This is a genomic window from Epilithonimonas sp. 33E, from assembly GCF_059372615.1.
Genome location: NZ_CM182009.1, coordinates 2,883,569 through 2,940,855 on the forward strand (window position 1 = coordinate 2,883,569; position 57,287 = coordinate 2,940,855).

The following is a 57,287-nucleotide window of genomic DNA, read 5'->3' on the forward strand; positions in this document are numbered from 1 at the left end:
TATCGCGGGAATGTATATTCTTCTTAATGCACAATTTTTGGGAATTGTTCAGATCATTGTTTATGCAGGAGCGATTATGGTATTGTTTCTTTATATCCTGATGATGCTGAACTTGAATAAAGAGGATGAAAGCAAAAAAGCAAATCTTCCGAAATTCATCGGTATTTTTTCTGTTTGCATTTTATTTGTAGGAATGTTAGGTGCTTACAAAGGTCTTACCGGAAAAACAACCGCTGCTGAAAGTATTGATAACTCGGTAGGTTTGACGAAAAACCTGGGAAGATTATTGTTTAATGAATATGTATTACCATTCGAATTGGCATCGATTCTGATTTTAGCAGGAATCGTTGGCGCTGTTCTTATCGGTAAAAAAGATTTATAAGATTATGGGAGACGTGAATACATTTATACAACAGGTGCCTTTGGAATATTTCATCATTCTGAGTACCGTTTTATTTTGCCTTGGTGTTTTGGGAGTTTTGCTTCGTAAAAATGCTATCGTGATTTTGGGATGTGTAGAATTGATGCTTAACTCCGTAAATCTTTTATTAGCAGCTTTCTCTGCTTACAAAGGTGATGGTAACGGACAGCTTTTGGTTTTTTTCATCATGGTAGTTGCTGCAGCAGAAGTAGCTGTAGGTTTGGCAATTATCGCAATGATGTACAGAAATACCAGATCTGTAGACGTCAGTATTTTTAATAAATTAAGAGGATAAGAAAGGAATGGAAAATTTAGTTTACGCAATTGTACTTTTACCTTTAGCCGGATTCCTGATTAACGGGCTTTTTGGGAAAAACCTTCCGAAAGTGTTTGTTGGAGGATTGGCAACTTTGGTGGTTTTCGCTTCGTTTATTATCACAACAAGTATATTTTTAGGATTCAAAAGTGACAGCGCACCGGTTGTTGTTAAAGCTTTTGAATGGTTCCGGGTGAATGGTATTCAGGTTAATTTTGGATTCCAGATTGATCAGTTATCATTAATGATGGTCATGATTATAACAGGAATCGGATCATTGATCCACCTCTACTCCATTGGCTATATGAGCCACGACAAAGGATTTTATAAGTTTTTCACTTACCTTAATCTGTTTATTTTCTCGATGTTGCTTTTGGTTCTAGGAAGCAACTATCTGATCTTATTTATTGGTTGGGAAGGTGTAGGACTTTGTTCATACCTATTGATTGGATTCTGGTATACCAACGAAGATTATGGAAAAGCTGCAAGAAAGGCTTTCATCATGAACCGTATCGGTGACCTAGGATTATTAATCGGTATTTTTGCAATCGCTGCACAAGTTAACGCTATCGATTATCTGAGTGTTGCTGAAAATTCATCAAAATTCGCTTTAGACAGCAGTGCGATCATTTTCATCACAGTAAGTTTATTTATCGGAGCTGTTGGTAAATCTGCACAGATCCCGTTATTCACTTGGTTACCGGATGCGATGGCAGGTCCAACACCGGTTTCCGCTTTGATCCACGCTGCAACAATGGTAACAGCGGGTGTATATTTAGTAGTAAGAAGTAATTTCTTATTCTCATTAGCACCTTCAACATTAAATTTAATTTTATTCATAGGAATTGCAACATCTTTGGTTGCTGCTTTTATTGGACTGAGACAAAACGATATCAAAAAAGTATTGGCGTATTCTACGGTTTCTCAGTTAGGATTTATGTTCATTGCTTTAGGTGCCGGAGCTTACACAACCGGAATGTTCCATGTAATGACACACGCCTTCTTCAAAGCATTGTTATTCTTAGGAGCCGGCTCTGTGATCCACGCTATGAGCGGTGAACAGGATATGCGTTTCATGGGAGGACTGAGAAAGAAAATCCCTGTAACTTACTGGACTTTCCTGATCGGAACATTAGCAATTACAGGTATTCCACCCTTGTCTGGTATGGTTTCTAAAGACGAAATCTTAACGCACATCTATGCAAAAAGCCCGCTTCTTTGGGGATTAACATTATTCAGTGCTGCATTGACGGCTATCTATATGTTCAGATTGTTGTTTCTGACTTTCTTTGGAGAGTTCAGAGGAACCGAAGAACAAAAGCATCATTTGCACGAGAGTCCGGCTGTAATGACAATTCCGTTGATTGTTTTGGCAATTCTTTCCGTTGTAGGTGGATTTATCAATCTTCCGCACTTTATCGGACATGGACATTTCCAGAAACTAGCACATTGGCTGGAGCCGATCTATGTTTACGATATCGAAACTCCGGAAATTCCTTTTGCAACAGAAATGATACTGCTGGCCGTAACCGTAATTATGGTTGTGGTGATTTTCTTCGCAGTAAAAGCAATTTATGTTACCAAAAAGAAAAATGCTCTACCTGAAGAAAGCTACACCGGCTGGGAAAAATTGTCTGCAAGAAAATTATTTATCGATGAGATTTATAATGCGATGATTGTAAGGCCTTTTGAAGAAGCCGGAAAAGCTGCAGCAATGTTTGATAAAGCGGTTCTTGACCCAATTGTGAATTTCATTGGATTGGGAGCACAGGATTCCGGAAGGGCTGCAAAAAGACTTCAGAACGGAAACGTAGAAAACTATGTGTTGATTATGTCATTGGCCATAGGAATTGTATTGATTGTTAACTTTTTATTGAAATAATAATGTCCTGTTTACTATTTACATTATTACTTTTACCTCTCGTAGGTTCGGGTTTACTATTTTTCTGGAAAAATAATTCCAGCAAATATATTGCATTGGCTTTTGCTTTTGCAGAGATGTTTATCGCATTTTATATGTTGGGGAATTTCGATTTCCATCCAACTGTAGATGCGCCATTACAATATGAAATCGCCTATCCGTGGTCTAGCTATATAAAAAGCAGCTTCAATTTTGGAATTGATGGAATGAGTATGTTAATGGTTATCCTGACTAATGTTCTTGTTCCTTTAATTATTTTATCGTCTTTCAATGAAAAGAAAGCTTATCCTAATTCCTTCTACGCATTGATCTTATTAATGCAATTTGGTTTGTTAGGCGTATTCACTTCATTAGACGGATTATTATTCTACATCTTCTGGGAAGTAACTTTGATCCCTATCTGGTTCATCGCCGGACTTTGGGGGCAGGAAGACAAGAGAATCAAATTCACTACAAAATTCTTTGTATATACATTCGTAGGATCATTGTTCATGCTGATTGGCTTAATCTACGTTTACAATCAATCAGCATCTTTTGCACTGACGGATCTTTATAATGCAACTTTGAACACCAATGAGCAAACGGTTATCTTCTGGTTTATTTTCTTTGCTTTTGCAGTGAAATTACCGGTGTTCCCTTTCCATACATGGCAGCCTGACACTTATACTTATTCTCCGACACAAGGATCAATGTTGTTATCGGGGATTATGTTGAAAATGGCGGTTTACGGTGTTTTAAGATATTTGTTGCCAATCACACCTTTAGCCATTGCCGGAATCTCGGGCGAAATTGTAATTATCCTTTCTGTCATCGGTATTATCTATGGTGCACTGATCGCAATGATTTCTACCGATAGCAAGAGACTGATTGCTTTTTCATCTCTTTCACACGTTGGTTTGATTGTAGCAGGGATTTTTGCTTCTGCAGTTGTCACAATGAGAACAGGATTGACTTTCGAAGGCGGACAAGGTGCAATGGTACAGAGTTTTGCTCACGGGATCAACGTAGTTGGATTGTTCTACTGTGCAGACATTCTTTATAAAAGATTCAAAACAAGAGATATCCGTAAAATGGGTGGTTTGGCAAAAGTAGCACCTAAATTCGCCATCTTGTTTATGATTATCTTGTTGGGAGCAACCGGAGTTCCACTAACAAACGGATTTATCGGGGAATTCATCTTATTGAAATCTGTTTTTGCCTACAACTACATTATGGCAGTTCTTGCCGGATTAACATTGATTCTCTGCGCAGCTTACATGTTAAGATTCTACGGAAAAGCAATGTTCGGAAAAGGCGATGAAGCGGTTTTAGCAACAACCAAAGATATCAGCTCCGTTGAGTTTTCGGTATTAGCTAGTTTAGCAGTATTTGTAATTGCATTGGGAGTTTATCCGCAACCTATTATAGAAATGGTAAGTAATTCATTGGTTTTCATCTACAAATCAATGTTATAATAAATTGATATTTTAAGAAATGAGTGTTTTAATAGTTTTATTCCTTACGGCAGTTCTTGTATTATTTTCGGGCGTTTTCGAGAAAGGAAAATATGCAAGATATATAGGGATTTTAGGATTAATCGTTGGTTTATATTTCAGCTTTCTTCCGGATTGTGAGTTTTTTGCTCAGTATAAAGCAATGTATGAATACGGATACAATGCTGCTTTGTTTACAAAAATATCAATTGTTGTTACTTTATTTTTATTCTTTTTAGGAGGATTTGCATTCAGTAATCACAGAAGTCATCAGTCAGAATTATATTCCTTAATGTTATTCGCACTTTGCGGAGGTATTGTATTATTCGGATATCAGAATTTAGTAACATTATTTATCGGAATCGAGATATTATCCATTCCTTTATACGTAATGGCCGGCGCCAACAAAACCGACCTCAGATCCACAGAAGCCTCTATGAAATATTTCCTAATGGGAGCATTTGCAACAGGATTTCTTTTATTTGGAGTAGCTTTGGTTTACGGCAGCGTAGGAAGCTTTGATCTTTATGCTATTCATGATTTTGCAATCAACAATCCCAAAAATCTGATGTTGATCATGGGCTCTATTTTGATGTTGTCAGCATTGGCATTCAAAGTATCATTAGCGCCTTTCCATATGTGGAGTCCAGATGTATATCAAGGTTCACCGTCACTGATTACCGCTTTTATGGCATCTGTCGTAAAGATTTCCGGATTCTTTGCCTTGTTCAAATTGATGACCATCGGTTTTAACGGAATCGCAGGCGACTGGATTAATATATTAGGCGTCTTCATTATTCTGACTTTACTCTTGGCAAACGTAATGGGATTGGTTCAGACCAACGCCAAAAGAATGTTGGCCTACTCATCTGTTTCACATGCAGGATATATCGCTTTGATCTTTTTCGGACTTAACAATTTTTCGACTTACATCTTAGGCTTTTACCTTTTCGCTTATTCATTAGCAACAGTTGGGGTTTTCATCAGTCTGATCTGGGTAGAGAAAATAAAAAAAGAAACATCGTTTGCAGCATTCAATGGTTTAGGTAAAAGAGAACCGTTGTTAGCAGTCGTTTCAACAATCTCGATGCTATCGATGGCAGGTATTCCTTTGACAGCAGGTTTCATCGGAAAATTAGGAATCTTCAACCAGGCGATTGCAGGCGGCTCAAGTTTCCTTGTACTGATTGCAGTTCTGGGTTCGGCATTAAGTATCGCTTACTACTTGAGATTGATTATCGCAATGTTTTTCTACAAAGAAGATAACTTTCATAATACAGAAAGAGCGAGCATTACTTACAACATTGTTTCCGTAGTTATTATTCTCGCTTTGGTTTCGATGGGAATCGTCCCTGATCTGTTCGCCAAACTTTTCGGATTATAGAAAATTAAAATATAAAAAACCTGATTCAACTGAGTCAGGTTTTTATTTTTAATTCATTCTTAAATACTTCTACTCTCTTCTCTCAAATTCATTTGGGCGCCTTTGTCCGCGCTCCACTCCCGCTTTTTTGTTTATTGCGGAGAAAATAGTATTTCAATAGAAACATTCAGCAACCGCAATAACAAAAAGAGCTCCGTTCAGCTCGGGGCGCGCTTCGCACAAAAGAAGTTTATAGTTTCAAATCGAACTTTTGTCTATATTTCTAACATCAAGTTTCATTAAAAAAACTTAATTTTATTCAAAATTATTTATCAATGAAGAGATTATTAATGTTTTTCTGTTTTATGGTCGTCGGATGGAGTTTGGCGCAAACATCTTCCGTTGAACAAAATTTTACCAAAAAAGAAGTTTATATCCCTATGCGCGATGGTACAAAGCTGTTCACAATCATTTATATCCCAAAGGATATTTCCAAAAGCAACAAATATCCGATCATTATGAACAGGACTTGTTACAGTGTTGCACCGTACGGCGAAACTAATTTCAGAAAAAAGTTGAGTCCTAATCCTTTCATCGAAAAAGAAAAATACATCTTCGTTTTTCAGGACGTTCGCGGACGATATATGAGCGAGGGCACTTTTACCAATATGACGCCGCAAGTTGATCACAAAACCAAAAAAGATGTGGACGAAAGCACTGATACTTATGACACTGTGGATTGGCTGGTAAAAAATGTTCAAAATAATAACGGAAAAGTCGGGCAATATGGAACTTCCTATCCTGGATTTTATACAGCTGCAGGAACTTTAGCCAACCATCCTGCTTTAGTAGCATCTTCACCACAGGCACCTATTTCAGATTTTTGGTTTGATGATTTTCACCACAACGGCGCTTTTCTGATGAGCTATTTCAAAACTTTCCCTGTATTTGGTGTACAGAAAACAAAACCTGAGAAAGAATCTTGGTTTGCTGATAAAATGATAAAACCAACTTCTGATGACGGCTATCTTTTCTATAAAAATATGGGAACGTTGAAAGAAGGTGTTGATAAATATTACAAAGACAACTTCTTTATGCAGGAAGTTGTCAATCACCCAAACTATGATGACTTTTGGAAAAAAAGAGATCTTTTACCTCACCTCAGGAACATCAGTCATGCTGTAATGATAGTTGGTGGTTGGTTTGACGCAGAAGATCTTCGCGGACCATTGGAAATTTATAAAACTATTGAAAAAAATAATCCAAAAGCTAAAAACACAATTGTTATGGGACCGTTTTCACATGGCGGCTGGAATGTAGAAGCCGGAAAACATTTTCATAACGACATCTATTTTGGAGATAGTTTAGCAACTTTTTACCAAAAAAATATAGAGCAGCCATTTTTTCATCATTATCTGAAAGAAGACTCCAGGACAGCAGCTAAACTGCCGGAAGCTTATATGTTTGATACCGGGAAAAAAGAATGGAAACAGTTTGATAACTGGCCACCAAAGCAAACTGAAAAACAAACTTATTATATGAATTCAACGGGAAATCTTTCTGTAAAAGGAGATAACCCGAAAACATTTTCCGTTTATGTTTCCGATCCCAACAGGCCTGTTTTAAGTAGTGAAAACTATAAGGATATGAACAATTTCACTCCCAAAAATTATATGAGCGAGGATCAGCGTTTTGCAAGTTACAGATCGGACGTCGTGACCTATACAACAGAAGTTTTGGAGAATGACATGACATTAGCAGGAGAAATTCTGACAAAATTAAAAATCGCTTCTTCATCCACTGATGCAGATTTTATTGTAAAATTAATCGATGTTTATCCTGCTGATGAAAAAGCTAATCCTGATAAGCCCGGTGTGGTCTATGCCAATTATCATCAATTGGTAAGAAGTGAAATAATGCCGGCAAGATTCCGCAACAGTTTTGAAAAACCGGAACCTCTTATACCAAATAAAGGGGTAACTATTGATGTTAAATTGCAGGATGTTCTTCATACCTTCAAAAAAGGACATAAAATACAAATCCAGGTTCAGAGCACCTGGTTTCCGCTAATGGCAATTAATCCTCAGAAGTTTTTGGAAAATCCTTATCTGGCTACAAAAGATGATTATGAAAGAGCAGAAATCAAGGTTTCAAGCGGAAGTACTATAGAATTTGAAGTTTTAAAATAAAACAAAAAATCACAAACCTAGGTTTGTGATTTTTTTATAGTTTTTTTTAAAACTTCTGAAGCAATTTCGTAAGATCTCAATTTTTTTTCAAAGTCATAGATATTACCCGAAACGATAATCTCATCGGGGCGATAATCTTTGGCAAATTTTCCTAATTTTTCTTTTAGAGTTTCTGCATCGCCTACAAAAGTTTTAGCGGCCATTCTGTTAAGATGCACTGCAACTTCATCTGAGATGTCTGCTAATTCGGTTTCTTCCGGAGGTAAAAGCGGTTGTCTCTGATCTGTCAGAATATTAACAAATGCCTGGAAATGTGATGTGGACAAATAATGTGCTTCATCGACAGTTTCTCCTGCAATAATATTGATACAAACCATTACATAAGGCTCATCCAGGAATTCAGAAGGCTGAAAATGTTCTCTGTAAATTTCCAGGGCAACTTCCAGCTGAGAAGGCGCGAAATGAGCTGCAAATGCATAGGGCATTCCTAGTTTCGCAGCCAGAAAAGCCGAATCTGTAGAGCTTCCAAGAATATAAATCGGAACATCTGCTCCCTCTCCGGGAATTGCTCTGACTTTGGATCCCGAATTTTCTTCTGACATATACTTCTGAAGTTCTCTGATATGGAACTCGAAATTATAATTCGGAGTAAAATTGTTACCTCGCAAAGCTGTTGCAGTCAGCATATCTGTTCCGGGCGCTCTTCCAAGTCCCAAATCTATTCTGCCGGGAAATAATCCGTCCAAAGTTCCAAACTGTTCTGCAACGGACAGAGTGGAATGATTCGGAAGCATTATTCCACCAGAACCTACTCTTATTGACTGAGTTTGTGATGCAATATGTCCAATCAGGATAGAAGTTGATGCGCTTGCTACGTTAGGAAAGTTGTGATGTTCTGAAAACCAATATCGGGTAAAACCTAATTTCTCTGCTAGCTGTGCCGATTTAACAGATTTTTCAAAAGTTGTATTGATATCATCTCCTTTGACAATCGTTGCCAAATCCAGAATTGAATATTTTATGGCCATAATTCAAAAATTTATACAATTGTTTAACTCAAAAAACAAACCAATAACAGAATTGTAAAAATAATTGGAAATTTTGTCAGCCTATATTTATTTACTGAATTTTTCACAATCAATTGAAAAAATCGTTAGATTTGTTTTAATAAACTATTAAAAACAATAAACAAATGGTATCAACTACTTCAAAATTTGTTGCCGAAATGATCGGTACAATGGTTCTAGTATTAATGGGTTGCGGAAGCGCGGTAATTGCAGGTGCGGACGGCACAACCGGCGTCGGACTTCTGGGGATTTCCTTTGCATTTGGTTTAAGCGTCGTCGCAATGGCTTATGCTATCGGGCATATCTCCGGATGTCATATCAATCCTGCGATTTCTCTGGCAATGGTTGCCGCTGGCAGAATGAAATTAGGAGAAGCTTTGTATTACATTGTTGCTCAGATCATCGGAGCAATTATTGGTGCAGGAATCCTTTATGTCATTTTCACCAATCATCCTGGCGCTGAATTAGGCCCTTGGGCTTTGGGTTCTAATGGTTGGGGAACAGGTTATCTGGATGAATATACAACTGTAGCAGCTTTGGTTGCTGAGTTTGTTTTTACGTTTATCTTTTTAATGGTAATCCTCGGTTCTACCTCTACAAAAAACATCCACGGTGGTTTTGCTGGTCTGGCAATTGGGCTTTCTCTGGTTCTGATTCATATTGTTGGAATTAAAATCACAGGTGTTTCTGTGAATCCTGCAAGAAGTATTGGCCCTGCTATTTTCGCTGGTGGAGAAGCACTTTCACAACTTTGGCTGTTTATTGTAGCGCCGGTTTTAGGTGGAGTTTTTGCTGCTTTCACTTATAATTTATTGATCGAAAAACCAGAAAAGGTTTAAAAAATAGAAATTTAACTTTAATAGATCCTGTCAACATTGGCAGGATTTATTTTTTGTTTTGAATACCGAAAGGAGTTTTAAAAATTAATTCTTCCTTTTTTCCTTTCAGTTCAAATTTTTTGATGAGAAGACTTCTAGCCATATTCCTCATAAATTGATCTTTGTCACAAAGTTTCCAATAAGAATCTTCGTGAATCATTTTTGGTTCCCGAATTTTATAAAAAGTAGTTTCCCAATTATCTTCGTCGTGGTAAAACTCAATAATGCCAGAATGTTCCGGAATATCTTTATGATCAATCATTCCCATTGGCAGCAAAAAACTGAATGAATTACAGATATAATCGCCGCAACCAATCTTATCGTGCTTCAGAAACTTTTCACCGGATTTTTGATTGGTATAGAATTTTTTGAAATCGTTTTTAAAATCAGACTTTGACAATTTGATTTCAATCTCGTGACTAAAACCCGAATTATTAATCAATAAAATATCGGCTTCCCAATCGGAATGAAAAAAATTAGTCAATACAATTTCCTTATCAAAATCACAATTAGCAGTGACGAAAGCGTGAACCAGTTCTTCTATTTTCAACATCAATCCAAACTTTAATAATTACGAACTGTAACGTGATAACAGCTTTGTTGTTTCTCTTTGATATAAAAGATTTTTCCAAGATTTTTATATTCTTCCAAGACTTTTTCCAATTCTTTTTCCAATTTTGGATTGACTTTCAACTTGTGATCAAAACGGACATATGAGATATCAAACGCTGCTCCATAATTATGAGAACTGATTCCCAGAGATGCATTGGAATTCACTTTTCTTAATCTGCATTGATCTTCCAAAGTCCTTGTGACAGATGAAACAACGAAGAAACTTTTGGTATCTGTAGCAAATTTGTTTGCCATTTTTTCCAAAGTAGTTCTTGCCTTCTTAACCAAATATGGACGACTATATTCTAGGGCTTGCAATCTGTAACCTCTTGATTTTTTCTTTATTTTAACAAATTTGCCTTTAGCAATATATTTATCAACTGATTTGGTATCTTCCAGAATATTGATACCGAAATTTTGAGAAGCCAACAAATGTGGTTTATATAATTCTGTAGGTTCTACTTTCAGAACGGTTTTCAGATCATAACATTTCTGTGATTTGAAAAAAGAAAAACACAATAATAATATCAACGATAAAAATCTCATTAAAAATGATATTTAGATTAGTCAAAAATTGTGTTTTTAAAAATTAAATTTAAATAAAATTTAGGAAACCAAAAGGCTGCATCCACGAATATCAGAATGATCGATTCTACCAAGCACCTGAAATGCCCCATTCTTAACATTTCCCAAATCCTGGGTAGCAATGAAGGAACAGGAATGCCAGTTTGCCAAATCAATAATGTTAATCGCTCCGGTTTTTCCATCATCAACATAAGAAAAAGGATCTTCCGTATTTCTGACAAGAATTCGCATCCAATTTGGACTTTTATAAATGTTGTCACCTAAGGAATAAGCCTGAGATAACAATTCCGTCATAGAATATTCTGAATAAATATTTTCTGTGTTAAAACCATTTTGAAAAATTTTCAGCAGTTCGTCCTTCGTCATTTCTTCTTTTCGTCCTTTCATACCGCCCGTTTCTATGACAGTTACAGAGTTTGAAAATTGGAGTGTTTTAGAGTTTGAGTTGCAATAATCTAAGAAATCCAGTAATGCAAAAGATACTCCGAAAAGAATGATTTTTTTATCCGTTAAAGTTTGAAGCAAATCAAACAATTCCTGGTGATTGTAAAGAAAATAATCATTTTCTGGTTGATTGGATTTTTTCATCAGATAATCCACCATATAGATCAAAGACGAATGTGGATTCTCGGAATAGTTAGGAAGCAATCCTAAGAAAATGTAATCTTCCGGCTTGCCAATAAATTGTTCAAAACTTTTATAGATGCTCTCTTCGTAAAGAGAAAAATCAGCAATATAATGTTTGGAACGATTCATCTGTGTTGTTCCGGAACTTTGAAAATAACTCTCAGCTCCAGAAATTTTATCCAAAACCAAATGATTTTTAAACATCTCAATTGGGAGAAACGGAATATCAGAAACTTGATTAATCGACAAAGGATTGATGTTCAGATAGTCCACAAACTTTTTGTAAACTTCTACATTGTCGTATTGGTATAAAAAGGTTTCCAGGCAAGCTAGCCGGAAATCTTCTTCTGTTTGGATTTCAAAAATAGTCTGCTTCATTTTTTTCAATTCAACTTTTGAATTAATCTTCAAATTTTTTCAGATCAAATTGTTCGCCATCAAAAACGCCATAAGTGAAATAGGAAATCCAGTCGCCAAGATTGATATATTTGGCCTCATTTTCCAAATCCAAAACCATAGGCAAGTGGCGATGACCGTAAACAAAGTAGTCTATTTTTTCAGTTTTCAGTTTTTCTTTGGAATAAAGAATCAAAAACTCTTTATCCTCACCTAAAAATGCTTTGTCTTCGTCACCTGAAATCAATTTGTTTTTCTGAGACATATAATTTGCTATTCTCATCGCAATATCAGGGTGAAGCCAGCGAAATGCCCATTGAGCAGCAGGATTAGTAAAGACTTTTTTCATCCTTTTGTAGCCCTTGTCGCCTGGTCCAAGCCCGTCGCCATGAGCCAGAAGTAATTTTTTTCCGTTGACTTCGTAATATCTTTTTTCAAAAAAAACGGGAACGCCTAATTCTTCTTCGAAATAGTTCTTCATCCAAAGATCATGATTTCCTACAAAAAAATAAATATCAATCCCAGAATCCTTCAGTTCAGCAATTTTCCCTAAAACCCGGATATAGCCTTTCGGAACAACGTGTTTCCACTCGTGCCAGAAATCAAAAAGGTCACCCATCAAAAATAGAACCTGCGCATCTTTTTTGACAGAATCCATCCAACGAATAAATTTATCCTCACGTTTTTTACTCTCAACAGCATTGGGAATCCCAAAATGCTGATCAGACGCGAAGTAAATCTTCTTTCCGGGATTGAGATCAATTTTCATAAAATCTGGATTAAATTGATTAATCAAAATCAGGATGATTGTTGTTTTTATCTCGTTTGTAAAACCACATCCCTATTGCTAAACCTATCACTGCTGCAAATGCCGTCATAAATGCTCTGGATAATTTGTCCGGCGCATCGTTTCCCAAATAATTCATAAGAAATATGATAATGAAGGTGATAAGTCCGAAAACAATATATTTTGGTTTAAAATTCATAATCTTAAAGTTTATATGAAATCATAATCCCTCCTTTGAAGGGAACAATTTCTCCGCTTTTATCCCAGTTTTCTACTCTGTCATATCTATTTTCCTGAGTCTCTGGAAGATATTCTACATAACCTTTGTAAAAACCTTGCTGAGAACCAATCCCTAAGAAAATATCCATGTTCCAACGGTTTCCAATTTGAAATTGGTAACCTGTTGTTATTCCAAACATGTATGAAAATCCTTTTTGGTAAAGCTCATTAAATTTATAAGGAGTTACTTCCCCTTCTTTAGTAACATATATATCTTCTTTCCAATAATTCCATTTTTGGATATTAAAGACTCCGAAACCTACACTTGCTCCCAAATACCAATGTTTAAAAGCCTGATCAAAATAATATCGCCCTTCTATAGTTGCAATACCAAATAAGGCCTGATGTCCAGCAAAGGATTTCCAGGGAGAAATAAATAAATCAGCCTGACCAGTTATATGCTCCGAGAAACCGCGTTCCACACCTACATTTAGTATTCCTATAGGGAGAAACAAGGCATTGGCTTTGATATAAGTTTCATTTTTTTGAGCAAAACTAAAAGTTGCGATGCTTACTAAACCAAGCAGAAAAAGTTTTTTCATCATTATTTTTTGTTCAGAATTTCATTCATTTTTTTGGCATCCTTGTTTTCTTCTTTTGCGAAGTTAGCTGCCATTCCTGCGAACATTTTAGCTTCTTCTTTTTTCCCTAATTTATCATATAATGTTGCCAAAATACTTGTAGAATCATAGCTTTCCTGCGACATTACCACTTTTTCTGCCCAGCGAGCAGCTGTTTGCAATGCAATTCTATCTGTCGATTTTTCAGCGAGTGTACTAGCGGCACCTAACAATTCATTGTTATTGAATTCGTCCGGATTCTTGTAATATTCCAACGCGGTTTTCTCGTAAGCAGGGAAATTCTCGTGTGCTGAATAATAATTTAATTTATAGATATTCAGACTTTTTATCAACTCATCTTTTGGAAATAATCCTTCACCATCTTTCAGAACTTTGGAATCATCGATTGTTTTCGTTTTTTCGTTAGTTGCAGAAGTGACGAGTTTCATCAACTTGAGATAATTATCAAACTGTTTATAATTATTTTCAGGAAGCAGCTCTGTAATCGCAGCCTTGTTTGCCACGAAAACTTTATAATTAGCGTCATCAACAGATTGTGTAAAATTCAGAAGCGCATTAACTTCTTCACCGGAAAATGATTTATCTTTTTTATTTGAAAAATATTTTTCTGACGCTTGTTTTGCCAGAACAGGGTCTTTGCTTGCATAAAGACTGATGAAATTAAGTAAGCCGGCCTGGTCTAATTTTCCTTTCAGGAATTCGTCTTTCAGGTTGGTATTGACCAACTGCGGATTGTTATTTTTCTTTCCCAGTTCCAGGAATTCTTCTGACTTTATATAGCCTAATTCCTTACCAACAACCTCGCCTTCAGCGTTAAGGAACAAAAAAGTCGGGTAACTTCTGACACCGTATTTCATAGCCAGTTCCTTTCCTTCGCCTTTTTCCATATCGATTCTTACATTGATGAAATTTTTGTTGTAAAAATCAGCAACATTCTTATCTGTGAAAACATTTTTCTCCATCAGCTTGCACGGTCCGCACCAGGACGCATAAGCATCCATAAAAACAAGTTTCTTTTCAGTCTTGGCTTTGGCTAGAATTGATGCAAAGTTGGATTCTTCAAATTTGATGGACTGCTGAGAAAAAACCAGCTGGAAAACGAATAATATAAAGAAAAATGATATTTTGTTCATCCTGAAAATAAATCGAATTATCTTGCGAAGATAACTATAATATAGAAATTGACCGAGATACAAGCCGAAAGTTTTAATTTTTTAACTTTGCAAATCTCTGGGTAGACTTTCAGATAATAGACTGATAGAAATTAGACTTTAAAAGTTGGTCTCTATTGGTATTGCAAAGTTGGTTAGTATGTAGAATGTTTCAACTTTGCGAAGCGCAGCCCGACTTGAGCGGAAATCCTTTTTACGCAAAGTAATGGAGTGAAAAGATTGACTACGTCGAACCAATTCGTTAGGTTTGGGAGCGGAAGGCGGAAATAGCTGCCAAAAAAAATTAATTTTATTGATATTAAAATATGAGGAAATTATCCTTGCTTTTTACGAAAGATGGTTTGCAGTGGCAGATTTCTAAGTCCAGAAAAGTTCTGGAGGAAAAAATCTTTCTGAAAAATGAAGAAACACCGGAAAATCTGGTTGAAGAAAAACTGAACGAAGTTTTGGCTTCCGAAAAATTTTCTGAAATCTCCGTGATTTCTGCCATCAATCACTTTTCAATTGTTGAAGAAGGTTTTGACCAGCACAATTTGGGTTATGACTTGATTTCCTACAACGCCGACGTAAAGAGAGATTCTGAGGAACTGATGTTGTCTGTGAACAAAAAATTCGGGATTCAGTTTTATTATAGTTTTCCGAAAGATTTTTATCAGAAAATAAAGCAATTAGAAGTTCCGACGCATTTCAATTTTTCTGGTGAAAAGTTCCTGAATTCTCTGAACGTGAAAAACCGAAAAGAAATCCATGTGAATCTTTATCATCAGCAGGCAGAATTTTTCGCTATTGAGAATAAAAAAGTGATTCTTTATAACAATCTGGACGCGGCCTCGGAAGTTGATTTTCTGTATTTCATTATGTTTACGTTAAGTAAAATCGATTTTGGAATTTCTGAAACCTATTTCTACATCTATGGTGAGACAACTGAAAATGAGACTTTTATTTCAGAAATGCAGAAATTTGTATCTAATTTGAAGATTATCTTTGACAATCTTCACAAAAAGAACTTCCTTCTGAATTAAAATGAACTACAGAATTGTTAAGTACAAAGATTCTCACAAGACAGAGATCCTCTCTGTTTGGGAACAATCCGTAAAAGCAACACATCATTTTTTGATGGAATCTGATTTTGAGCAATACAAAAAGATTCTGCAGAATTTCGATTTCAAAGACCTTGATGTTTTTTGTCTGGAAGAAAATGAAAAAGTTGTAGGCTTTATCGGCATCCATTCAGAAAAAATAGAAATGCTTTTCCTTAACCCGGATTATATCGGAAAAGGATTAGGCAGACAGTTAATTGATTTTGCGTTTTCGAATTTTGATATTCGCTATGTTGATGTCAATGAACAAAATCCAAAGGCAACAGAATTCTACCAGAAAATAGGATTCGAAATCTTTGACAGAAGCGAGAAAGACGATTTGGGAAAACCTTATCCAATTCTCAAAATGAAACTTAAAAAATAGAAAAATGTACAGAATCATATCCGGAAAATGGAAAGCTAAGAAAATTGCAGCGCCAAAAAATTTCGATGTAAGACCAACAACCGACTTTGCAAAAGAAGCTTTATTTAGCATCATTGATAACAAATATGACCTTGAGTTTTGCTCAGTTCTAGACTTGTTTGCAGGAATTGGTTCGATAACTTTGGAATTTGCTTCCCGCGATTGTCAGGACATTACTTCTGTTGAACTGAATCCAAAACACGCAGGATTTATCAATTCTACAGCCAACGAATTGGATATGGGATTGCAAGTCAATATCCAAAGAGCAGATGTTTTTGAATGGCTTAAAAAGAAAAGAAATCACGACAAAAAGTACGAAATCATTTTCGCTGATGCACCTTTCGAAACGGAAGAAAAAAAATACAATGAATTAATTGATTTGGTTCTGAATAACGAATTATTGAAACCCAACGGCGTTTTCATTCTGGAACATCAGAGCAGACTAAAATTCTCTCATCCAAACTTGAAAGACACAAGAAAATACGGGAATGTAAGTTTTTCTTTCTTTGAAAGTCAGCCGATTTCTGAATAAAACTACAATGATATGAGGAATTTCAACATCAGATTACTAATGATTTTCGTTCTGTTTTTCAGTTTGAAAATCTCTGCGCAGAATTCTTACATCAACCAATATAAATCATTGGCAACTGAACTTTCTCAGGAATTTGGGATTCCAACAACTGTTATTCTTTCTATTGCATATATGGAAACCGGCGGTGGTACGAGTTCCGCTTGTAAAGTCCTGAACAACCACTTTGGAATGACCGGAAAAAATGATATCAACAGTTCCCGATTCAAAAGTTTTACAGATTCCAAAGCTTCTTATCAAGCTTTTTGCGAATGGGTTTCGAAAAGAAAATTCTATGAAAAACTAAAAGGTTCGCAAAATCACAACGAATGGTTTGTTGCCATTGCTTCCTCCGGATATTCTACAAAACCTGCGGAATGGAAGCAAAAACTGAACATTGTAATGAAGAAAATCGGATTATAATCAGTTCTGAACCATAATCTTATCACAGTCCTTAACCGCTTCATTTCCCCAATCGCAAATCGAACGCAGGACAGGAATCAAAGTTTTTCCAAATTCTGTCAAAGAATATTCTACCATTAGCGGTGGTTTTTGCGTGTAAACTTTTCGCTCGATAATTCCGTCATCTTCCAGTTGTTTCAACTGCAGACTCAAGGTTCTTTCCGTGATTGTCGGGATTTCTTTCCTGATTTCATTATAACGTTTCGTTCCCATTGCAAGATGAATGAGAATCACAGCTTTCCATTTTCCTCCGATGAAACGCATTGTAACACTAGTTCCGCAAGGAAATTTTTTATTATCGATTAAAAACATATACTATCATTATTGACCGTTATTGCAAAGTTAAGAAACACTACTTATTTTTGCAACTATAAAATTGATAGTATAAAATTATGGAAACATTTCTTAACAAAATGCAGAAAAGATACACTGTAAAAAAGTATAATTCTGAAGGAAAACTTGATAACGAAATTAAAGAACAATTGAAATCGATTCTACATTTGAGTCCTTCATCAATCAACAGTCAGCCTTGGAAATTTACTTTTGTAGAAGATTCAGACGCGAAGTCAGAGTTTGCTGAAGTTTCTTATTTCAACAAAGAAAAAATCAATGACAGTAAGCTTTTAGTCGTTTTTCAGGTTTTGAAAAATGTTGAAGATTTTGAAAAGCAAATCGAGCGAAATTTACCCGAAGGTTCTATAGAATATTACAACAAAATGATAAAACCGCACGGCGAAGATTACACAAAAAGCTGGATGTCACATCAGGTTTATCTTGCGTTAGGTGTTTTGTTGAGCGCTTGTGCGCAAATGGAAATCGATTCTACACCAATGGAAGGTATTGAAATCTCAAAATATGATGCTATTTTGAATAATGAAAAATACACAACGTTGTTCGCTGTCGCAATTGGTGTAAGAGATGAAAATGATTTCAATCAACCGAAACTTAAAGCAAAATCTAGATTGAATTTTGAAGAAATTCTGGATGTGATTTAAATTTTTTTCAAAACCACAAAAGACACAAAAGACAATAATTAGACAATCAAAATTTTATATGATGAATTTTCAGTGCTTATTTGAACTTTTATCAAAAAATATAAAATCTGACAATCAAAACTTTTGTGACTTTTGTGGTTGAGAATCTATTTAAAAATAATTTCTAACTTTGCAGAAATAAAATTCTAAAGATTATAATGTAAAATCCAATTTCTTTTCAGGCAATCTTGTGCAGACCAACTCGTCTGCTATTGTTCATCTTAAAAAAGAAATTATGTTAATTTTACAAGATATATCTTATCAACATCTCAATAAAGATGTTCTTTTTTCGGACATCAACTTTACACTTAATTCTCAGGAAAAAACAGCTTTAATCGGAAATAATGGTTCCGGAAAATCGACTTTGCTCAAAATAATTGCAGGCGAATTACAACCAAAATCAGGAATGATTAAATCTGATTCTAACATGTATTATATTCCGCAAATTTTCGGTCAGTTTAGTCATTTGAGTATTGCTGAAGCTTTAAACATTGATAAAAAACTAAATGCCTTAAAGGAAATTCTAAACGGTTTTGTAACCGAAGACAATATGGAAATTCTGAATGACGATTGGACTATCGAAGACAGAATAAAAGAAGTTTTCACGTATTGGAATCTGCCTGATTTTGATTTGAATCTGAAATTAGAAAATCTGAGTGGCGGACAAAAAACCAAATTATTTCTAGCTGGAATGATGATTCATCAGCCGGATTTGATTCTAATGGATGAACCTACGAATCATTTGGATTTGGCAAGTAGAAATTTACTTTATGATTTTATCAAATCAACATCGAAAAGTCTTTTGATTGTAAGTCACGACAGAGTTTTACTTAATCTTTTAGACAAAACTTTTGAACTCAATAAAAATGGAATATCAGTTTATGGAGGAAATTATGATTTCTATTCTGAACAGAAAAAAATCGAACAAAATGCGCTTGAGCAGAATATTCAAAACCGAGAAAAGGAACTGAAAAAAGCCAAAGAAAAAGAACGCGAAACGATTGAAAGACAAAACAAATTAGATTCCCGAGGAAAAGGAAAACAGGAAAAATCAGGCGTTTCCAGAATTATGATGAATACGCTTCGCAACAAAGCGGAAAACAGTACATCAAAACTAAAATCTGTTCATTCTGAAAAAATTGATAATATCAGAGAAAATCTTCACAGCTTAAAAGACAATCTTTCCGGAATCGATAAGATGAAAATTAATTTTGATAATTCTCATCTTCATAAAGGGAAAATTTTGGTCAAAGCGGAACAAATTAATTTCAATTATCATCAAGAAAATCTTTGGGAAAACAATCTCGATTTTCAAATTGTGAGTGGAGAAAGAATTACGATAAAAGGCGATAATGGTTCCGGAAAAACAACTTTGATAAAACTGATTTTGGGGGAAATAAAACCGACTTTTGGCGAGATTTATTTATCGGAAAATAAAACGATTTACATCGATCAAGAATATTCTTTGATTAAAAATGAATTTTCGGTTTATGAACAAGCTCAGCAATTTAACATCAAAAATCTTGAAGAACATGAGGTCAAAACAATTCTAGCAAGATTTCTTTTCTGGAAAAACGATTGGGACAAAAAATGTGAATTCCTGAGTGGTGGCGAAAAGATGAAACTCCTGCTCTGCTGTCTTTCTATTCAAAATATTTCGCCGGATATGATAATTTTGGATGAGCCGACTAATAATCTGGACATCCAGAATATTGAGATTCTCACATCAGCAATTAATGATTATGAAGGAACTTTGATTGTGGTTTCGCATGATAATCGTTTTTTGGAAGATATAAATATTAATAAGTTTGTCATTCTGAACGAAATGTAATGAAGGAAAGAATCTATAGATTCCTCGTTCCTCGGAATGACAAAAATAGAAACGCCTCATTAATTGAGGCGTTTAAGTTTTATACAAGCTTAGCAAGATAAATCTCAGCAGGCTTTTCTAATAAATTGGGCGCTTTTTCAACAAACTCTTTGATATAAGATTGCTGATTGTGAGCATCCAAACCTTCCTTACTTTTCCAAATCTCGTGGAAAATGAAAACTGTTTCATCTTCCAAACCTTGCTGCAAATCATATTTTTCATAGGCCTCTTCTTTTCTCGTATTCAGAACCATATTATCAAGAATTGATTTCAAATCCTGGACTGATTCTTTTTTTGCTTTTAAAATTGCTGTTAAATAGATTGACATTTATTTATTTTTTTATTTAAATGAACTCCAGAATATCTTTATATACGGGTTTCCAATTCAGTTCTCTCCTAGCTTTATCCGCGTTACAGAAACTATTGGAGGCAAATCCAAAATGTGCTCCCGCTTGTCCGAAATATGCTACAGCTTCATTAATATCAATTGATTCAGCAGGATTCAGATGATATTTTTCAGAAATTTTATTAGCAATATTTTTAATATTGGAGCTGCCGTTTTCTACGTAAAATAAAGAACCAGCTTTTGCATTTTCTATAGCCAGAAAAAACAGCTCTGCTAAGTCCGAAATATGGACATTGGACCATATATTTTCTCCTTTTTCAATATATATTCCTGCATTTTTAGATTTAGAAAACTTTACAAGAGCTGGAATCTGGATACTTTCTTTCTTTAATCCTAAGCCTTGCCCGTAAACCATTGTTGGCACTATTACTATACTTCTAACGTTGTTCTTTGCCGAATTTAAAACTGCATTATTAATATAAACTCTTTGTACCATTTCCAATCTCGGAACTAACGGGATATCTTCTGTAAAACAAAAATCACAAGCTTCTCCCTTTTCCTTATTACCAAAAATTGCCGAGCCGGAAGTAAAAACAAAAGTTTTTCCTGAGTTATCAAGTATTCTCAGAAAAGAATCTGCTGCAAAAGCATCATCAGCGGAATCTGCTGTATGAATTACAATATCTGCTTCGATACAAATTTTTCTCAGTAAATCCTCTCATCTTGAATATCTCCCAAAACTGCTTTGAAATTAAGATCCTCCACAGGCCTGATAAAGTCTTTGTTCCGAACCAAGCCAATGATTTTGTAGCCTTTATCCGAAAGTAATTTTGCAACAGAGCCACCAATATAACCAGTAATTCCTGTAATAAAAACCGTTTTTGCCATATTAGAGTTAATTTAAAACTTGAGATTCTTTATCTGCAAATACAGCTTTCAGATAATTTTTATATTCGATTTCATAATTATCGATTCGTTCCTGAGTTGCTTGTTTCTCCATATCGTGAAAATGGAAGCTTCCCAAGCTTTTCATACCCGTGAAAGCATTCATTCTATGAAAACCGAACAAAACACCTTCATCTACGGAATGTTGATTGAAAAACTCACCTTCCAAAGTAAAAGCTGTTTCCGGTGCGTTCCAGCTTGTGGTTACGAAATAATGTTTTCCGTGCATCAAACCGCCAGTTCCGTAATTGATGGCTGGATTAACTCTGGAACGTCCGTCGCTTTTATAAATGCCGTTGTTATGGCCGGCCGTAAATACTTCATCGATATAAAATTTCAGACGATTAGGAACCTGAAACCACCAAACCGGGAAATGATAAATGACAACATCTGCCCATTTAAAATTTTCTGCTTCATCAACTGGATTAAAATCGTCATTAATATTAGTTATTTTGATTTCAAAACCCTGTTCATCAAGTGTTTCCTTTGTCCATTTTGTAATGGTATTATTAAAACTGCCGCCGGAATGTGCAAATTTCTGCCCACCATTAATTATGAATATTTTTTTCATTTTTCTGACTTAATAATTTAACAATGCAAAGTTCCGACAGAAAAATCAATTATAAAAATAATATAAATTATATATTTGCATTATAATTATAATACAAAATGATAAATCTGGAATGGCTTAGAACCTTTAAAAGTGTCTATGAAACGCAGTCTTATACCAAAGCAGCGAAGGAATTGTATATTTCTCAACCTGGCGTGAGCCTTCATATTGGTTCGTTGGAAGCTTATGTTGGCTATTCTTTATTTGAAAGGATTTCTAAAAAATTAATTCCGACAGAGAAAGCGAAGATTCTTTATAATTTTACTTTGGAACCGCTTCTAAAGTTAGAAACCGCCGAACAAACTTTCCATAAGACAACGAAAACCGAGCGTCCAACTGTAAGTGTTGGGATGTGCTTTGAGACCTTTCAGTTCACTTTGGAAAAGCATATTCCTACTTTTGATTTTAATGTAATTATCCGGTTTGGATTATATGAACAAATGTTTTCGGATTTGGATAACGGATTGTTGGATTTGATTATCACACCAAGAAAGACCAATCTTAAAAACCTGAATTTCGAGGCATTTTCCAAAGAAAAAATTGTTCTGATTAATGGAACAGGAACCGATACTTCCGAATTCCAAAAATTAATTAAAACCAATAAAATCGGAGAAGCGGAAAACTGGCTGAAACAGCAAATCTGGTACAGCACAGCAGCCGATATGGAACATCTGAATAATTTTTGGAAAGCCAATTTTAACCGGCATCCGGATTTTAAACCAAATTATATCGTTCCAAATATCTGCTCGATTGTCCGTTGTTTAAGTGGGAATTCCGGGTTTTCCATCGTTCCTGATTTTCTCTGCAAAAAAGAGATTGCCAATGGTGGGATCGAGATTACGTGGGAAGGTAACAACAAAATTGAAAACACGCTACACTTTGGCGAACGAACAAAAAATATGGTTCAAAACGAGATTGATGAAATTAAAAGTATTTTCAGGAATGAGAATTTTTAATTATTAAACCACAAAAGTCACAAAAGATATAATTTCGTTTAATGAATTTTTATTTACAAAAGGCTTCGAAAACCTCAGCCTGACAATGTAAACATTTTCAGCATAACCATTACCTATGTTAAGCGAAGCCGAAGGATTTTCATAGAATTACAGAACTTTCAATTCCAAATCTATAGATTTTCCGAAGAATTTTTTCGAAATTTTTTCGAAATTCTTGGTAATATCCGATAAGAAAAATTGATAAGTTGATTGATGATTTTCTTCGTTCAAAAGATGATGCCTGTCCAGAATCATTTTCAACTGATTGGCAACGATATTAGGAGAATCAATGACGCGAACACGGTTGCCATAGTATTGTTTGATTTCGTCAATCAGAAGCGGATAATGTGTACAACCGAGAATCAATGTTTCGATATTTTTTAATTTATTATTACTCAGGTAATTATAAATAATCGAATGTGTAATCGGATGATTTTTAAAACCTTCTTCAATTGCAGGAACTAAAAGCGGAGTCGCCAGCTCATCAACCTTGATAAATTTGTTATGCTTGCGGATTGATTTTTTATAAAGTCCGGAATTAACCGTTGCTTTAGTCGCAATCACACCGACATTATTGTGGATTTCGTAAGATACTTTTTCTGCAACGGGATTAATCACATCAATCACAGGAACTCTATCTGCAACCAATGCCTGAACTTCCTGCAAAGCATTTGCTGTAGCTGTATTACAAGCAATTACAATCGCTTTACAATTTTGTTCAAGCAAAAAATTGGTAATCTTTGTAGAATAACCGACGATAGCTTCACGGGATTTTTCACCATAAGGAAGATGTTTCGTATCACCAAAATAAATTAAATCTTCATTGGGCAACAGTCTTTTGATTTCTTTCGCCACCGTTAATCCACCAACTCCGGAATCAAAGATCCCTATTGGCTGATTGGCTGAAAGATGCGTGTAGTCGGCTTTTTTCTTTTTCAAGAGATGATATTTATCTATTATTTTGAACGCAAAGTCCGCAAAGTTTTTTTGACAAATGCAATGTTTTTAAGTTCGCAAAGGCGTAAAACTCAGCAAAGATTTAGCTTTACAAAAATAAGGAAATTAACATTTAAAATCATAATTTTTGTCATTCCGTAGGAATCTCAGAGGTTTTAGATTGACTTCGTCGAACCACTTCATTAGGTTTCCTACGGAATGACAAACCTAAAGTTTTATTAGAATAAAAAACTTAAACAATAAATAAATCACTTGCAATTCCGTCTGCCAGGAACCAATGCTGTTCAGGAATTTTGAGATAATTATCTTCTATTTTCAGAATACCGGATTCTAATTTTGGTTTGATTCCCTGATTGAGATAATCAATGATTTCAGAAGAAAAATTTTGATTGATTTTATTCAAATCTACACCCCAGATTGTTCTGAGTCCGATCATCATCATTTCATTGAACCTGTCTTTCTCGGAAAGAATTTCGGTTTCTTTTGGAAGAATATTTTGGTTCAGATTTTTGATATAGACTGAATTATTGGCAATATTCCAGCTTCTTTCCAAACTGCCGTTATAAGAATGTGCCGAAGGACCAATCCCTAAATACGGTTCGGATTTCCAATACGCCGAATTATGTTTGGAGTAAAATCCGGGTTTTCCAAAATTCGAAATCTCATAATGGTCAAAGCCATTATCTTTCAAGAAGTCTTTCATATAATAGAATTCCTGATTCTGTTCCGCTTCTTCGGGAGAGCTTACTTTTCCATTTTCGATCCATTTTTCCAAAGCCGTTTTGGGCTCAACCGTCAAAGCGTATGAAGAAACGTGCGGAACTTGTAATTCTACTGTTTTGTTAAGGTTTTCTTTCCAGATATCGAAATTGGAAGTGGGCGAGCCGTAGATCAAATCGATGCTGATATTTTCCAATCCAAAATCCTGCGCTCTTTTTATTGAACTTTCTGCTTCAGAAGCATTGTGCGCACGATTCATCAATTTCAGATCTTCATCAAAAAAACTTTGGGTTCCAATTGACAAACGATTAATTTCTGTCTGAGATAATTCTTTGAGAAAATTTTTATTCAAGTCATCAGGATTAGATTCTAAAGTAATTTCGATATTTTCATCAAAACTGAAATACTTTTGAATCTCGTCAATCAGAGATTTGATTTCATCAACACTCAAGACAGAAGGTGTTCCTCCACCAAAATAAAGGGATTTCAGCGATTTATCTTCGAGCTCACTATGTCTGAGTTGGATTTCTTTTTTTATAGCTGACAGCATCTCGTCTTTCAAATTAAAAGAAGTTGAAAAATGAAAATTACAATAGCTGCATTTTTGCTTACAAAAAGGGATGTGGAGGTAAATCAAGCTGAATTATAAATGATTAATTATGAATTGTTAGTTATAAATTGAAAATCATTAACAATTAACCATCGACAATTTAATAAAACTATCTATAACGGAAACCTCTAGTATTGATAAAGTTTTCGATATTAAATCCTATTGACAACATAAAACTGTTTCCGAAATTTTCAGTCAGTTCCGAAACACCAAAGTTGTAGACTGCACCAAAAGTAAAATTCCCTACTCTTCCTTTGATAATTGGTGACATTCCCAGATTCTGACTTCCAACAGCGCTTTTTGCGCTTCTAAAACTAATCCCGGCAGAAACATTGTTCTTTTCTCCAAAAACGGTTGCCATTAAATTATAATCAAAAATTCTTGAAGAATTGGTATTAAGATTCATCATCAAAGACGGTGTCAAATACATCCCGTCTATGAAATGCCAGTCATATCCAGCATTGAAATAAAATTTAGTTGGTGATGGTTCTATTCCGTTATCAATTGGCAGTGTATTGCTGATCGGAATGTCCACAACAGAAACTCCTGCAAAAAAATGCCTGTATTTAACAGCTGTTCCAATATTGACATACGCCAGAAAAATATCGTTGGTATTTTCACCTAGCACCTGGTCGCCCTGCTGTTGGGCATTCAGCTGGGTATAATCAATATTCATGTTATAAAGATTAGTACCGATCCCGAAAGAAAATTGATCCTGACGATCTTCCTCATCCGTAATTGGGATAAAATAAGATGCACCCAGCATCAGTCCATTGGAAGAAATCGGTCCATTCTGATCCCTAAAAAAGGAAATACCTGCTCCGACTCTGTCAAAAACATTAGCATGCAGTCCAATTGACTGTACATTTGGGGATTCACTTAACTGTGAAAACTGTTTCTGATAATTCAGATTCAGAACTACATCATCAGTCTTTCCCAACAATGCAGGGTTGAACAAAAAGTCTCCATCAACAAGATATTGCTGATAAAACGGTAAAGTTTCCTGCGCTTTGGTTTCAACAAAAAAACTGGTAATTAACAGTAATAATATTTTATAGAATCGGTAATTTTTCTTCACAATACAAATATATAAAACTCTAGTTATTATCTAAATATTTTCTCCAACGTTCTGCCGCATCCTGCATATCCTTTGGCATTGGACTTTCAAAATACATTTCTTTTTTTGTCACAGGATGGATAAAGCCAAGTGTATGTGCATGTAATGCATGTCTTGGCAAAACCTCGAACACATTCTGTACAAACTGCTTATATTTTGGCAAATTGACACCTCTCATTATTATATTACCTTCATATCTTTCATCATTGAACAATGTATGACCGATATGTTTCATGTGTGCACGGATCTGGTGAGTTCTTCCCGTTTCTAACTTACATTCTACCCAGGTCATATAGCGAAAACGTTCCAAAACTTTGTAATGCGTAACAGCATGTTTGCCTTGACTCCCATCAACATAGGTGTACATCTGCATTCTGTTTTTTGGATGCCTGCCAATATGTCCTGTTATTGTTCCTTCATCATCCTGAACATTACCCCAAACAAATGCCCAATACAAACGTCTTGTTTTCCTGTCAAAAAATTGTTTTGCAAGATGACTCAGCGCATATTCATTTTTTGCAATAACTAACAATCCGGAAGTATCCTTATCAATTCTATGGACCAATCCTACTCTATCCAGGTCTGAATTATAATTTGGATCTTTTGAAAAATGAAATGCCAGTGCATTTACCAAGGTTCCGTCCCAATTTCCAAATCCGGGATGGACAACCATTCCGGCATCTTTGTCAACCACCACAAGGTCATCATCTTCATAAACGATATTAATTGGAATATCTTGTGGAATGATGACATTTTCTCTTGGCGGATGCGCCAATAAAACACTGATTTCGTCTCCCGGTTTAACTCTGTAATTTTGTTTTACAGGGTTACCATTAACAACAACATTACCAGCCCGGCAAGTCTGCGATATCTTATTGCGGGAAGAGTTCTGACGATGAATCAGCAAAAATTTGTCAATACGAAGCGGTTCCTGATTTTTATCGACTTTGATGTTAAGATGCTCAAACAGGCCACTGTTTTCTTCATCAGCAGAAATACTATCGGTTAAGTCTTCTTCTAAAAAATCTTCGTTTTCGTCCAGCATATTCTAATTTTAAAAAGGCTTCAACTAATTGTTGAAGCCTTAATTTTCTTTATTCTATTACCACTTTTTTAGGCTTAGGCTTATCTACCGGTTTTGTGGTAGATGGTTGTGAAGCCGTTGTATTTTGTTTGACAGCAGGTGACGTTGTGACCGATGCTTTTGTCTGTTGATTATTTGTAACTGCCTTAGGTTTTGGTGCTGCAGTATTTGCAGGCTGATTGTTTGAAGCAGCAGGTTTCTGTTCAATAGTTGGCACTTCTTTATATTCTATCGGAGCCAGTGTTGTATCAATTTTCGGACGATACATATCATCCAGCTGTTTGATTTTATTCTGCAGTTCTGCTGGTGTCTTCTTACTTGCCCAAAGATCGATCTGCATCCCCTGATCCCTGAGAGATCCAAATTCCGGATCCTGATAATAAACAATATCGGAATCATCTTTTCCTCCGTCTTCGTGTTCCACAATTCCAACTTCGAATAAAGCCTGTGCAATGATTTTTTTCGCCTCCTGAACTGTTCTTCCAACTACATTAGGGATAGAAACATTTCTAAGAGGTCCTGAACCAATCACCAGATCCACTGCAGAAAACCTAGGAATCTGGGTTCCCGGTTTCACACTTGTTCCATTATATATAATCCTAAGAACCGCATCCCGCTGAATACTCGGTTCATAGAGTGTATCTCCAACTTTCAACCCAACAAGATTCAGCTGATTAAAAGCCAATCCTTTATATCTGTCAATAATATCAGGGATTGCCACTTTTGCCCAGGTTCTCGGATTAACTTTAAGTGTAATGATTCTTCCGTTTTTCACATTAGCTCCGGGATTCGGATTAACAGCTAAAACCTGAAACGGGCGAAACTTAGGATCATATTTAAAACTGTCCACTTCATATTCCAGCCCAGAATCATCAAGAATCTTAATGGCTTCGTGGACGGTCATATTCATAACATTAGGTACGGGAACTTCTTCACCATGACTGGTATGATACTCCAGCCAACGGAATGTTAACCAGACCAAACCGGCAAAAAGTGCCATTGCCAAAACTATATTAAGTAATACTTTCCAATGGAAAAGTGATTTGAACATAATGATTCTTTTTCAGAAATAGTAACGCAAATATAGATAATTAAATTGTATTACTGATTTGTGAACATGGCAAAAAAGAAAATCGATCAATTGTTATAAAAACCTTATTTTTGTGCTTTGAAATATATATGGAGTCTATACAAATTCACGATAAAAGTTTCGTACCTTACCTGAAACATGATGAGATTCAGGAAATTATAAAACAATTAGCCCTTAGAGTTTACGAAGATTACAAAGATGAAACTCCTATTTTTGTAGGCGTTTTGAATGGTGTAATTATGTTCTTCTCAGATTTTTTAAAATATTATCCAGGAAAATGTGAAATTGCTTTTTTGCAGGTAAGTTCTTATTCCGGAACACAATCCACCGGTATTGTTTATAAAAAAATGGATCTTACGAAAGATGTTGTGGATCGCCATATCATTTTGATGGAAGACATTGTAGATACTGGGAATACTTTAGAAAACCTTTTTGAATATTTCAAAAGCACGCAACGTCCAAAATCATTAAAAGTGGCATCTCTTCTGCTGAAACCCGATGTTTTCCAGAAAGATTTTACTATTGATTATGTTGCGAAAGAAATCCCCAACAAATTTGTCTTAGGTTACGGATTGGATTATGATGAGCTAGGCAGAAACCTACCGGATCTTTATCAGTTAGAGGAAGGCAGAATCAATCATTAATCACTCAAGAAAAAGAAATAAATCATCAATAAATTAAAGAAATTATGATCAACATTGTTCTCTTTGGCCCTCCAGGAAGCGGAAAAGGAACCCAAGCCCAACATCTTATTGAAAAATTCAATCTGAAACAGATTTCTACAGGAGATCTTTTCCGTTACAATATGAAAAACAATACAGAACTGGGCAAATTAGCAAAATCATATATCGATAAAGGAGAACTTGTTCCAGACAAGGTAACAATAGATATGTTAATTGATGAGTTGAGAAAACCAACAGAAACCAACGGGTTTATTTTTGATGGTTTTCCCAGAACGGCAAATCAGACAGAAGCTTTGGAAACCATCGTGAAGGACGAGCTGGGAGCTGAGATCAGCATTTGTCTTTCTTTGGTTGTTGAAGATGAAGTTCTGGTACAAAGACTTCTTAAAAGAGGAGAAACCAGCGGAAGAACAGATGATTCTAACGAAGATATTATCCGAAACAGAATCAAAGAATATTACACCAAAACTGCAGAAGTTGCAGAATTATACAAAAAACAAGGTAAATATGTAGAAGTTAACGGGATTGGTGAAATCTCCGAGATCTCTGAAAAATTATTTGCTGAAGTAGAAAAGATTAAATAGAACTTGTTGATGGTTCTCAGTTGATGGTCTCGAAACAATCACTATCAACTGACAACTGGCAACTGACAACTAATAGATTATGTCCAATTTCGTAGATTACGTAAAAATTCATTGTAAAAGTGGTCACGGTGGTGCTGGATCAGCCCATCTCCGCAGAGAAAAATACATCCCAAAAGGCGGTCCCGATGGTGGTGACGGCGGACGTGGCGGCCATGTTATTATGAGAGGTAATGCCAACGAATGGACACTTCTACCCCTTCGCTACACACGTCACGTAAAAGCAGAGCGTGGAGAGAACGGTGGAAAAAATCAATTGACCGGCGCTTATGGAGCAGATGTTTATATCAATGTACCATTAGGAACCATTGCTAAGAATGAAGACGGTGAAATCATCGGCGAAATCTTAGAAGATGGCCAGGAAATCATTTTGATGGAAGGCGGAAAAGGAGGACTTGGAAATGAGCACTTCAAATCGTCTACCAATCAAACGCCAAGATATGCGCAGCCAGGAATGGAAGGACAGGAAGGTTATGTTATTTTTGAATTAAAAATCTTAGCAGATGTTGGTCTGGTCGGATTTCCGAATGCCGGTAAATCGACTCTGTTATCTGCAGTTTCTGCTGCAAAACCAAAAATTGCAGATTACGCTTTCACCACTTTAACGCCTAACCTTGGGATCGTGGAATGGAGGAATTACAAATCTTTTGTAATGGCTGATATTCCCGGGATTATAGAAGGTGCGGCTGAAGGAAAAGGTCTTGGCCACCGATTTCTTAGGCATATAGAGAGAAATTCGATTTTATTATTTCTCATTCCTGCAGATTCCGAGGATCATTTTCAGGAGTTCAAGATTTTGGAAAATGAGTTGAAAGAATATAATCCTGAATTGGTAGATAAAGATTTTATTTTATCTGTGTCCAAAGCTGACTTGCTTGATGATGAACTAAAAAAAGAAATCGCAGCAGAATTTCCGGAAAACAGACAACCATTATTTTTCTCAGGTGTTACAGGTGAAGGTCTTCAGGAACTGAAGGATGCTATCTGGAAAAAATTACACGGATAAAAAATAAAACTTATAACTCATGAAAAAAATCTCCTTGCTATTATTAATGGCAGTATCCTCTTTATCATTTGCACAAACTCATTTTGGTGTAAAAGCCGGATATATTAATTCATCTTTGCATCTGAAAGATTCGCCCGATACTTTTTGGGAAGATTATTCAGATTTCAAATCCAAATCTTATTTTTATGTTGGGGGTTTTGCAGAACATTTTTTTAATAAAAAATTCGCTTTGCAGGGTGAATTATTATTCTCGCAAATTGGAGGAAAAAGCCACGTTGAATTGTATGAATTAGTTGGAAATGAAATTATCAATGTAGGAGCAGTAGATCTAAAATTAAAATACACGCAGCTTCAAGTTCCTATTTCTGCCAAATACTATTTTGTAGATCGATTCGCTGTTAATGGTGGATTTAATTTTGCCTTTAATATCAGTACAAAAGCTGATTTTGAAGAATTGGGTTCTAGCGACATTGAAAATGTAAGAACTCTGAATGTGAACCCTTTCTTAGGCGCAGAATATTACATTACTCCAAATATTTTTGCTGATGCAAGATACAATTTTGGATTTGGCTATATCAACAAAAACGGCATCGATATGAGAAGTAGTTTTTTCCAAATCGGATTAGGTTATCGTTTCAGATAATTCGGAACAATTATTGAAAGCTTTATTCCGAAAAAATTTATTATGAAATATATATTAAGCCTTTTAGTTTTTGTGGGACTAATGTCTTGTACCACTTCCCAGACTACAAAATACTCTAAAATAGAATACGAAGTCGGTCCTTGTTTTGGATTTTGTCCGATTTATAAAATCACAATTGATTCTGACAGAACGGCAATTCTGGAAGCAGAACATTTTAACTTCTCTCAAGGCGAAGGTCGTGGAGATCTTGATAAACCAAGGGAGGGAACTTTTAAATCAACTGTCAGCAAAGATGATTATGATAAATTGATTGCTTTGACTGACGAAGCCAACATCAAATCTTTAAAAGACAAATACGAGGACAAACAAATTATGGATGCTTCCAGAACTCATTTGAGAGTTTATTTCTCTGACGGAGGCAAAAAGGACATCGCAATATCTGCAGGCGAAAAACCGGAAAAACTTACAAAACTTTACACCTACATTTCTGAATTAAAACAAAAACAGAAATGGGAAAAGATAAAATAATATTAATTATTTTTCAACTACCTTTGCAAAATACAATTCCTTCTGATTATGGAAGGAATTTTCTTTTAATTAAAAACATTTCAATTGAATTTTGAACAATTAGGTTTAATCAAACCAATATTAGACGCACTTAAAACCCAAGGTTACGAACAGCCGACACCCATCCAGGAAAAAGCAATTCCACCTATTTTACAAGGCAAAGATCTTTTAGGAAGCGCACAAACAGGAACAGGAAAAACCGCTGCATTTGCGATTCCTATTTTGCAAAATCTTTCCGACAAGCAACAATTTAGAAATCAAATCAAAGCTCTGATTCTGACTCCTACAAGAGAATTAGCCATACAAATCGATGAAAACTTCAAAGCATACAGCAAAAACCTAAAACTAAAATCTCTGGTGATTTTTGGTGGCGTAAAGCAGCATCAGCAGGAACAGGATCTTAAAAAAGGTGTTGACATTCTGATCGCTACGCCAGGAAGATTATTGGATTTTATTTCTCAGGGCATTATCAAACTTCATCACCTGGAAATATTTGTTTTGGACGAAGCTGATAGAATGCTGGACATGGGATTTGTTCACGATGTAAAAAGAATCCTGAAACTGCTTCCTGCCAAAAGACAGAACCTTTTCTTCTCCGCAACCATGCCGAAAGAAATCGCAAAATTGGCTTCTGAAATCTTAATAAATCCGGTAAAAGCAGAAGTTGCACCGGTTTCTTCTACAGCAGACACCATTCAACAAAGTATTTATTTCGTAGAAAAAGATAATAAAAATGACTTGCTGATTCATCTATTACAAGATGAAAAACTGGATCAGGTTTTAGTCTTTTCCAGAACCAAATATGGTGCCGACAAGATCGTAAAAAAGTTGGTTAAATCAGGAATTTCGGCTCAGGCAATCCATGGAGATAAATCCCAGAATGCAAGACAAAATGCACTGAACAATTTCAAGGAGAAAAAAACCAGAGTTTTAGTCGCAACTGATATTGCCGCAAGAGGAATTGATATCGATGAACTAAAATATGTTGTCAATTATGAATTATCCGACGTTTCCGAAACTTATGTTCACAGGATTGGAAGAACCGGAAGAGCAGGTTCAGAAGGCACTTCTTTTTCGTTTGTTGACGGTTTGGATTTAGCTAATCTCAGAAACACGGAAAAACTGATCGGGAAGAAAATCCCGGTGGTTAAAGATCACCCTTTTCATACTGATGATTTGGTTGAACAGAAAAGAGATAGCAATAACAAACCTTTTACACCAAAGCCCAAACCACAGCAGAAAAGTGAAATTGGATTTAAAAAGCCTAAAAATAAAGGATTTTTTAAAAAGAAATAAAAAAGAAAACCGGAAACAACTTCCGGTTTTTTATATTTTAAATAGTTTTAAAGCATTATCTGTCGTGACTCTGTCAATCTCCGTAAAATTAGTTTTATAAATATCTACCAGTTTTCCGGCAACTAATTCTAAGTAAGCGCTTTCATTTCTTTTTCCACGATAAGGCACTGGTGAAAGATAAGGCGAGTCGGTTTCCAGAACAATTTTATCTAACGGAATTTCGTTCAGGAATTGATCTATCTTACCATTCTTGAAGGTCACTACTCCACCGATTCCCAGTATAAAATTAAGATCAATTGCATGATTCGCTTGTTCCAGATTTCCCGAGAAGCAATGGAAAATCCCGCGTAGTTTCGGATGTTTTTTTCTTTCCAATACTTCAAAAGTCTCATCAAAACTTTCTCTGGTGTGGATGACTATTGGAAGATCTTTTTCTATCGCCCAATCGATCTGTTGTTCAAAAGCCTTGACCTGAATATCCAGAGTCGACTTGTCCCAATATAAATCAATACCGATTTCTCCAATAGCTACAAAATCTCTTTGATCCAGGTAATTACGAACCAGTTGTAATTCTTTTTCCCATGATTCCGGTTGGACAGAACAAGGATGCAATCCCATCATTGAAAAAATTGTTCCTGGATATTCGGTTTCCAGAAGCAACATTTTCTGATGTGTTTCCGAATCTATTGCCGGCAGGAAAAATTTTCCAACACCTTTATCCAAAGCCCGCTGAATCATTTCTGCACGGTCTTCGTCAAATTGATCAGAATATAAATGGGTGTGAGTGTCAATCATATTAATGATGAATGATGAGTGATAAATGATGATTCAAAATGTAAAAATTTATAATTCATCATTTATAATTAATAATTACTAAAATATTTTATGTTTTACTTTATTTTGTTGTTCCTTGATTTTAAGGTTGATTTTATCCAGGAACTCCAGATATTTTGGATTTTTATCATCCGCAGTTTTATGGTTCAGGGCTGTGATGATCTTATTATTTTCGTTAATAAAAACTTTGGTCTCATCTGAAAAATAAGCATTCCCGAATTTTTCCCAAATGTATTGCACTGCCTGTGAATTAGGGTGAATCAAATCGTCTTTGTAAAAACGGTAATCCCGCAGATCATCCATCAATATCTCATAAACAGGAAGATAATGGCAGTTTTCTTTTCCAGGAATTGTCTCGTGAATAGCTGTTATTAATTTTGATTTACTTAGTTGATTTTCAACAACTCCATCCTTTGTATGACGAACCGGCGAAACTGTAAATAAAATCTGGACATCATCCTTGCAGATATCTTTCAGAATGTCAATCGTTTGAGTGATTGATTCAGTTAGTTCCTGATGTGTCAAAAATCGTTTCTCAAAAAACTTTTGTGGAATCTTGTGACAATTGGCTGCTAATTTCTTTTTTGGAAGAAATTCATAGATGTAGGATGTTCCAAAAGTGATGATTACAAAACTCGTATTTTGTAAAAACTGATTGGCTTCTTCTATATTCTGATTGATTTTCTCAAGAGATTTATGTGCATATCTGGAATCAAAAGACGAATGATGATCCAGACTGATGTAATTATCATTGGCCAAGATCAAATCATTTTCCTGATATTCTTTGGCATCGTAAACTTGCTGAATCGCCTGAAAAACCGAATATGGATTGAAAATAGTTCCGAAAGGATTATTCAGAGTCTGAATCTGACCTTCAGAAAATTTCTCGTGCATCTCCGTTGCAAAGCAGGAACCAATCGAAAAGATACAGTCCTCGATTCCTATTTTTTTCCCACTTTCATTAATCTCTACTTCTGTCCTGAATTTCATTTTGCTAATTCATTGATTTGTTGATTTGGCAATGTGATGGATTAATTTTCAAATCATCGCATTATCAAATTATGATATTAACTCTCTCTTCTCAAAAGATAATTAGCCAATTCCCGGAATGGTAATTTCTTTTCGTCAGAAAGATTAATTTTATCAAGGTAACTTTGTCCTATCTCGTTATGTTTCTGAATTAATCTCAGAACTTTATCATCTACTTTGGTTCTACGAAAGATTTTCTCTACACTGTAAACTTTGTCAACATTATCTGTTTTTTTAGAATACCAGTAATTCAGTTCAGATAATTCTTCTTCGTTGGCGTGTTCAAGCGCTAAGAGATAAAGAATTGTTTTTTTATTTTCGTAGATATCACCTGCATGTTTTTTTCCAAATTGTTCCTGATTTCCGAATACATCCAGATAATCATCCATAATCTGGAACGCAATCCCGATATGTTTCCCGAAGTTATACATCGCTTCTGCATCTTCTTCCGAAGCTCCTGCAATCAATGCACCGATCTGGAAAGATGAAGCGCTTAAAACACCTGTTTTGAAGGTAATCATCTGGATATAATCATCGTAAGTCACATTCGACATATTTTCAAAATTGATATCGAATTGTTGACCTTCACAAAGCACAGCTCCGGTCTCAGAAAATATTTTGATGCATTTTTTGAATAATTCCGGTTCCAGATCCTCAAAAAACTGATAAGCTTTAATTAACAAGGCGTCTCCGGAAAGAATACCAACATTGATCCCGTGAAGCGTGTGGATTGTTGGTTTGTTTCTTCTCAATGGTGCTTCATCCATAATATCATCATGGATCAATGTGAAATTGTGGAAGAATTCTATTGCCAAAGAAGGCTTCAAAGCTTTTTCCAGATCACCCTTAAACAGATCGCAAGCCATCAGAACCATAATCGGACGAAGTCTTTTTCCACCATGTGAGATGATGTAGTTCATTGGACTATACAACTCGTCCGGCTTGTTGGTGAAAGTATGTTTCTCTATAGCGTCCGCTACAATTTTCTGATACTGATCTAGAAATTCCATTTAAAAAAACTTGTTTACGGCAAAAATACGATTTTTAAATACTTTTCAAATAAAATACTCCGACAAACTGCCAGAGTATTTTGTTTAGAGATGACTTCGATATTTTAACTAATAATTATCAATTCCTTATCTGAATTTTTCTTGAAACCGAGTTTTGATTTTGTTTCAAATTAATAATATATAACCCGGATTTAAAACCTTCATTTGCTAATGAAACGAAATGCATTCCTTTTTTATCCGCGATTTTTTTTTCTTTTTTGATTTTTCTGCCTTGCATATCCCATATTGTAAGATATGTTTCTCCATTTTCTGAGAGACAAAAATTAATCCCCGGACGATTTCCGCTTATCGTTTTCATATTTTTCAGTTGGCAGGTTTCAGAATTATCAGAAACAGATAAATTTTCCTGATTATAGATCTCCGTTTTTTTCAAATATTGCTGCTCAAATCCTCCGGAACAAATCAATTTCCAATTGCCATCCAGAAAAACTGAAGCTGCATTTCCTGTATTCCAAGCTGTGGGTTTATTCGTTAATTGCGACCAGGTATTATTTTCAACGTCAAAAAAATAATTTTCATTGGTATAAGTATCAAATGTATTATCGGTTGTTCCTCCTATAAGAATCAGTCCATTGTTCCAAGGCTGAAGTTCAAAAAAGGTTCTTGTCTGGCCGGGAAAAGAAGTTCCTTGTGTCCAATTGATAACCGAACGATTATTCTGATCTATCTCTCCAATCCAAACGTTGTTCCAATAAGTTGTAGAGAAAGTACCATTAGAGCCGCCAACATAAACCAATTTGTTACCCGAAATAGAAACTGCACCATAGGAAAGTGAAGTTCCCGGAGAGGGAACTGGGTTACATTCCCGCCATTTGTTTTTGTTGATATTATAGACAAAGGTTTTTTCCGAGTTATAACTTCCCACCACATAGATTAAACTGTCCTGGTAAGGGACCGCATCTCCATCTGTAAAGGACCTTGGAAAATCTGCTGCATTATTCCACAAATCATTTTCTATATTATACTTATACACTTTTCTAGTAACAGTTCCCGGTGTTGTGACCATTCCTCCGATGATGAAAATATTGTCTCCTATTCTTGCGCTTGCTGCGCCTAAAATCGGTGTTGGAACATTTTGTTTTGCATCCCAAACATTGGTTTTGATATTGTAACGGTAGGTTTTGTTGGAAATAATTCCCCGATCATTCCTGCCACCAATAATATACATATAGGCATTATCATTCGGATCAGTGTAAGAAATTGTATTTCCTGCTCTGATTCCTTCCGGCATATCTGCTCCTATTGTCCATTGTCCAAAGAAACCCCCGCAAAAGACAAACAATAAAATAAATGGTAATAATTTTTTCATTTTTTTATTAAAATTAATTAGTAAAAAAGATTGAAAAGACCGAGTTGCAGTACAAAACCTAAAGAGATTCATATACAACATTTTTTAATCTTTTTATAACATCCAGGCTGTTGATTTGAAAAATGTAGCCGTTGGTATATTCAAAAGTGTAATTGGTTAAAATTATTAACATCTGAAAGTTAAAAGATGTAGTTTTACCTTATGAAAAAACGGTTTGTCAGACATTTCACATTTTGGTTATTCTATTTGGTATTAGAAGTTTACACAGAATATTACTGGATGGAAATCCAGTACAAGCAATCTGTATATTCAACATTTGTTCACGCATTATTAGAGGAATTTTTGACGATATTAATCATCAAAATGCCGATGGGATATCTAATGCTGAATTTAATTTCAAGATTCAGGAATAAGAAAAATAACCTCAGATTGATTATTTTATTATCATTTATATTAATTGCATTTTCGGTTTTGGGTTATCTGTTTTTAGTTTACTTTATTGTGCCTTACATTTATCCGCATCTCAAGATTGTAGGAATATACGGTTACGGTGGAATTCTGAATTCTTTTATGGATAAGATTTTCCTGGCGTGTGTGATGATTGCTCTTTATGAATATTCAGCCGGTCAAAAAATGAAACAGCGCGAGTTAATATTAATAAAAGAAAAAACCGAAGCAGAACTGAGCTTTCTAAAATCTCAAATCAATCCGCACTTTTTGTTTAATACTTTGAATAATATTTATGCTCTAGCAAGAGAAAAATCAGATAAAACGGCTGATATTATTTTAAAATTATCCGGTCTTCTGCGGTTTATGCTATATGAGACCAGGGAAAAATTTGTTCCTATTTCCAAAGAGATTCAGTTCATCAATACTTATCTGCAAATACAGAAAATCCGTTTTGATGACCGATTGAAAATCGAATTTGAAAATCTTATAGACAATAAAGAAAAATTGGTTTTACCTTTGATACTAATTCCGTTTTTGGAGAATGCTTTCAAACACGGTGCAAGCGAAAGTACAGATAAAAAGTTTATAAACATCAATCTCGAACTCAAAGGTAATATATTGAACTACAGCATCATTAATTCTTTTGAAAATAATGAGATTGAAAAAAATACAGGTATTGGTCTGATTAATTTTGAAAGACAGCTGAAACTGGTTTACAATGATTTTCGTTTGCAAACCGGAGCAGAAAATAATATATTCACAGCATCACTCTATATTAACCTGAATTCTTATGAACCTGAAATGTATAATAATTGAAGATGAACCACTAGCTGTGAATGTAATGAAAGATTACATCCAGCAGGTTCCTTTTCTGGAACTCATAGCCGTCTGCAATGATGCAATAAGTGCAATGCAGAAGCTGAGTGAGCATCAAATCGATCTGATGTTTCTTGATTTGCATCTGCCGAAAGTCAAGGGCCTTGATTTCTTAGCTGCCATCAAAAATCCGCCAAAAGTGATTATTACGACAGCCTATCACGAATTTGCCGTGGAGAGTTATAAATATCAGGTTTTGGATTATCTTTTGAAACCCATTGAATTTGAAAGATTTGTGACTTCTGTTCTGAAAGCTTTACCCGTGGACTCAAAATCAGATAATCAAAAAACAAATGAACCTGAATTTCTTTTCTTTACGGTTAATAAGAAAAGAGCAAAAATTCAGGTTAGTGAGATTCTTTATATAGAAAGTCAAAAAGAGAACATCAAGATTGTTCTAAGAGAAAAGACAATCATTACCCGGCACTCTATTAGCGAACTTGAAAAAACTCTGCCTTCGGATTTTATTCGTATCCATAGGTCTTTTATTATTTCAAAAAACAAAATAGATACCTTTGATTCCCAATCTGTAGAAATTCAAAACAAATCAATTCCTATAGGAAGAAACTATAAAAACTATATTAAAGATTTATTAGAATATTAAAAAAACAACACTACAATCAGATAAGTAATCCCTGCGATAATTGCACTAATTGGAATTGTAAGTACCCAAGCCCAAAGTAAACTAACGGTAACACCCCATCTTACAGCTGATACTCTTTTTGTTAATCCAACACCAATGATTGATCCTGTAATGGTATGAGTTGTAGAAACCGGGATTCCCAAATGATCTGTAATAAATAATGTCACAGCACCTGCCGTTTCAGCGCTTACCCCTTCCAAAGGTGTTACTTTTGTAATTCTTGTCCCCATTGTTTTAATGATTTTCCAACCACCACTCATTGTTCCAAGACCTATTGCTAAGAATGACACAAACGGTACCCAAAGGTAATGCTGTGCAAAATAGGCAAATCTCTCGGCTTCAGGAATGCTAAGATATTGTGGGTCGTGTATCATATTAACATGAAAATAGATCATTGCTGCGCCAATAATTCCCATTACCTTCTGTGCATCATTGGTTCCGTGACCAAGACTGAATAATGCTGATGAAACCAACTGCAGCTTTTTAAATGCACGTTCTGCCTTGTGAGGATTTGATCTCTTGCAGATGTTTACAATAATCAATGTGATGATAATGGAAACAAACATTCCGATAAAAGGCGCCAGGAATATGAAAAGGAAAATCGGAATTACAACTTTATACTTAACGATATTTTGTGAGAACAGCTGTTTGAAAGACTGTGTCACAGTTTCAAAAAATGAATATTCCGGGTGCGTCTGTGTGATCACATGGTAATCTGTAATCAAAGCATGCATCAAAGCAGCTCCGATAAAGCCACCAATTAATGTATGTGATGATGATGACGGAATCCCGAACCACCAGGTAAACAGATTCCAGGCAATGGCTGCTACTAATCCAGCGAATATTACTTCCAATGTGATGAAGTTTTCATCCACGGTTTTGGCAATCGTATTACCAATTTTGAACTCGCCAACGACATAAGCGGCGATAAAAAAAGCAGCAAAGTTCCAGAGTGCTGCCCAAAGAACTGCCTGAAAAGGCGTCAAAACTTTTGTTGAAACAATGGTTGCGATAGAGTTAGCCGCATCGTGGAAACCATTGATAAAGTCAAATATTAACGCTAATGCGATAATAATAATTAGTAGAATTGGAAACTCCATCCGTTTTATTTTTTGATCTCGCTCTTATGCGTATTTGATAACTATGCTTTCCATTGTGTTGGCAACATCTTCTGCTTTATCAGTAACGATCTCCAGATAATCCAGAATAGATTTTTGCTTAATGATCAAGATAGCATCATTAGTCTCAAACAGTTTTACAATAGCCTGACTCAAAACGTCATCTGCGATATTCTCGTATGAATTGATCTTGATACAAGATTCTCTCACCTCATCAGGATTTTTGAAATCTTTTAGATTTTCCAAAGCTTTCTTAATTTCGAGGCAAGATTTGTGGATCAGTAATGAAAACTCCGAGTAAACCTTATTGTCCGGACTTTTATATAAATAAATATATTTTGCAGAAGCATAGATATAATCTGCGATATCATCTAAACCAGAAGCTAGATAATTGATATCTTCTCTGTCAAACGGTGTGATGAAATTTTCTCCCAATTGTACAAAAATCTCATGCGTAAGATCATCCAATTTGTGTTCGTAATCACTCATCTGATTCAACAGCGTTTCGTCATTGATATCAAACTCTAATAAACCTTCATGAAAAGTTTTTGACATCTCTACCAGGTTATCCGCTACGCGAAGAAACAAATCAAAAAAGATTTTATCTTTTGGCTGGAATGCTCTGAAAATATTACCTATTCCCATTTTTTAATGTTAATTTCTGCAAATATGATAAAAAACAAAAGGCGATGAAAATTTTTATGTTAAATAATTATTAAGATTAAAAACAAGAAAAACCTGTTGATTAACAGGTTTTTACATAATAATTTTCTAATTATAAACAAATATTGTTCATTAATTTGCAACTTCTGCACGCATTTCTTTTCCCCGAAATTTCATACTAGTTAATCCATCCAAAACTTCATTCTTGAATGACTTTTCGATTTCAAAGAAACTGAACTTGTCCAAGATTTCGATATCACCAATGTCAGCTCTCTTTTTGGATTTGGAAGTTGCCTTGTTGATGATCTCCAACATATCCATTTTTTTCAGTTGGTCTCTTTTTCCAAGATTGAAGAAGAATCTTACCATATCCTCATTCTTTCTTCTCGGTTTTCCACCTCTGTCATTTCTATCATTTCGGTCTCTTCTTTCTCTTTTTTCACCATTTCTCTCACGCTCTCTTCCTCTTTCTCTTCTGCTACCTCTATCGTCTCCTCTAGTATTGAATTCTTGCTGTTGGATATCGTTTCTGTCTTTATAATAAGTCGCAAGATCTTTCAGTTGGAATTGTAGTAACTGATGAACCAATTCTTCTTTAGTAAAGCTGGAAAGATCAGGAATCAAAGAATCATCAAACTCGAATATGTCTTCGTGTTCTGTCAATAATTTTTCGAAAACACCGCCAACCTGAGCTTTGATAATATCTTTTCCTGTAGGGATTTTCTTCTCCTCGATTTCGATTTTAGTTTCAGATTTGATTTGCTTCAATTTTCTGCTTTCTTCCGGCTTGATTAATGCCATAGAAATCCCGTCTTTTCCTGCACGTCCTGTTCTACCACTTCTGTGAACGAAAACCTCTGGATCATCCGGTAAAGAAAAATGGACAACGTGCGTCAAAGAATCCACATCCAAACCTCTAGCTGCAACGTCTGTCGCAACCAGGATATCAATGTTTTTCAATCTGAATTTCTTCATCACCGTATCTCTCTGTGCTTGCGAAAGATCACCGTGAAGAGCATCTGCAGCATAACCGTTTTGCATCAGGAAGTCTGCAACTTCCTGAGTTTCCATCCTGGTTCTGCAAAAGATAATTGAGTATTGGTTCGGATTAGCATCAATCAATCGCTTCAAAGCCTCTTTTTTCTGCCTGTAACCAACCACATAATATTCGTGCTTGATATTTTTCTTAACCGCATTGATAGACCCAACAGAAATTCTGTGAGGATTCGTCAAATAATTTTTAGAGATACGTTCTACTTCTTTGTTCATCGTTGCAGAGAATAAAAAAGTCTGTTTTGTATCCGGAGTTTCGCTAAGAATTGTTTCCAAATCATCTTTGAACCCCATTGATAACATTTCGTCAGCCTCGTCCAAAACAACCCATTGTACTTCAGAAAAATCTAAAGCTTTTCTGCCGATCATATCGATCACACGACCCGGAGTTCCCACAATGATTTGCGGTTTGTCTCTCAAAGATCGGATCTGATCCATAATACTGCTACCACCATAAACTGCTGTAGTTTTGATGTTTTTCAGGTATTTTGTATAATTTTTGATGTCTTTGGTAATCTGAAGGCAAAGTTCACGAGTAGGGCAAAGCACCAATAATTGGATTTTACGACTGTTGTCGTCTATCATATCCAAAATCGGAAGCGAAAATGCTGCTGTTTTGCCTGTTCCTGTTGCCGCAAGTGCGATGAGATCGCGAGTATCTGTAGAGATAAAAGGAATAGTCTGTTTTTGGATTTCTGTCGGCTCTACGAAGCCGAGGTCGCCAATCGCCTGAAGAACTTCAGCGCTAAGATTGGATTCCGTAAATAAATTCATTTAAAGATCGTCTAATTTGCTGCAAAGATACGAATTTTATTTTTGATAATAATTTCAATACTTTTTTGCAAAATTAATTTTTCATTAATTCTTAGCTAATGAGTCGTTTCCGAACCTTTTAAAATTAAATTTTAAAAAATAAGCAGCTAAAAATAATTGATACCATTCAAAATCTAACTTAAATCTTGTCATCGCAGCTTGACCTATCATATAAGGAACTGTAAAATTAATGAATAATAAAATAGAAAACATAAACAATAAGCTTTGTTTTCTTTTTATTAAGCTAATCAAGGAAAATACTGTTAGTAAATTAATGGTCATAACAAATACTTTTCTGCCTATTATTGAAAATGAATTATCATAAAAATACCTTGAAGGTACATACCATAGATACAAGAAATTTGCTAAGGCTTTTTTAATAATCAAGTACTTATCTTTTTTTTCAAATTCTAATACTTCTCTTTTATAAATCTTTTCCATTTGTAATTCATTTGTGTGTGTTCTGATTCTTCGAATTTCGCCTGCTTTTTTTAAGGGTACTTTCTGTAAATCCTTGAATACTTGCGTCTCTTCAAAATATCCAAAATGCCTGTTTTGCCAAACAGGGGTTTTTGACAATATGATTCTGTCAAAAACGATATAATTGCGTATTACCCATGGAGAATACAAGACAAACACTAAAGACGCAATAATTAAAACTTTTTTAACCTCTATTTTTTTGAAAAGAAATAAAGATATTATAAGAATTATTCCAAATGGAACCGTCACAACCTGACACAAAAAAAGCAAAGCCGAACTAATAGAGAATAATATTACCCGTTTGTTTGTAGAACCTTGCTTCCATATCTTAAAAAACCAATATAAAAAATTGAGAAATATTAATATAAAAATATTAGTATTCTCTAAGGTATTGACATATATAAAATAGAACGGAGAAAAAATAAAAAAATAGGATGTAAGCATTCCCACTTTTTCCTGAGAAAAAATTTTACAAATCCTGACAATCAATATTGGAATCAAAAAATATATAATACTCTGGGCAATAACTGCCATCATCATCGCATTTTTACCAAACAGCCAAACAAAAAAAGCAAGAAATAGTGGATTAACAGGCATTTTATAAGCTGTAGAACCTACTTCTATAAACTCCGCATAAACACCATATTTTATCAAATTATTAGCGATATCCCAATCTTCAAAAGTCAAAGCGATAAATCCTTGCTTAAGAGAATACAATATTCTAGCAAGAAGCATTAAAATATTAAATAGAAGAAAAACTTTGTAACTTAATATATATCGTAAATCTCTTCGCATCAAAAATTAATATTATCCCACTATCTTAACATTCTGCAACATTCACAGCAACAGCTAAGCCACCTTCGGAAGTTTCTTTGTATTTAGAATTCATATCCAATGCTGTTTCCCACATCGATTTGATAACACTATCCAAAGACACTTTCGCTTTGGTTGGGTCGCCATCCAAGGCTAATGATGCTGCGGTAATCGCTTTCATTGCGCCCATAGAATTTCGTTCGATGCAAGGGATTTGAACCAATCCGCCAATCGGATCACAGGTTAATCCAAGATGATGTTCCATTGCGATTTCTGCCGCCATCAGAACTTGTCCCGGTGTTCCTCCAGAAATCTCAGTTAGTCCAGCGGCTGCCATTGCTGAAGAAACGCCAACTTCTGCCTGACAACCACCCATTGCTGCGGAGATAGTGGCGTTCTTTTTAAATAAAGTTCCGATTTCTCCCGCAACCAAAAGAAATCTGATAATGTCTTCTTGAGAATTGAATTCTGTAAAAGTCTGGGCATACATCAAAACTGCAGGAATCACACCACTTGCGCCATTAGTTGGAGCTGTAATGATCCTTCCGAAAGATGCGTTCTCTTCATTCACAGCAAGAGCAAAACAGGAAACCCACTTGGTAACTGAGCTGAAAGTTTTCTGCTCATTTTTTACCATTTCGAACCACTCGTTCTTATTTTTGTAGATCTGAGTTCCAAGCAATTTCTCATTCATTTCGGAAGCTCGTCTTGTGACATTCAAGCCGCCGGGAAGAATTCCTTTTTTGTTGATGCTCTTGTAAACACAATCTTTGATGTTATCCCAAATCTCTAGAGCTTTCTGACGGGTTTCTTCCTGAGTTCTCCAAGATTCCTCATTTAACAAAACCAAATCAGAAATTTTATTGAGATTCAGTTTTTCACAGTACTTCAGTATGTCGCTACCGTGATGACATGGATATAATGTCCTTACGCATCTGTCTTCCATAGAATTATCTTCTTTGGTTGCGACAAATCCACCTCCAACGGAATAATAATCCTGGCTAAATTCTTCACCGTTTTGGAAAATAACTTTGAAAATCATCCCGTTGGGATGAAAATCGAGGGATCTTTCTTTGTTAAGGATCAAATGATATCCGTAGATAAACGGCAACCAGACTTCTCCACCAAGATAGATTTTTTGTTCTGATTTTATTTTTTCAATTTTCTCATCAATCTTATTGGTATCGATTGTTCGGAAATTTTCTCCACTGAGACCAAGCATTCCTGCAATGTCAGTCCCATGACCAACACCGGTTTTTGCCAGAGAGCCAAAAAATTCTACAAAAACTTCTTTCACATCTTGTAAAGAATGATTTCGTCTGACTAAATCCAGAAACATTTTCGCTGCATTCCAAGGTCCCATTGTGTGGGAAGAAGATGGTCCAATCCCGATTTTTATGATATCAAAAACACTGATAGATTCCATTCAATTGTAAAAAATTATCGTTTGTAAATGTAATTGATTTTTGAAACCGATACAACTTTATATTGTTATTGTTGCTGAACGCAAAGAGCGCAAAGTTTTTTGAAATTATTGAAAATATTTTTAAGGTTCACAAAAGTGTAAAGCTCAACGAAGAAAAACCATCCAACTTTGTCATTTTGTAGGAATCTCTACGCAAATTGATAGCTTAGATTCCATGCTTTACTCCGTTTCGCTCTGAATAACAAAATGCTATTGATTTGTACTATTAATTTTAACAGCGAATGTCACACGCAGCCCAGCTTGAGCGAAAATCCTTTTTACGCAGCGAAGGAAAGTGAAAAGATTGACTAAGTTGAACGACTACGTTGGGTTTGGGAGCGGAAGACGGAAATAGCTGCCAAAAAATTATACAAAAATAGCTTTGAGAATCTCGGAAACTTGTTTTGCTTTGGTTAATGGGAAAAGATGTGTTGCATTTTTGACGATAAAATCCGGTCGAGAATTTTTGATTGGGAAGACGATGTCTTTGTCAGCCAAAATCTGAATCACATCGGGCAGTTTTTCGAATTTCCACTTCGCAACTTTATCCATAGACCATTTCAGATAATGTGGATCTTTAATTGTCAGATATTGATTAAGATTGCTGTTTTTGGAATCGAATATTCTTTTTAGAAACGCATATAAAATCGAACTACTGTTACCAAAAAATTTTAACGGTATATATTTAACAGCATTAATTTTACCGCCTGCTTTGATGAAAATCGACTTTTCCTGATCTGAACGAATGCTTCCCAAGATGACAATTTTTTTTGCAGGTTTCAGCTTATGAATCTCCTGTACCATTATCCCTCCAAATGAATATCCCATTAAATAAAAATCTTCTGAATCATCTATTACAGCAGACATCCTATTAACATAATGATAGAAATCCTCATTTTTTTCAGGGATTAGCCAAGGAATGTGAACTACCTCAACTTCCGGATTGAAAGTCAGTTTTTCCAGAACTTTTTCATCTGCACCAAGACCACTTATGATGTATAATTTCATTTGGTAAAATTCTTTTGTGTTTTGGTCAAATTTAACAACAAAAAAAGAGCAGAAAAAATTCTGCTCCCGAAAAATCATATATTTTTCCGAAATTATTTCACACTCACTTTTACTTTCAAGTCTACATCATCCTTTACTAGAACATCCTGCATCGTAGATTTGTAAGCTACATCAAATTTTTGTCTGTCAAAAGAAAATTTATCCGATTCCAAAGTTACAACACCTTTGTTGGATGTGATTTTTGCTGGAAAAGACACCGGGTTTGTTTTACCTTTTACAGTCAGGTTTCCGTTAACTACAAAATTGTAATCTTTGTTTGAGTTTTTCTTTACAGAAGTAATTTTATACGTTGCAGTCGGGAACTTTTCAACCTCGAAGAAATCACCATTTTTCAAGTGACCATTCAATTTTCCTTGATATTCTCCTGATAAATCTGTAGAATTAATAGTTGTCATATCTAATACAAATTCTCCGCCTACAACAGCTCCGTTTTTAAGAACAAGGTTACCCGATTTTACATTTACAGTTCCATCATGAGAAGATGCTTCTGTTTTTGCAATTTTATAACCCCACCAGTGTACATCGGAACTCGTTAATTTCTTTGTCTGTCCAAACGCTAACCCACTTGCTAAAACTGCTAGTAATAATACTTTTTTCATTTTTTAATAATTTAATGATGCAAATCTAATTAGAATCATTCAAAATTGAAATTGATGTATGATAAGTTTTAAAAAAAAATTAACGCCTCCAAATTAATGAAGACGTTAATTATGTGTCATAGTTTGATTAATATTTTTTAGATTTTCTTAGAAAACCGAAAAATTCTGATTATTTACCCAAAGGAATGTTGTAAGCAAAACCTACACCAATTGCACCGGCATTATATTTCTGATCAGCAATCTGCCCTTTATCTCCGGTAAATGTTTTGTTATACTGTACAAAAAAGTTCCAATCACGGTTGTGATATCCAATTTCCGGTCTGATGTAAAAACCTCCGTCTGGTCTGTCAACATTGACGTTACTCGCTACTTTATCATCTCCAACGATAAATCCATAACCTAAATCTGTTCCAAAATAAAATCCGGTTTGCTGCGGATAGAATCTGAAAAGTGCCGCAACAGGAATTATACCGAAGTCATTGTTATCAACATCTACTCCGCTAATTGTTCTGTTTTTTCCGAAGTAATGATTATAACCTGTAGCGATACCGAGACCAAAACCCGGAGTTATTAAATTCTGATAAGATAAATCCACTCCAAGATTGGCGGCAGTATTACCACCGGTTGATATACCAGTGTTAAGGCCTACTTTGAACATATTGGTCATATCAGCACTCTGAGCTGAAACTAATCCTCCAGCCAAAATCCCCAGACCTAATACCAACTGCTTTAAAGTTTTCATATTTTTAAATTTTAAATTTTACAAAGGTCATACTTGTAAATTCCGTGCCAAAATAGATTTTTTGTTTGACAACTCTAACAATACAACCACCAACAAACTAATTTTCAATTATTTAAAAATAATTAAATATTAAAATTTATTCACAAACTGATATTTTCATCAATTTTGATTTAACAATTGGGTGATTACTCACTCCAACTGATAAATTATCACTCATGAATAATTTCCTGAAAAATAAGCATTTGATTTCCAGAGCAGGCTTTGGAATTCATCATAACGATATCGAAAAGTATAAAAATCTGAGTCCGAAAAAGCTTTATCAGGAATTGAAAAACAACTCAGAGTATAAAGTTTTACTGACAGATTTTCCAACTGTCACGCCTGAGCAATACCAGGAAATGTCAAAAGCAACTGACAAAAGGCCACTGAACCAGTTCAATAAGAATTATAACTCTGCTATAAACAAAGCCTGGCATTCTCAAATGATCAATACGCCTTACCAGTTACGTGAAAAAATGGCACTTTTCTGGCACGGACATTTCGCAACAAGAATTCAGCAGTCATTATTTAATAAAGATATTATTGAAGTTTTCAGGAAAAATGCGTTGGGGAATTTCAAAGACATGGTTTTTGAAGTTTCGAAATCTCCTGCAATGCTCAATTTTCTCAATAATCAACAAAATAAAAAGGCCAGGCCCAACGAAAATTTTGCGAGGGAACTAATGGAACTGTTTACACTTGGAAGAGGAAACTATACTGAAAAAGACATTCGTGAATCTGCAAGAGCTTTTACAGGGTGGAGCTACAATAGCCTTGGAGAATTTGTAAATAATGAAAAACAACACGATTCCGAAGAAAAGGAATTTCTAGGAAAAACCGGAAACTTTGATGGAACTGATATCATTCATATGATTCTCGAAAAACCAGAATGCGCTCATTTCATCACAGAAAAAATTTACAAATTCTTTGTCAATGAAACTCCTGATGAAAAAATTGTCAGATCCCTGAGTCAAAAATTTTATAAATCCAATTATGATATAATGGCTTTGGCTGACGAGATTTTCCTTTCAGACTGGTTTTATTCTGAAAAAAACATTGGTGCAAAAATAAAATCACCGGTCGAACTGATTGTCGGAATCCGGAGAATAATGCCAATGGATTTGCAAAATAAGGATACCATTTACAATTTTGAAAAAATCCTCGGGCAAGAATTATTGCAACCGCCAAATGTTGCAGGATGGCCTACCGGACTTGCATGGATAGACAGTTCCACTCTACTTTTAAGAATGAAAATCCCGGCTGTGATGGCGGGTTATAAAACACTGGACATCGAACCTAAATCCAATGACGATGTGAATATGGGAAAAGGCGAGAAAAAAGTGGTCGTCAACAAAAAGCAAAACACTATTAACATACATTGGGACAGTATCAATAATATCCTTAATCAGGATTTATTTGAGCTGCTGATTGCCAATCCCAGCGAAAATCTTGAGAAGATGATTACCCAATTCAATACGGAGAAAAGTAAGAAGCATCTGATGATAAGTATTATGTCAACTCCAGAATATCAACTTTGTTAAAATAAGCCGTTATGATTATCAATAGAAAAACCTTCATAAAAACGAGCAGTTTAGCAGCTGCTTCTTTTCTCTTCCCAAATTTCTTAAAAGCCCTGACCTTACCGGAAGCTATTGCCATGAACGGTAAAACGCTCATCATTTTGCAATTATCTGGTGGCAATGACGGACTTAATACGATTATCCCTGTCAAAAATGATATTTATTACAAATCGAGAAATCAGATTTCTATCAAGGAGGAAAATTCGCTTTTGTTAACTGATGAAGCTGCAATCAATCCAAACCTGAAATTCTTCAAAGAGCTGTATGATAATGGAGAATTGGCGGTGATGAATAATGTGGGTTATCCGGAGCCGGACAAATCACACTTCCGAAGTATGGACATCTGGCAATCTGCGAGTGACAGTAATGAATTTGTAAATTCCGGCTGGCTGGGAAGATATCTGGATGAAGCTTGTCACAACTGTCAAAATCCGACTCAGGCAATTGAAATCGATGATCTGTTAAGTCTAGCAATGAAAGGCGAAAACAACAAAGCGATCGCATTCAAAGACCCGAAGAAATTATTTGATAACAGCCAGGAAACACTTTATAAAAAACTGGCAGCCGACAATCATGATCATGAACACGATTTGGCTTCTTATCTTTATAATACGCTCGGCAATGCTATTAACAATTCGGGATATATCTTTGAAGAAAGCAAAGCCAAACCTACGGATAAAGTTTATCCGGCAACACAAATCGGAAAAGATTTTAAAACGATTGCTTCACTTATCAAATCTGATATTAATACGCAGGTTTATTATCTTTCCGTTGGAAGCTTTGATACACATGTCAATCAAAACCAAAAGCAAACCCAGCTGTTTACTGCTATTAATAATGCTGTTGAAGTTTTCACCAAAGACATGAAGGAAAATGGAAAATTCAATGATATTATGATCATGACTTTCTCCGAATTTGGTAGACGTGTTGCTCAGAATGCTAGTAACGGAACCGATCACGGAACGGCCAATCAAATGTTCTTCATCAGCGGCGGACTTAAGAAAAAAGGATTATTGAATCCACTTCCAGACTTAACCAATCTTAAAGACGGTGATTTGATTTACACCGAAGATTTCAGAAAAGTCTATGCGACGGTTCTTAAAAGATGGCTCAATTCCGATGATAAGAAAATCCTTGGAAAGGATAATGGTTATTATGATTTTATCTAAAATTAGATTTAAAGAAGACATTTTATAGTTTCCATCAATAACCGGTTTTGATGAGAACTTTAATTTATATTTTGCACAATATAATTTTACACCATAAATTTGCTCCATCAAAATAATTTAAATCATAAAAAAATGAAAACATTGTACAGCATTGGCGCAACAGCCAAAGGAGGAAGAAATGGACACGTTAAAAGTGACAACGGAGTTTTGGATCTGCAAGTGAGAATGCCAAAAGGTTTAGGAGGCGCTAATGATGATTACGCAAATCCGGAAATGCTTTTTGCTGCAGGATATTCAGCTTGTTTTGACAGCGCATTGAACCTCGTTATCAAACAAAGTAAAATCGAAACCGGCGAAACAACCGTAACAGCAAAAGTAGGTATCGGCCAAATTGAAAATGGCGGATTTGGATTAGAAGCAGAATTGCACGCTAATATTCCGGGAGTGTCTTTGCAGCAGGCTCAGGAATTGATTGAGAAAGCTCATCAGATCTGTCCTTACTCTAACGCAACAAGAGGAAATATCGAAGTTAAGTTGACTGTAAGCAACGATTAAGAAAAGCTTAATTTGTTATCTTTGAATTGTGGAACTCAATCAAAAACTCAATATGGAAGATTTATTAAAATTGGACAAGCAACTTTGCTTCTCTGTTTATGTTTTACACCGCGAAATCATGCAGTGTTACCGTCCTATTCTGAAAAATATTGGGTTGACTTATCCGCAATACATCACAATGATGACGCTCTGGGAAAAGGATGATTTGACAGTGAATCAAGTAGGGGAAATTTTACAATTGGACAACGGAACTTTGACGCCGCTTTTGAAAAGACTGGAATCTAAAGACTATTTGGAAAGAAAACGCAGCAAAGAAGACGAGCGTGTTGTAAAAATTCACTTAACGGAAAAAGGCACAAAACTCAGGGAAAAAGCCACTTGCATCCCGATGGAGCTAGCAAAAGCAATGAATCTAAGCATCGATGAAATAATGGAATTGAAATCACTGTCTGATAAAGTTGTTCAAAAAATTAACCAATAAAAAAAGAGCTATTTGTTTTTGAATAGCTCTTTTCTATTTTAAATTAATTTGGATTAATACTCAAACAAAACACTTCCCCAAGTAAAACCACTTCCGAAAGCCGACATACAAACCAAATCGCCACGTTTCATTCTGCCTTCCTGAATCGCTTCGCTCAAAGCAATTGGAATGGAAGCCGCCGTTGTATTGCCATATTTCTGGATATTAACGAAGACTTTTTCGTCCGGTAATTTCAACAATTGCTGAACATATTGCGCAATTCTGATATTCGCTTGGTGAGGAATTAATAAATCCAAATCTTCAATCGATTTTCCTGCTTTTTCAAGCGCTTCCAAAATGGTTTCCGGAAATCTTGTTACAGCGTGTTTGAAAACAAAGTTCCCATTCATCACAGGATAGATATCTTCTGCAGTTAAGGAATCCGGATTTTTAAGTAGATTGTCACTCCAGCCTAATTTAGTTCCAGGAAATTTTACAGCTAACTCTTCCGCATATTTTCCTTCAGAATGCATATTCACAGACAAGATACCTTTCGCATTCTCGTCCTCACTTGCTGATAAAACCACTGCGCCAGCCCCATCACCGAAAATCACAGAAACACCACGTCCGGCATCTGAAAAATCCAATCCAAAAGAATGAATCTCTGCTCCTACAACCAAAACATTTTTATATAGACCAGATTTGATAAATGCATTGGCAACGCTCATCGCATAAACAAAACCTGAACATTGATTACGAACATCTAAGGCGCCGATTGTATCACAACCCAGCATCTCTTGCAACAGCACACCTGAACCCGGGAAATAATAATCCGGAGACAAGGTTGCAAATACAATATAATCGATATCTTTGGCGGTAAGGTTGGCATTTTTGAGGGCAACTTCTGATGCTTTCAAACCGTAGAAAGATGTTGTCTCTTCAGAATCCACACGGTTTTTGCGATGTCTTCTTTCTTTGATTCCAGTTCTTTCCGTAATCCACTCATCATTAGTGGTCATTAGCTTAGAAAGGTCATCGTTGGTCACTACATTTTCCGGAACGTAATGTCCCACACCTGATATTACACTTTTAAACATTCTTTTGATTCAAAAATTTCGACAAAAGTAAATATTTTATTTATTACATAAGTTCCGGAACGACAGATTTTTTCTATTGGATTTTGAACCTGCTTTAGGGGCATCATATCTTAATTATTATTTTTTTTGGCGCCTATATCCGTCTCCAGCTCCCGCTCTTTTCACTCCACTGCGTTGCGTAAAAAGGAGCTCCGCTTCCGCCGGGGCGTGCTGCGCAAAAGATAAAAAATTCCTATCCAAACCAAATTCTTCAAAAATTTGAATTGATATAGAGATTTTATTTAGTTTTGTTATATGCCTATAGAACAGAAATATAAAACCGCCAACTGGGAATGGATTGATGTAACCGCACCAACGGAAGAAGACCTCCGGTTTTTGCACGAGCGTTACCATATCAATTATCTTTTGCTGGAAGATACCATAGATCCTAACCACCTTCCAAAATACGAAGAAGTTGGCGATGTCAAATTTTTTCTGGCCCGGGAATCAACAGATTTGGAACGCCGAACTTTGAATAACATTAGTGATATCAGCAGCAAACTTGGAATCTTTCTGCTTCCGAAACTGATCATCACAACACACAGGACGAAGAGCAAAAGCATCCATGAGGTGTGCGAGGAACTGAAAAAAGAAAATCCGAACAATGTCACCAGAGATCATCTCGCGCTTAAACTGGCATTAAGAATCATCAAGACTTTTGATGATGAGAGCCGCAATCTACTCGAAGTAATGGATGCTATGGAAAACGAGATTTTCCTGAAAACGACCAATCATACCAACCAGATCAGACGTCTTTACAAGCTGAAAAGAAAATCCGGTCTCAATACTAGAATCCTGAACATATCAGGTGAATGGATCACCAAATTCAAAACGCTGGATCTGGAAGAAGTGGAAGTAATGGATTTACTGGACAAACAAAAGGATGTGATTGCAGATTTTGACCACGTCAATGCGCAGACTGTTAACCTTATTTCTATGTTTTTGGCACTTTCCGATCAAAAAGCCAATCAGGTAATGAAACTCTTAGCTATTTATTCGGTTTATTTTTTACCAATTACATTTATTGCGGGCATCTACGGAATGAACTTCGACAATATGCCGGAACTGCACCATAAGCATGGTTATTATTTTACTTTGGGATTGATGGCTTTGGTGGTGATTATTACCTTCATCTATATGCGAAGAAAAAAGTGGCAAGGCTAGATGGATATAGAATTGCTGACTTTTTACAACGTAGAAAATTTTTATCCGCCCGATCAGGATTCTGTCGGAACTTATCATTCCGGTTTATATAACTGGGATGATTATAAATACCGTCTGAAAGTCAGAAAAATCTCCAATATTTTTCAATCTATTGAAGAAGATTATGAACAGTTGCCTTCTATAATTGGATTGGCTGAGATTGGTGCAAAATCAGTTCTGGAAGATCTAACCAACGAAAATTCCCCAATAAACGATTACGAAATCATCTATCAATCTTCCAAAGACTCGCGTAATCTGAGTGTGGCCTTGCTTTTTGATAGAAAGAAATTCACTTTACTGAAATATCAAACTTTACAGTTCCAATTAGACAAGGAGAAAAAGTTTGATACCCGTGATATTTTGCAAACAGAGTTTTTATACCAAGAAAAAAAGCTTCATATTTTTGTTATTCATCTGCCTTCCAAAAGAAATCAGGATGCTAAAAAAGATCAACGGAATTTTATTATTGAAAAGCTTAAAGAAACATTTCAGGAATTATTTGATAAAGGAGAAGCTATTGTTTTGATGGGCGATTTCAATGAAAACCCAGATAATGAAGCTGTACAAGAATTACTTTTGGATAAAAATGGTAAGCAAGTTCTGAATAATCCTTTTGAAAGCCTATTCAATGCAAATCAATTTTCAACTTATCACGGTAAAAAAGGTGTTTGCTTTGACCAGATCATTTATCCGGAAAAACAGCTTATTGAGCAATTCAGTCTTCGGTCTATAAAAGCTGAAATCTATAATTCGCCACGACTGAGAAACAAAAACAATAAAAATAATAATTATCCTTTCAGAACATACTCCGGTTCCCGATATGTGGGCGGTTACAGCGATCATTTTCCAGTAATTTTAAAATTAATAGGAAAATCCCTGTCATAAATTATTATTGATTCGAAAATGAAAAGGCATAGATTATGCTTATAGGTTATTAAATCACTAAAAAATTTAATGTTATGAGAAATCTATTATGGTTAGTCGCAGTCATTTGTATTATTGTATGGCTTTTAGGAATGTTGGGCGTAGTCCCGGGAATGAGTACCGGATATCTGGTTCATGTATTATTAGTAATTGCCATTGTTGTGGTGTTATTTAATATTATCTCAGGAAGAAAGCCTTTGGATTAAATATTTTACCACTTAAACTAAAAATTATTGTCTGATTAAATTTCCACGAATTTATTCAGACATTTTTATTTTATGACAAGAATTAAGCAAATTTTAATCTGTTATAAAATTGCGTTAATCAAAGTGAAAATACATTTTAGACCATATAACATTTGTATTTTTATTTTATGAAGTAATCATAACATAATGCTATATTTTTCCAAAAGATTTGTTTGCAAAAGTATTTTTGCATTTTTTCTGTTTCTCTCGCTATCTGGTTTTTCACAGGATAAAGCCGAGCAAGCCATTCAAAATATGGATAAAAACTTTCCCCAGGAAAAAGTGTATCTGATGTTTGATAAGAATAGCTATGCTGCAGGAGATAATATTTGGTTCAAAGCTTTTGTATTTGACGGTTACAGCAAGTCCAATGTTTCCACAACACTTTTTGTAGAGCTGTATGACAGCAGCAAAAAACTGATTGATAAAAAAATGCTTCCATTTTATAATAGTGAAGGAAATGGTAATTTTCAATTAGCAGACAATCTGAAAGAAAATATCTATTATGTAAGAGCTTACACAATCTGGATGACGAATTTTAGTGAAGACTTTCAGTTTATGAAATCGTTTGCTGTTTATAACCCCAATTCTCCCGAGAAATTAATCAAAAATGATAATGCAGATTGGTCAGTTTCTGTCTTTCCGGAAAGTGGAACTTTTGTTGCCGGTATTGATACTAAAATTGCTGTTCGTTTACAATCCGGGGGAACTTTACCAAAAAACTGGAACGGTTATGTAATTGATAAAGATAAACCCAATGTTCATCTTGCTGATTTTGAAAGCTTTGATCAGAATGTAGGATCATTCTCTATGACGCCACAGAAAGATAAACAATATCAGGTAGTCATTACAGATAATAATGGAAAAAATCAAAAGATAGATTTGCCACAAGTTGCTGAAAGTGGAATTAATCTCCAAGTGAAAAGCTTAGCTGACAAAATCGAATATCAAATTAAATCTAACAACATTGTTGATGAATCCGGTTATTATAAAATCATAGCAACTATTGGAAACCGTTTCGTTTACAAAGCCCGCATCAGGAAAAATTCCAATGATGAAGTTTTCTCGATTCCGACTAATCAATTAATTAACGGCATTCTTCAGTTTACTTTGTTCGATGAAAAGGAAAATGTGGTTGCTCAAAGACTTTGTTTTATTCAGCCTCAAAAACTGAATTTTTTAAAACCAGTAGTGCAATCGATTTCAAAGAATTTAAATCCTAAAAGTTTAAACTCATTTGATATAAAATCAGACAGCAATATTTTTGATGCATCGGTTGCAGTTTATGACCAATCAAAATTTAATCAAAAAGAAAATATCTTAAGCGCATTCTGGCTCACAGGAGATTTCACGGATACGATTGAACAGCCGGTTCAATATTTTTCCGATAACAGGAATACGGATGCACTGGATGCATTATTGATTTCTGAAAAGTGGAAGCGTTTCAATTGGAAGGATATTATCTCCGGTAAATTTCCAGTCATCAAAAATCAACCTGAAAAATATATTTCATATAATGTCAGAATCACTTCCAATGG

The 57,287-nt window shown here is 35.2% G+C and carries 61 protein-coding genes (2 of these 61 running past the window's edge); 30 read left to right on the forward strand and 31 right to left on the reverse strand.

What is annotated here, in order from left to right; all coding sequences use genetic code 11:
- The 6 genes from AC5P2S_RS13215 to AC5P2S_RS13240 all read left to right on the forward strand — a co-directional run.
- Positions 1-382, forward strand: partial view of an NADH-quinone oxidoreductase subunit J family protein gene (locus AC5P2S_RS13215; protein ID WP_283416606.1) — the 3' portion only. 116 nt of this gene lie to the left of the window's left edge; only the last 382 of its 498 coding nucleotides appear in the window; the start codon falls outside the window, past its left edge; it ends in the stop codon at positions 380-382.
- Between the two features lie 4 nt (positions 383-386).
- Positions 387-716 carry an NADH-quinone oxidoreductase subunit NuoK gene (gene nuoK / locus AC5P2S_RS13220; protein WP_283416605.1) on the forward strand — a complete coding sequence of 110 codons (330 nt, stop codon included), beginning with the start codon at positions 387-389 and terminating at the stop codon, positions 714-716.
- Positions 717-723: 7 nt separating this feature from the next.
- A complete protein-coding gene (gene nuoL / locus AC5P2S_RS13225) occupies positions 724-2,619 on the forward strand; it encodes an NADH-quinone oxidoreductase subunit L (RefSeq protein ID WP_494555185.1) in 1,896 nt (631 codons plus the stop codon).
- Positions 2,620-2,621: 2 nt separating this feature from the next.
- Positions 2,622-4,112 carry a complex I subunit 4 family protein gene (locus tag AC5P2S_RS13230; protein ID WP_494555186.1) on the forward strand — a complete coding sequence of 497 codons (1,491 nt, stop codon included), beginning with the start codon at positions 2,622-2,624 and terminating at the stop codon, positions 4,110-4,112.
- A 19-nt stretch (positions 4,113-4,131) separates the two neighbouring features.
- Positions 4,132-5,514, forward strand: coding sequence for an NADH-quinone oxidoreductase subunit N (locus AC5P2S_RS13235; RefSeq protein ID WP_494555187.1), 1,383 nt, complete (start codon positions 4,132-4,134; stop codon positions 5,512-5,514).
- A 314-nt stretch (positions 5,515-5,828) separates the two neighbouring features.
- Positions 5,829-7,682, forward strand: a complete 1,854-nt coding sequence (locus AC5P2S_RS13240; protein ID WP_494555188.1) for a CocE/NonD family hydrolase — start codon at positions 5,829-5,831, stop codon at positions 7,680-7,682.
- Positions 7,683-7,699: 17 nt separating this feature from the next.
- On the opposite strand, the gene AC5P2S_RS13245 is transcribed toward AC5P2S_RS13240, so the two are convergent.
- Positions 7,700-8,710 (reverse strand): LLM class flavin-dependent oxidoreductase, encoded by a 1,011-nt coding sequence (locus AC5P2S_RS13245; protein WP_494555189.1) that lies wholly within the window; start codon positions 8,708-8,710, stop codon positions 7,700-7,702.
- Between the two features lie 164 nt (positions 8,711-8,874).
- Here AC5P2S_RS13245 and aqpZ point away from each other — a divergent pair, with 164 nt between their 5' ends.
- Positions 8,875-9,588 carry an aquaporin Z gene (aqpZ, locus tag AC5P2S_RS13250; RefSeq protein WP_494555190.1) on the forward strand — a complete coding sequence of 238 codons (714 nt, stop codon included), beginning with the start codon at positions 8,875-8,877 and terminating at the stop codon, positions 9,586-9,588.
- A 46-nt stretch (positions 9,589-9,634) separates the two neighbouring features.
- Here the strand turns inward: aqpZ and AC5P2S_RS13255 are convergent, their stop codons facing one another.
- The 7 genes from AC5P2S_RS13255 to AC5P2S_RS13285 are packed head-to-tail and all read right to left on the reverse strand — an operon-like array spanning position 9,635 to position 14,627.
- The gene (locus tag AC5P2S_RS13255; RefSeq protein WP_494555191.1) at positions 9,635-10,180 is read right to left on the reverse strand and encodes a hypothetical protein; all 546 of its coding nucleotides are present in this window, start codon (positions 10,178-10,180) and stop codon (positions 9,635-9,637) included.
- Between the two features lie 11 nt (positions 10,181-10,191).
- Entirely contained in the window at positions 10,192-10,785 is a 594-nt protein-coding gene (locus tag AC5P2S_RS13260) for a DUF5715 family protein (RefSeq protein WP_494555192.1), read from the reverse strand.
- Between the two features lie 60 nt (positions 10,786-10,845).
- The gene (locus tag AC5P2S_RS13265; RefSeq protein WP_494555193.1) at positions 10,846-11,829 is read right to left on the reverse strand and encodes a LuxE/PaaK family acyltransferase; all 984 of its coding nucleotides are present in this window, start codon (positions 11,827-11,829) and stop codon (positions 10,846-10,848) included.
- A gap of 22 nt (positions 11,830-11,851) precedes the next feature.
- Positions 11,852-12,616, reverse strand: coding sequence for a UDP-2,3-diacylglucosamine diphosphatase (locus tag AC5P2S_RS13270; protein ID WP_283416595.1), 765 nt, complete (start codon positions 12,614-12,616; stop codon positions 11,852-11,854).
- Positions 12,617-12,635: 19 nt separating this feature from the next.
- Positions 12,636-12,833, reverse strand: coding sequence for a hypothetical protein (locus AC5P2S_RS13275; protein WP_494555194.1), 198 nt, complete (start codon positions 12,831-12,833; stop codon positions 12,636-12,638).
- 4 nt (positions 12,834-12,837) lie between these two features.
- Positions 12,838-13,458 carry a DUF3575 domain-containing protein gene (locus AC5P2S_RS13280; RefSeq protein ID WP_494555195.1) on the reverse strand — a complete coding sequence of 207 codons (621 nt, stop codon included), beginning with the start codon at positions 13,456-13,458 and terminating at the stop codon, positions 12,838-12,840.
- Positions 13,458-14,627, reverse strand: coding sequence for a thioredoxin family protein (locus tag AC5P2S_RS13285; RefSeq protein ID WP_494555196.1), 1,170 nt, complete (start codon positions 14,625-14,627; stop codon positions 13,458-13,460). The genes AC5P2S_RS13280 and AC5P2S_RS13285 overlap by 1 nt, the downstream gene beginning before the upstream one ends.
- 344 nt (positions 14,628-14,971) lie before the next feature.
- Here AC5P2S_RS13285 and AC5P2S_RS13290 point away from each other — a divergent pair, with 344 nt between their 5' ends.
- From AC5P2S_RS13290 to AC5P2S_RS13305, 4 genes are read left to right on the forward strand one after another with little or no spacing between them, the layout of a single operon-like run.
- A complete protein-coding gene (locus tag AC5P2S_RS13290; protein ID WP_494555197.1) occupies positions 14,972-15,688 on the forward strand; it encodes a DUF3822 family protein in 717 nt (238 codons plus the stop codon).
- A gap of 1 nt (position 15,689) precedes the next feature.
- Positions 15,690-16,130 (forward strand): GNAT family N-acetyltransferase, encoded by a 441-nt coding sequence (locus AC5P2S_RS13295; protein ID WP_283416590.1) that lies wholly within the window; start codon positions 15,690-15,692, stop codon positions 16,128-16,130.
- A 4-nt stretch (positions 16,131-16,134) separates the two neighbouring features.
- A complete protein-coding gene (locus AC5P2S_RS13300) occupies positions 16,135-16,701 on the forward strand; it encodes an RsmD family RNA methyltransferase (RefSeq protein ID WP_283416589.1) in 567 nt (188 codons plus the stop codon).
- Between the two features lie 12 nt (positions 16,702-16,713).
- Positions 16,714-17,160: a glucosaminidase domain-containing protein gene (locus tag AC5P2S_RS13305; protein WP_494555198.1), complete on the forward strand. Its 447-nt coding sequence runs from the start codon at positions 16,714-16,716 to the stop codon at positions 17,158-17,160.
- Here AC5P2S_RS13305 and AC5P2S_RS13310 read toward each other — a convergent pair whose 3' ends face one another.
- Positions 17,161-17,511, reverse strand: a complete 351-nt coding sequence (locus tag AC5P2S_RS13310; RefSeq protein WP_494555199.1) for a winged helix-turn-helix transcriptional regulator — start codon at positions 17,509-17,511, stop codon at positions 17,161-17,163.
- An 80-nt stretch (positions 17,512-17,591) separates the two neighbouring features.
- On the opposite strand from AC5P2S_RS13310, the gene AC5P2S_RS13315 reads away from it, so the two are divergent.
- Positions 17,592-18,194 (forward strand): nitroreductase family protein, encoded by a 603-nt coding sequence (locus tag AC5P2S_RS13315; protein WP_494555200.1) that lies wholly within the window; start codon positions 17,592-17,594, stop codon positions 18,192-18,194.
- A 274-nt stretch (positions 18,195-18,468) separates the two neighbouring features.
- Positions 18,469-20,064 carry a ribosomal protection-like ABC-F family protein gene (abc-f, locus tag AC5P2S_RS13320; protein ID WP_494555201.1) on the forward strand — a complete coding sequence of 532 codons (1,596 nt, stop codon included), beginning with the start codon at positions 18,469-18,471 and terminating at the stop codon, positions 20,062-20,064.
- Positions 20,065-20,143: 79 nt separating this feature from the next.
- Here the strand turns inward: abc-f and AC5P2S_RS13325 are convergent, their stop codons facing one another.
- Genes AC5P2S_RS13325 through AC5P2S_RS13340 form a run of 4 tightly spaced genes read right to left on the reverse strand, consistent with a single transcriptional unit; the run spans position 20,144 to position 21,965 of the window.
- Positions 20,144-20,431 (reverse strand): putative quinol monooxygenase, encoded by a 288-nt coding sequence (locus AC5P2S_RS13325; RefSeq protein ID WP_494555202.1) that lies wholly within the window; start codon positions 20,429-20,431, stop codon positions 20,144-20,146.
- A gap of 16 nt (positions 20,432-20,447) precedes the next feature.
- The gene (locus AC5P2S_RS13330; protein ID WP_494557034.1) at positions 20,448-21,158 is read right to left on the reverse strand and encodes an NAD-dependent epimerase/dehydratase family protein; all 711 of its coding nucleotides are present in this window, start codon (positions 21,156-21,158) and stop codon (positions 20,448-20,450) included.
- On the reverse strand, positions 21,155-21,337 hold the full coding sequence (locus tag AC5P2S_RS13335) for a GDP-mannose 4,6-dehydratase (RefSeq protein WP_494555203.1): 183 nt from the start codon (positions 21,335-21,337) through the stop codon (positions 21,155-21,157). Before AC5P2S_RS13335 ends, AC5P2S_RS13330 begins: the two co-directional genes overlap by 4 nt.
- A gap of 7 nt (positions 21,338-21,344) precedes the next feature.
- The gene (locus AC5P2S_RS13340; RefSeq protein WP_494555204.1) at positions 21,345-21,965 is read right to left on the reverse strand and encodes an NAD(P)H-dependent oxidoreductase; all 621 of its coding nucleotides are present in this window, start codon (positions 21,963-21,965) and stop codon (positions 21,345-21,347) included.
- Between the two features lie 98 nt (positions 21,966-22,063).
- Here AC5P2S_RS13340 and AC5P2S_RS13345 point away from each other — a divergent pair, with 98 nt between their 5' ends.
- A complete protein-coding gene (locus AC5P2S_RS13345) occupies positions 22,064-22,960 on the forward strand; it encodes a LysR family transcriptional regulator (protein WP_494555205.1) in 897 nt (298 codons plus the stop codon).
- 147 nt (positions 22,961-23,107) lie between these two features.
- Here the strand turns inward: AC5P2S_RS13345 and murI are convergent, their stop codons facing one another.
- From murI to AC5P2S_RS13370, 5 genes are all read right to left on the reverse strand, one after another.
- Entirely contained in the window at positions 23,108-23,938 is an 831-nt protein-coding gene (gene murI, locus AC5P2S_RS13350) for a glutamate racemase (RefSeq protein ID WP_494555206.1), read from the reverse strand.
- Between the two features lie 250 nt (positions 23,939-24,188).
- Positions 24,189-25,298, reverse strand: a complete 1,110-nt coding sequence (gene hemW, locus AC5P2S_RS13355) for a radical SAM family heme chaperone HemW (protein WP_494557035.1) — start codon at positions 25,296-25,298, stop codon at positions 24,189-24,191.
- 97 nt (positions 25,299-25,395) lie between these two features.
- Positions 25,396-26,364, reverse strand: a complete 969-nt coding sequence (locus AC5P2S_RS13360) for a PorP/SprF family type IX secretion system membrane protein (RefSeq protein WP_283416579.1) — start codon at positions 26,362-26,364, stop codon at positions 25,396-25,398.
- 19 nt (positions 26,365-26,383) lie between these two features.
- Positions 26,384-27,448, reverse strand: a complete 1,065-nt coding sequence (locus AC5P2S_RS13365; RefSeq protein WP_494555207.1) for an RluA family pseudouridine synthase — start codon at positions 27,446-27,448, stop codon at positions 26,384-26,386.
- Positions 27,449-27,497: 49 nt separating this feature from the next.
- Positions 27,498-28,538, reverse strand: coding sequence for a PASTA domain-containing protein (locus tag AC5P2S_RS13370; protein ID WP_494555208.1), 1,041 nt, complete (start codon positions 28,536-28,538; stop codon positions 27,498-27,500).
- A 128-nt stretch (positions 28,539-28,666) separates the two neighbouring features.
- Here AC5P2S_RS13370 and hpt point away from each other — a divergent pair, with 128 nt between their 5' ends.
- From hpt to AC5P2S_RS13400, 6 genes are all read left to right on the forward strand, one after another.
- Positions 28,667-29,221, forward strand: a complete 555-nt coding sequence (hpt, locus tag AC5P2S_RS13375) for a hypoxanthine phosphoribosyltransferase (RefSeq protein WP_283416576.1) — start codon at positions 28,667-28,669, stop codon at positions 29,219-29,221.
- A 44-nt stretch (positions 29,222-29,265) separates the two neighbouring features.
- Positions 29,266-29,844: an adenylate kinase gene (locus AC5P2S_RS13380; protein WP_283416575.1), complete on the forward strand. Its 579-nt coding sequence runs from the start codon at positions 29,266-29,268 to the stop codon at positions 29,842-29,844.
- A gap of 79 nt (positions 29,845-29,923) precedes the next feature.
- Positions 29,924-30,907, forward strand: a complete 984-nt coding sequence (gene obgE, locus AC5P2S_RS13385) for a GTPase ObgE (protein WP_494555209.1) — start codon at positions 29,924-29,926, stop codon at positions 30,905-30,907.
- A 19-nt stretch (positions 30,908-30,926) separates the two neighbouring features.
- Entirely contained in the window at positions 30,927-31,550 is a 624-nt protein-coding gene (locus AC5P2S_RS13390) for a porin family protein (RefSeq protein WP_494555210.1), read from the forward strand.
- 42 nt (positions 31,551-31,592) lie between these two features.
- Positions 31,593-32,078, forward strand: a complete 486-nt coding sequence (locus AC5P2S_RS13395; protein ID WP_494555211.1) for a DUF6438 domain-containing protein — start codon at positions 31,593-31,595, stop codon at positions 32,076-32,078.
- 84 nt (positions 32,079-32,162) lie between these two features.
- On the forward strand, positions 32,163-33,413 hold the full coding sequence (locus AC5P2S_RS13400; protein WP_494555212.1) for a DEAD/DEAH box helicase: 1,251 nt from the start codon (positions 32,163-32,165) through the stop codon (positions 33,411-33,413).
- A gap of 30 nt (positions 33,414-33,443) precedes the next feature.
- Here the strand turns inward: AC5P2S_RS13400 and AC5P2S_RS13405 are convergent, their stop codons facing one another.
- The 4 genes from AC5P2S_RS13405 to AC5P2S_RS13420 all read right to left on the reverse strand — a co-directional run bounded on the left by AC5P2S_RS13405 (position 33,444) and on the right by AC5P2S_RS13420 (position 37,655).
- Positions 33,444-34,208, reverse strand: coding sequence for a TatD family hydrolase (locus tag AC5P2S_RS13405; RefSeq protein ID WP_494555213.1), 765 nt, complete (start codon positions 34,206-34,208; stop codon positions 33,444-33,446).
- A gap of 78 nt (positions 34,209-34,286) precedes the next feature.
- Positions 34,287-35,237 (reverse strand): GSCFA domain-containing protein, encoded by a 951-nt coding sequence (locus AC5P2S_RS13410; RefSeq protein ID WP_494555214.1) that lies wholly within the window; start codon positions 35,235-35,237, stop codon positions 34,287-34,289.
- Positions 35,238-35,314: 77 nt separating this feature from the next.
- Entirely contained in the window at positions 35,315-36,286 is a 972-nt protein-coding gene (locus tag AC5P2S_RS13415) for a polyprenyl synthetase family protein (RefSeq protein ID WP_283416567.1), read from the reverse strand.
- 118 nt (positions 36,287-36,404) lie between these two features.
- Positions 36,405-37,655 carry a Kelch repeat-containing protein gene (locus AC5P2S_RS13420; RefSeq protein WP_494555215.1) on the reverse strand — a complete coding sequence of 417 codons (1,251 nt, stop codon included), beginning with the start codon at positions 37,653-37,655 and terminating at the stop codon, positions 36,405-36,407.
- A 201-nt stretch (positions 37,656-37,856) separates the two neighbouring features.
- On the opposite strand from AC5P2S_RS13420, the gene AC5P2S_RS13425 reads away from it, so the two are divergent.
- Together AC5P2S_RS13425 and AC5P2S_RS13430 are read left to right on the forward strand one after the other, a co-directional pair.
- Positions 37,857-38,921, forward strand: a complete 1,065-nt coding sequence (locus AC5P2S_RS13425) for a sensor histidine kinase (RefSeq protein WP_494555216.1) — start codon at positions 37,857-37,859, stop codon at positions 38,919-38,921.
- A gap of 25 nt (positions 38,922-38,946) precedes the next feature.
- Entirely contained in the window at positions 38,947-39,585 is a 639-nt protein-coding gene (locus AC5P2S_RS13430; protein WP_494555217.1) for a LytR/AlgR family response regulator transcription factor, read from the forward strand.
- Here the strand turns inward: AC5P2S_RS13430 and AC5P2S_RS13435 are convergent.
- The 8 genes from AC5P2S_RS13435 to AC5P2S_RS13470 form a co-directional block, all read right to left on the reverse strand.
- A complete protein-coding gene (locus tag AC5P2S_RS13435) occupies positions 39,582-40,724 on the reverse strand; it encodes an inorganic phosphate transporter (protein WP_283416563.1) in 1,143 nt (380 codons plus the stop codon). The two genes, AC5P2S_RS13430 and AC5P2S_RS13435, sit on opposite strands and share 4 nt — an antisense overlap.
- Before the next feature lie 24 nt (positions 40,725-40,748).
- Positions 40,749-41,387, reverse strand: a complete 639-nt coding sequence (locus tag AC5P2S_RS13440) for a DUF47 domain-containing protein (protein WP_120213539.1) — start codon at positions 41,385-41,387, stop codon at positions 40,749-40,751.
- A 150-nt stretch (positions 41,388-41,537) separates the two neighbouring features.
- Complete coding sequence (locus tag AC5P2S_RS13445) at positions 41,538-43,232, reverse strand: DEAD/DEAH box helicase (protein ID WP_283416562.1); 1,695 nt, start codon at positions 43,230-43,232, stop codon at positions 41,538-41,540.
- Between the two features lie 84 nt (positions 43,233-43,316).
- A complete protein-coding gene (locus tag AC5P2S_RS13450) occupies positions 43,317-44,486 on the reverse strand; it encodes a glycosyltransferase family 39 protein (RefSeq protein WP_494555218.1) in 1,170 nt (389 codons plus the stop codon).
- An 85-nt stretch (positions 44,487-44,571) separates the two neighbouring features.
- Positions 44,572-45,990 carry an L-serine ammonia-lyase gene (locus tag AC5P2S_RS13455; RefSeq protein ID WP_494555219.1) on the reverse strand — a complete coding sequence of 473 codons (1,419 nt, stop codon included), beginning with the start codon at positions 45,988-45,990 and terminating at the stop codon, positions 44,572-44,574.
- 405 nt (positions 45,991-46,395) lie between these two features.
- Positions 46,396-47,037: an alpha/beta hydrolase gene (locus AC5P2S_RS13460; RefSeq protein WP_283416560.1), complete on the reverse strand. Its 642-nt coding sequence runs from the start codon at positions 47,035-47,037 to the stop codon at positions 46,396-46,398.
- Positions 47,038-47,129: 92 nt separating this feature from the next.
- Positions 47,130-47,696, reverse strand: coding sequence for a YceI family protein (locus AC5P2S_RS13465; protein WP_283416559.1), 567 nt, complete (start codon positions 47,694-47,696; stop codon positions 47,130-47,132).
- 169 nt (positions 47,697-47,865) lie between these two features.
- Positions 47,866-48,438: a hypothetical protein gene (locus AC5P2S_RS13470; protein WP_494555220.1), complete on the reverse strand. Its 573-nt coding sequence runs from the start codon at positions 48,436-48,438 to the stop codon at positions 47,866-47,868.
- 215 nt (positions 48,439-48,653) lie between these two features.
- On the opposite strand from AC5P2S_RS13470, the gene AC5P2S_RS13475 reads away from it, so the two are divergent.
- The 4 genes from AC5P2S_RS13475 (at position 48,654) to AC5P2S_RS13490 (ending at position 52,262) form a co-directional block, all read left to right on the forward strand.
- Complete coding sequence (locus tag AC5P2S_RS13475; RefSeq protein ID WP_494555221.1) at positions 48,654-50,018, forward strand: DUF1800 domain-containing protein; 1,365 nt, start codon at positions 48,654-48,656, stop codon at positions 50,016-50,018.
- An 11-nt stretch (positions 50,019-50,029) separates the two neighbouring features.
- Entirely contained in the window at positions 50,030-51,226 is a 1,197-nt protein-coding gene (locus AC5P2S_RS13480) for a DUF1501 domain-containing protein (protein ID WP_494555222.1), read from the forward strand.
- A gap of 132 nt (positions 51,227-51,358) precedes the next feature.
- Positions 51,359-51,781 carry an organic hydroperoxide resistance protein gene (locus tag AC5P2S_RS13485; RefSeq protein WP_494555223.1) on the forward strand — a complete coding sequence of 141 codons (423 nt, stop codon included), beginning with the start codon at positions 51,359-51,361 and terminating at the stop codon, positions 51,779-51,781.
- Between the two features lie 52 nt (positions 51,782-51,833).
- Positions 51,834-52,262 carry a MarR family winged helix-turn-helix transcriptional regulator gene (locus tag AC5P2S_RS13490; protein ID WP_494555224.1) on the forward strand — a complete coding sequence of 143 codons (429 nt, stop codon included), beginning with the start codon at positions 51,834-51,836 and terminating at the stop codon, positions 52,260-52,262.
- 53 nt (positions 52,263-52,315) lie between these two features.
- Here the strand turns inward: AC5P2S_RS13490 and AC5P2S_RS13495 are convergent, their stop codons facing one another.
- A complete protein-coding gene (locus AC5P2S_RS13495; RefSeq protein WP_494555225.1) occupies positions 52,316-53,338 on the reverse strand; it encodes a 3-oxoacyl-ACP synthase III family protein in 1,023 nt (340 codons plus the stop codon).
- A 294-nt stretch (positions 53,339-53,632) separates the two neighbouring features.
- Between AC5P2S_RS13495 and AC5P2S_RS13500 the strand changes: the two genes are divergently transcribed.
- The 4 genes from AC5P2S_RS13500 to AC5P2S_RS13515 all read left to right on the forward strand — a co-directional run.
- Positions 53,633-54,541 carry a magnesium transporter CorA family protein gene (locus AC5P2S_RS13500; protein WP_494555226.1) on the forward strand — a complete coding sequence of 303 codons (909 nt, stop codon included), beginning with the start codon at positions 53,633-53,635 and terminating at the stop codon, positions 54,539-54,541.
- On the forward strand, positions 54,542-55,465 hold the full coding sequence (locus tag AC5P2S_RS13505; RefSeq protein WP_494555227.1) for an endonuclease/exonuclease/phosphatase family protein: 924 nt from the start codon (positions 54,542-54,544) through the stop codon (positions 55,463-55,465). It abuts the gene before it with no gap.
- A 74-nt stretch (positions 55,466-55,539) separates the two neighbouring features.
- On the forward strand, positions 55,540-55,710 hold the full coding sequence (locus tag AC5P2S_RS13510) for a lmo0937 family membrane protein (protein ID WP_283416550.1): 171 nt from the start codon (positions 55,540-55,542) through the stop codon (positions 55,708-55,710).
- Between the two features lie 294 nt (positions 55,711-56,004).
- On the forward strand, positions 56,005-57,287 hold the 5' portion of the coding sequence (locus AC5P2S_RS13515) for a hypothetical protein (RefSeq protein WP_494555228.1). It continues 1,003 nt past the right edge of the window; the window shows 1,283 of its 2,286 coding nt (coding positions 1-1,283); its start codon is at positions 56,005-56,007; its stop codon lies beyond the right edge, outside the window.

What these genes read in the sequence shown, in the direction of transcription:
- nuoK (WP_283416605.1), top strand. Translation starts at nt 387, where the DNA reads ATGGGAGACGTGAATACATTTATACAACAGGTGCCTTTGGAATATTTC.
- nuoL (WP_494555185.1), top strand. Translation starts at nt 724, where the DNA reads ATGGAAAATTTAGTTTACGCAATTGTACTTTTACCTTTAGCCGGATTC.
- AC5P2S_RS13230 (WP_494555186.1), top strand. Translation starts at nt 2,622, where the DNA reads ATGTCCTGTTTACTATTTACATTATTACTTTTACCTCTCGTAGGTTCG.
- AC5P2S_RS13235 (WP_494555187.1), top strand. Translation starts at nt 4,132, where the DNA reads ATGAGTGTTTTAATAGTTTTATTCCTTACGGCAGTTCTTGTATTATTT.
- AC5P2S_RS13240 (WP_494555188.1), top strand. Translation starts at nt 5,829, where the DNA reads ATGAAGAGATTATTAATGTTTTTCTGTTTTATGGTCGTCGGATGGAGT.
- AC5P2S_RS13245 (WP_494555189.1), bottom strand. Translation starts at nt 8,710, where the DNA reads ATGGCCATAAAATATTCAATTCTGGATTTGGCAACGATTGTCAAAGGA.
- aqpZ (WP_494555190.1), top strand. Translation starts at nt 8,875, where the DNA reads ATGGTATCAACTACTTCAAAATTTGTTGCCGAAATGATCGGTACAATG.
- AC5P2S_RS13255 (WP_494555191.1), bottom strand. Translation starts at nt 10,180, where the DNA reads ATGTTGAAAATAGAAGAACTGGTTCACGCTTTCGTCACTGCTAATTGT.
- AC5P2S_RS13260 (WP_494555192.1), bottom strand. Translation starts at nt 10,785, where the DNA reads ATGAGATTTTTATCGTTGATATTATTATTGTGTTTTTCTTTTTTCAAA.
- AC5P2S_RS13265 (WP_494555193.1), bottom strand. Translation starts at nt 11,829, where the DNA reads ATGAAGCAGACTATTTTTGAAATCCAAACAGAAGAAGATTTCCGGCTA.
- AC5P2S_RS13270 (WP_283416595.1), bottom strand. Translation starts at nt 12,616, where the DNA reads ATGAAAATTGATCTCAATCCCGGAAAGAAGATTTACTTCGCGTCTGAT.
- AC5P2S_RS13275 (WP_494555194.1), bottom strand. Translation starts at nt 12,833, where the DNA reads ATGAATTTTAAACCAAAATATATTGTTTTCGGACTTATCACCTTCATT.
- AC5P2S_RS13280 (WP_494555195.1), bottom strand. Translation starts at nt 13,458, where the DNA reads ATGATGAAAAAACTTTTTCTGCTTGGTTTAGTAAGCATCGCAACTTTT.
- AC5P2S_RS13285 (WP_494555196.1), bottom strand. Translation starts at nt 14,627, where the DNA reads ATGAACAAAATATCATTTTTCTTTATATTATTCGTTTTCCAGCTGGTT.
- AC5P2S_RS13290 (WP_494555197.1), top strand. Translation starts at nt 14,972, where the DNA reads ATGAGGAAATTATCCTTGCTTTTTACGAAAGATGGTTTGCAGTGGCAG.
- AC5P2S_RS13295 (WP_283416590.1), top strand. Translation starts at nt 15,690, where the DNA reads ATGAACTACAGAATTGTTAAGTACAAAGATTCTCACAAGACAGAGATC.
- AC5P2S_RS13300 (WP_283416589.1), top strand. Translation starts at nt 16,135, where the DNA reads ATGTACAGAATCATATCCGGAAAATGGAAAGCTAAGAAAATTGCAGCG.
- AC5P2S_RS13305 (WP_494555198.1), top strand. Translation starts at nt 16,714, where the DNA reads ATGAGGAATTTCAACATCAGATTACTAATGATTTTCGTTCTGTTTTTC.
- AC5P2S_RS13310 (WP_494555199.1), bottom strand. Translation starts at nt 17,511, where the DNA reads ATGTTTTTAATCGATAATAAAAAATTTCCTTGCGGAACTAGTGTTACA.
- AC5P2S_RS13315 (WP_494555200.1), top strand. Translation starts at nt 17,592, where the DNA reads ATGGAAACATTTCTTAACAAAATGCAGAAAAGATACACTGTAAAAAAG.
- abc-f (WP_494555201.1), top strand. Translation starts at nt 18,469, where the DNA reads ATGTTAATTTTACAAGATATATCTTATCAACATCTCAATAAAGATGTT.
- AC5P2S_RS13325 (WP_494555202.1), bottom strand. Translation starts at nt 20,431, where the DNA reads ATGTCAATCTATTTAACAGCAATTTTAAAAGCAAAAAAAGAATCAGTC.
- AC5P2S_RS13335 (WP_494555203.1), bottom strand. Translation starts at nt 21,337, where the DNA reads ATGGCAAAAACGGTTTTTATTACAGGAATTACTGGTTATATTGGTGGC.
- AC5P2S_RS13340 (WP_494555204.1), bottom strand. Translation starts at nt 21,965, where the DNA reads ATGAAAAAAATATTCATAATTAATGGTGGGCAGAAATTTGCACATTCC.
- AC5P2S_RS13345 (WP_494555205.1), top strand. Translation starts at nt 22,064, where the DNA reads ATGATAAATCTGGAATGGCTTAGAACCTTTAAAAGTGTCTATGAAACG.
- AC5P2S_RS13365 (WP_494555207.1), bottom strand. Translation starts at nt 27,448, where the DNA reads ATGCTGGACGAAAACGAAGATTTTTTAGAAGAAGACTTAACCGATAGT.
- AC5P2S_RS13370 (WP_494555208.1), bottom strand. Translation starts at nt 28,538, where the DNA reads ATGTTCAAATCACTTTTCCATTGGAAAGTATTACTTAATATAGTTTTG.
- hpt (WP_283416576.1), top strand. Translation starts at nt 28,667, where the DNA reads ATGGAGTCTATACAAATTCACGATAAAAGTTTCGTACCTTACCTGAAA.
- AC5P2S_RS13380 (WP_283416575.1), top strand. Translation starts at nt 29,266, where the DNA reads ATGATCAACATTGTTCTCTTTGGCCCTCCAGGAAGCGGAAAAGGAACC.
- obgE (WP_494555209.1), top strand. Translation starts at nt 29,924, where the DNA reads ATGTCCAATTTCGTAGATTACGTAAAAATTCATTGTAAAAGTGGTCAC.
- AC5P2S_RS13390 (WP_494555210.1), top strand. Translation starts at nt 30,927, where the DNA reads ATGAAAAAAATCTCCTTGCTATTATTAATGGCAGTATCCTCTTTATCA.
- AC5P2S_RS13395 (WP_494555211.1), top strand. Translation starts at nt 31,593, where the DNA reads ATGAAATATATATTAAGCCTTTTAGTTTTTGTGGGACTAATGTCTTGT.
- AC5P2S_RS13405 (WP_494555213.1), bottom strand. Translation starts at nt 34,208, where the DNA reads ATGATTGACACTCACACCCATTTATATTCTGATCAATTTGACGAAGAC.
- AC5P2S_RS13410 (WP_494555214.1), bottom strand. Translation starts at nt 35,237, where the DNA reads ATGAAATTCAGGACAGAAGTAGAGATTAATGAAAGTGGGAAAAAAATA.
- AC5P2S_RS13415 (WP_283416567.1), bottom strand. Translation starts at nt 36,286, where the DNA reads ATGGAATTTCTAGATCAGTATCAGAAAATTGTAGCGGACGCTATAGAG.
- AC5P2S_RS13420 (WP_494555215.1), bottom strand. Translation starts at nt 37,655, where the DNA reads ATGAAAAAATTATTACCATTTATTTTATTGTTTGTCTTTTGCGGGGGT.
- AC5P2S_RS13425 (WP_494555216.1), top strand. Translation starts at nt 37,857, where the DNA reads ATGAAAAAACGGTTTGTCAGACATTTCACATTTTGGTTATTCTATTTG.
- AC5P2S_RS13430 (WP_494555217.1), top strand. Translation starts at nt 38,947, where the DNA reads ATGAAAGATTACATCCAGCAGGTTCCTTTTCTGGAACTCATAGCCGTC.
- AC5P2S_RS13435 (WP_283416563.1), bottom strand. Translation starts at nt 40,724, where the DNA reads ATGGAGTTTCCAATTCTACTAATTATTATTATCGCATTAGCGTTAATA.
- AC5P2S_RS13440 (WP_120213539.1), bottom strand. Translation starts at nt 41,387, where the DNA reads ATGGGAATAGGTAATATTTTCAGAGCATTCCAGCCAAAAGATAAAATC.
- AC5P2S_RS13445 (WP_283416562.1), bottom strand. Translation starts at nt 43,232, where the DNA reads ATGAATTTATTTACGGAATCCAATCTTAGCGCTGAAGTTCTTCAGGCG.
- AC5P2S_RS13450 (WP_494555218.1), bottom strand. Translation starts at nt 44,486, where the DNA reads ATGCTTCTTGCTAGAATATTGTATTCTCTTAAGCAAGGATTTATCGCT.
- AC5P2S_RS13455 (WP_494555219.1), bottom strand. Translation starts at nt 45,990, where the DNA reads ATGGAATCTATCAGTGTTTTTGATATCATAAAAATCGGGATTGGACCA.
- AC5P2S_RS13460 (WP_283416560.1), bottom strand. Translation starts at nt 47,037, where the DNA reads ATGAAATTATACATCATAAGTGGTCTTGGTGCAGATGAAAAAGTTCTG.
- AC5P2S_RS13465 (WP_283416559.1), bottom strand. Translation starts at nt 47,696, where the DNA reads ATGAAAAAAGTATTATTACTAGCAGTTTTAGCAAGTGGGTTAGCGTTT.
- AC5P2S_RS13470 (WP_494555220.1), bottom strand. Translation starts at nt 48,438, where the DNA reads ATGAAAACTTTAAAGCAGTTGGTATTAGGTCTGGGGATTTTGGCTGGA.
- AC5P2S_RS13475 (WP_494555221.1), top strand. Translation starts at nt 48,654, where the DNA reads ATGAATAATTTCCTGAAAAATAAGCATTTGATTTCCAGAGCAGGCTTT.
- AC5P2S_RS13480 (WP_494555222.1), top strand. Translation starts at nt 50,030, where the DNA reads ATGATTATCAATAGAAAAACCTTCATAAAAACGAGCAGTTTAGCAGCT.
- AC5P2S_RS13485 (WP_494555223.1), top strand. Translation starts at nt 51,359, where the DNA reads ATGAAAACATTGTACAGCATTGGCGCAACAGCCAAAGGAGGAAGAAAT.
- AC5P2S_RS13490 (WP_494555224.1), top strand. Translation starts at nt 51,834, where the DNA reads ATGGAAGATTTATTAAAATTGGACAAGCAACTTTGCTTCTCTGTTTAT.
- AC5P2S_RS13495 (WP_494555225.1), bottom strand. Translation starts at nt 53,338, where the DNA reads ATGTTTAAAAGTGTAATATCAGGTGTGGGACATTACGTTCCGGAAAAT.
- AC5P2S_RS13500 (WP_494555226.1), top strand. Translation starts at nt 53,633, where the DNA reads ATGCCTATAGAACAGAAATATAAAACCGCCAACTGGGAATGGATTGAT.
- AC5P2S_RS13505 (WP_494555227.1), top strand. Translation starts at nt 54,542, where the DNA reads ATGGATATAGAATTGCTGACTTTTTACAACGTAGAAAATTTTTATCCG.
- AC5P2S_RS13510 (WP_283416550.1), top strand. Translation starts at nt 55,540, where the DNA reads ATGAGAAATCTATTATGGTTAGTCGCAGTCATTTGTATTATTGTATGG.